The following is a 57411-nucleotide window of genomic DNA, read 5'->3' as shown; positions in this document are numbered from 1 at the left end:
CCCGGACCGCCGGGGCGGCGCGCCGCCACCGCCCGGCAGCCGGGGCCCAACGGCCCCCGGCGGGCCGCCGGTTCGCCCGGCGGCGGCCGAGGACGGCGGGGAGTGGGGGCCGGTCCGGTGGGAACACCGGACCGGCCCTTCCGTGTGCCCGGCGCCCCGGCCCTTCCGTGGCCCGGCGCCGGAGCCCGCCAGCCCGGCGCGTGGGGCAGGACGCGCCCGCGCGACGGGGCGGCGGCCGAGCGCGCGGGCGCCCGCCCCGCTCCGCGCGTCCCCCGAGGGCCCCGCGCCGGTGGTGGTCATCCCGAGGCGCGCCACACCCAGGAGGCCACGGACTCGTTGGGCAGGACGGCACTTCTCGGACCGCGCCCGCGGGCGAACCACCGGCCGAGGCCACCTCCCCGCCGGTGCGTGACGAACTCACCGGCGCCACCTACCACTGGGGCCGGGTCGACCTCGTGCGCCTCGATCCGGGTGGTGACCCCCCGGCACCGGCACACGTCCTCACCTGCGACCTCACCGAGCAGACCGGAGGGCCAGCCGCCATGACCGTCAACGACCCCGTTCCCGACACCTTCGAGGACACCCCGCGGGGCGAGCGGGATCCGGAGTGGTTCAAGCGCGCCGTCTTCTACGAGGTGCTGGTGCGCTCCTTCCAGGACAGCAACGGAGACGGCGTCGGGGACCTGCGGGGGCTCACCTCCCGGCTCGACTACCTCCAGTGGCTCGGCGTCGACTGTCTCTGGCTGCCGCCGTTCTTCAGCTCACCGCTGCGGGACGGCGGGTACGACGTCTCCGACCACACCGCCGTCCTGCCGGACTTCGGCGACCTCGCGGACTTCGTGGACTTCGTGGACGCCGCGCACCAGCGGGGCATGCGCGTCATCATCGACTTCGTCATGAACCACACCAGCGACCAGCACCCGTGGTTCCAGGAGTCCCGCCGGGATCCGGACGGCCCCTACGGCGACTACTACGTCTGGGCCGACGACGACGGCGGCTACCCCGAGGCCCGGATCATCTTCGTCGACACCGAGTCCTCCAACTGGACCTACGACCCGGTGCGGCGGCAGTACTACTGGCACCGCTTCTTCGCGCACCAGCCGGACCTCAACTACGAGAACCCGGCCGTGCGGGAGGAGATCCTCGCCGCGCTCCGGTTCTGGCTGGACCTCGGTATCGACGGCTTCCGGCTGGACGCCGTGCCCTACCTCTACGCCGAGTCCGGCACCACCTGCGAGAACCTGCCGCGCTCGCACGAATTCCTGAAGCGGGTGCGTGCCGAGATCGACGCGCGATATCCCGACACCGTGCTGCTCGCCGAGGCCAACCAGTGGCCGGAGGACGTCGTCGACTACTTCGGCTCGCCGGAGAACGGCGGCGACGAGTGCCACATGGCCTTCCACTTCCCCGTCATGCCGCGGATCTTCATGGCGGTGCGCCGGGAGTCCCGCCACCCCGTCGCGGAGGTCCTCGCCAAGACCCCGCACATCCCGTCCGGCTGCCAGTGGGGCGTCTTCCTGCGCAACCACGACGAGCTGACGCTGGAGATGGTCACCGACGAGGAACGGGACTACATGTACGCGGAGTACGCCAAGGACCCGCGGATGCGCGCCAACATCGGCATCCGGCGTCGCCTCGCCTCCCTGCTCGACAACGACCGCGACCAGATCGAGCTGTTCACCGCGCTGCTGTTCTCCCTGCCCGGCTCCCCGATCCTGTACTACGGCGACGAGATCGGGATGGGCGACAACATCTGGCTCGGGGACCGCGACGCCGTGCGCACCCCGATGCAGTGGACCCCGGACCGCAACGCGGGCTTCTCCTCCTGCGATCCGGGGCGGCTGTTCCTGCCCGCCATCATGGACCCGGTCTACGGCTACCAGGTCACCAACGTCGAGGCGGCGATGAGTTCACCGTCCTCCCTGCTGCACTGGACCCGCCGCCTGATCGAGATCCGGAAGCAGAACCCGGCCTTCGGGCTGGGCAGTTACACCGAACTGCCCTCCACCAACCAGGCGGTGTTCGCCTTCCTGCGCGCGGCGGCGCTGCCGGACGGCGGGGACGACGTGGTGCTGTGCGTCCACAACTTCTCCCGCTTCCCCCAGCCCACCGAACTGGAACTGGGCCGGTACGCGGGCCGGGTGCCGGTGGAGCTGATCGGCGGTGTCCGCTTCCCGGAGATCGGCGAGCGGCCGTACCTGCTGACCCTCGGCGGACGCGGCTTCTTCTGGTTCCGGCTCCGCCACGTCGCCTGACGCACGGCCACCGGGCGTCCCGGGCACCGGATTTCCCGCCGCCGTCCACCGTCCCGTTCCGGACGGGGCGAGCCGGACGGAACGAGCCGGGCGGGGGCGGTGGAGTCCGCCCCCGCCCGGCGGGGAACGCGCGTCCAGTGGGGACGCGGTGGGTCAGGAGCGCGGGGACTTGCTGAGCGACGGGGCGTCGCCGGAGGCGTCCCCGGCGTCCCGCGCGGCGGGCACGCCAGCGTCCTCGCCGTCCTCGGCGGTGCCGCTCTTCCCGTAGTCGTCGTCGGCGGTGAGCGTCTGCTCGTCGAACGGGAGCCGCCCGGCGAGCACCTCGTTCATCCGCTCCCGGTCGATCTCCTTGGTCCAGGTGCCCACCAGCACCGTGGCGACCGCGTTGCCCGCGAAGTTGGTCAGCGCCCGGGCCTCGCTCATGAAGCGGTCGATGCCGACGATCAGCCCGACCCCGTCGACCAGTTCCGGCCGGTGTGACTGGAGGCCACCGGCCAGGGTGGCCAGTCCGGCGCCGGAGACACCCGCCGCCCCCTTGGCCGCGATGATCATGAAGAGCAGCAGGGACAGCTGCTGGCCCAGCGAGAGCGGGTCGCCCATGGCCTCGGCGACGAAGAGCGAGGCCATCGTCAGGTAGATCGCGGTGCCGTCCAGGTTGAAGGAGTAGCCGGTCGGCACCGTGATGCCCACCACCGGCCGGCTGACGCCCAGGTGTTCCATCTTCCCGATGAGCCGGGGCAGCGCCGACTCGGAGGAGGAGGTGGAGACGATCAGCAGGAACTCCCGGCCCAGGTACTTCATCAGCGAGAAGATGTTGACGCCGGAGACGAACCAGAGCAGCAGCCCCAGCACCACCACGATGAACAGCACGCAGGTGATGTAGAAGCCGATCATGATGACGGCGAGGGCCTGGAGCGCGTCGCCCCCGGTCTCCCCGACCACCGCGGCGATCGCGCCGAAGGCGCCCACCGGCGCGACCCACATCACCATGGCGAGCACCCGGAACACCAGGCGCTGGAGGTGGCCGATCCCGCGCAGGATCGGCTCGCCGGTGCGGCCCATGGCCTGGAGCGCGAAGCCCACCAGCAGCGCGACGAGCAGCGTCTGGAGCACCTCACCCGAGGTGAAGGCGGAGACCATGCTGGTGGGGATGATGCCGAGCAGGAAGTCGACGGTGCTCTCGCCGCCGTCCTTGGCCTGGCTGGCGCCCGCCTCGCGGGCCTCCTGGGTAAGGTCGAGGCCGCTGCCGGGGTGCAGCAGGTTGCCGATGACCAGCCCGATGGCGAGCGCGACCGTGGACATCACCATGAAGTAACTGAGCGCGAGCCCGCCGACCTTGCCGACCTTGGCCGCCTTCCGCACCGAGCCGACGCCCAGCACGATGGTGCAGAAGATCACGGGCGAGATCATCATCTTGATCAGGGCGATGAATCCCTCCCCGATCGGCTTCAGCTCCTTGGCCACACCGGGCGCGGCGAAGCCGAGTCCCGCACCGAGGACCACGGCGATGATCACCATGATGTAGAGGTAATGGGTGCGGTCCCGCTTCGCCGGTGGCGGCTGCGTCTGCGGTGTCGGCTGGGACACGGCGGCTCCTCGTCCTACGTCACTGAGGTCTGCGTCATTGGGGGGTGTGACTCGTCCTGACGTGCGCCGATCACGGGCCGCTATGCGATCGAGTCCCGGTGACTATGCACTGGAGGGTGGTTCACGTCACTGTTACGTGCATTACGTGCACGGAAACTCCGCGAGGCAGACTGACCGCATGCGCACCCCCCGCACCCGATCCCCCTCCGCGCGACGGCCGCGCAGCCTGGCGGCGCAGCTGTTCGCGATGCAGGTGGTCGTCGTCGCGCTGGTCGTCGCGGGGTGCGCGGTCTTCGTGTACGTGACGGACCGGATGCAGGCGGAGAAGTCGGCGGCGCACCTGGCCCGGGCGACGGCCGCCTCGGTCGCGGACTCCCCCTCGGTGCGGGCGGCGATCCGCTCGCCCCGGCCCACGGCCAAGCTCCAGCCGTACGCGGAGCGGGTGCGCCGGGACACCGGCGTCACCTTCATCACGATCATGGACCCGCGCGGGCGGCGCTGGACCCACCCGGACCCGGAGCGGATCGGCGGCCGGTTCCTGGGCCGGACCTCCCCGGCCCTGGAGGGACGGGCCTTCACCGAGACCTTCACCGGCACCCTGGGGCCGTCGGTGCGCGCGGTCGTCCCGGTGCGGGACGGTGGCCGGGTGGTGGGGCTGGTCAGCGCGGGCATCGCGGTGGACACCATCACCGAGGAACTGCGCACCCAGGTCCTGCTGTTGGCCGGGGTGGCGGTCGCCGCGCTCGGACTCGGCGGCCTGGGCGTCTATATGGTCAACGCCCGGTTGCGACGGCATACACATGACATGAACGCGGCCGAATTGAGCCGCCTGCACGACTACCATCAGGCGACCCTGCACGCCGTCCGGGAGGGACTGCTGATGCTGGACGGCGCACGCCGCGTCGCGCTGATCAACGACGGAGCCCGCGAACTGCTCGGCCTGACCGGTCCCGGGCGGCCAGCGGACCCCTCCGCGCCCGAGGTGGTGGGGCGGGCCGTCGAGGAGCTGGAGCTGCCGCCCTCGGTGACGGCGGCGCTGCTCTCCTCCGGACCCCGGGTGGACGAGGTGCACCTCACGGCGGACCGGGTACTGGTGATCAACACCTCGCCGGTCTCCGGCGGCGAACAGCGCGGCACCGTGGTCACCCTGCGGGACCACACCGAACTCCAGTCCCTCGCCGGGGAGCTGGACTCGCTGCGCGGCTTCTCCGAGGCGCTGCGCTCCCAGGCGCACGAGGCGGCGAACCGGCTGCACACCGTGGTCTCGCTGATCGAACTGGGCCGTACCGACGAGGCGGTGGACTTCGCGACGGAGGAACTGGAGCTGGCCCAGGCCCTCACCGACCGGGTGGTCACGGCCGTCGCCGAACCGGTACTCGCCGCGCTGCTGCTGGGCAAGGCGGCGCAGGCCCACGAGCGCGGCGTGGAGCTGGCGCTCTCCGAGGACAGCCAGCTCGGCGACGGCCCCCTCCCGGCCGGGCCGCCCTCCCGCGACCTGGTCACCGTGCTCGGCAACCTGATCGACAACGCGGTGGACGCGGCCTCCGGCTCCCCGGCCCACCACCCCGCGCCCCCGGACTCCCGTACGGCGCCCGCGAGTTCGGCGGCGGCGCCAATCCCAGGGCAGACGCCAGCGCGGCCCGCCCGGACCCCGCGGGTCACGGTCACCCTCCACCGCGAGACGGCACCGCCGGGCCCGGAGTCCCCGGACAGCGCGGAAGGCGCACCGGACGGGACGGGCGGCACGCTGCTGATCCGGGTGGCGGACACCGGCCCCGGCATCCCCCCGGAGGCCACCGAGTCGGTCTTCGAACGCGGCTGGTCCACCAAGCCGGAACGGCCACCCCGGACGGCCGGGGCCTCCCCCTCCCCCGGGACCCGCCTCACCGGCGGGGGCCACCACGCGGGCGGGGGCACGGGCCGGGGCCTCGGACTGGCCCTCGTCCGGCAGGCGGTACGCCGCCACGGCGGCGACATCACCGTCGCCGAGGCACCGGACGGCGGGGCCCAGTTCACCGTGCGGCTGCCGCTGCGCACCGGCCCCCGGCCGGATCCGCGTCCCGGCGGCGCGGTGGCCCCGACGGCGCCGGGGGCGGCCCGGTGAGCGGCGGCGCCGCGAGCCCGGGCGGCGAGGAGCCGCTGCGCGTCCTGGTGGTGGAGGACGATCCGGTCGCCGCCGACGCGCACGCCCAGTACGTCGGGCGGGTGCCAGGCTTCGCCGTGGCGGCCGTCGCGCGCTCCCGCGCCGACGCGGTACGGGAGCTGGAGCGCACCCACGTCGACCTCATCCTGCTGGACCTCTACCTGCCGGACGGGCACGGGCTCACGCTGCTCCGCTCGCTGCGCGCGGCGGGCCGCACCACTGACGTCTTCGCGGTGACCTCGGCGCGCGCGCTGACCATCGTCCGCGAGGGGGTCGCGCTCGGCGTCGTGCAGCACGTGCTGAAGCCGTTCACCTTCCCCACCCTCCGCGACCGGCTGCTGCGCTACGCCGAGTTCCGCACCAGCACCGCGGGCGCGGGCGGCGAGGCGAGCCAGGCCGAGGTGGACCGCGCCCTGTCGGTGCTGCGCTCGCCGCAGCCGGACACGCTGCCGAAGGGGCTGAGCGCGCCCACGCTGGAGCGGGTCACCGCGGTGCTGCGCGAGGCCGGCGGCGCGGGGGTCACGGCGAGCGCGGCGGCCGGGACGGTCGGGGTCAACCGGATCACCGCCCGCCGCTACCTGGAGCACCTGGTGGGCACCGCCCACGCCGAGCGGCAGCCGCAGTACGGGCATGTGGGGCGGCCCGAGTTCGCCTACCGCTGGCGCGGCTGACCCGCCCGGCCGCTCCCCACGGGCGGTGGGCGAACGGGCGGCGAGTCAACCGCCGCCCCTCGCGGGGAGGTTGACGAACTACGGGAGGGAGCGCAGGAGTTCGGCCTCCCGCTCGGGCGCGAGGCCGCGCACCGCGCGCGGATGCGCGTCCAGCCGGGCGCCGTCCAGCCCGCGCAGCCACTCCCAGGTGTCACGGACCGTCTCCCCCACCGGACGGCAGCGCAGCCCGCTGGCGAGGGCGCGCGAGACGTCGGCGTCCAGCATCGCGCCGTGCGCCTCGCCCGGGGGCAGCCAGATCGGCAGCTCCGTCCAGGGCTCGATCCCGGCGTCGAGGATCCGCCCGGGCTCGGCCCAGCGCGGCTCGGCGTGCCCCCCGGTGACCTCGACGCAGGTCTCCAGCAGCTCTCCGGTGGTGGTGAAGGCGCGGGGGCTGGCCAGGTTGAAGGCGCCGCCGAGTCCCCGGGCCGCCGAGTCCAGCATCCAGATCGCGAGATCCCGCACGTCCACGTACTGGAGGGGGTGCTCGCGCGGTCCCGGCGCGAGCACCGGACCGCCGCGCGCCATCCGCCGCAGCCACCACGGCAGCCGGCCCACGTTCTCGTGCGGGCCGAGGATCAGCCCGGCGCGCGCGAGCAGCGCCCGCTCCCCGAACACCTCGCGGGCGGCGGCCTCCCCGGCACGCTTGGCCCGCGCGTACTCCCCCGCCGCGTCTCCGGGGACCGCCTCCGGCGCGGCGTCGACCAGCGGCCAGTTCTCGTCGGCGCCGGGCGCCGCCGGGAAGGTGTACACGGACCGGCTGGAGACGTAGACGTAGTGCCCGGCGCGGTCGGCGAGCAGCCGGGCCGCCGCGCGCACCGCCTCCGGATCGCCGCTCCAGGTGTCGAGGACGACGTCCCAGGTGCCCTCGGCGAGGGCGGCGAGACCGCCCTCGCCGACGCGGTCGCCACGCAGCGCGGTCACCCCCTCGGGAGGGGTGGTGTGGCCCCGGTGGAACACCGTGACGTGCCAGGCGCGCCGCCGCGCCTCCTCGGCGACCGCACGACCGACGAACTCGGTACCACCCAGTATCAGCAGCCTCATAGCCCGACCCTGCCCGCTCCCGGCGCTCCCGTCACGGCCCGCACGCTCTCGGCTGAACCGGAACTGGCGTCTCCGCAGTGAGCCCGCATGTCAATCAACCCTCTACAAACGTGAGTTGACAGTACGTCATGGGCTCGGGACCGCGCGCGGGCGGTACCACCCAGTCGCCCTCAGTCGTCCTCCCGCAGCAGCCGCAGGTACACGACCGAGAACAGCGCGCCCACCAGCAGGAGCAGCAGCGCGATGGCCGTTCCGTAGCCGATGAGCGACTTGTTGAACGCCTCGTCGTACATGAACAGCGGCAGCGTCTCGCTCTTCCGGCCGGGCCCGCCCTGCGTCATCGCCCAGATCAGCCCGAAGACGGAGAGCGTCTGGAGGGTGTTGAGCATCAGGTTGGTGCCGATGGAGCGGCGGATCATCGGCAGCGTGATGTACCAGAGGCGCCGCCAGCCACCGGCCCCGTCGACCTCCGCCGACTCGGCGACCTCCCGGGGGATCTCGGCGAGGGCCGCCGAGTAGACCAGCATCGAGAACGCCGTGCCCCGCCAGACGTTGGCCATCGACACCGCCAGGATGGGCAGCGTGTAGAGCCAGTTCTGCTCGGGCAGACCGAGCCCGCCCAGCAGCGCGTTGAGTGAACCCTCCCGCGCGAAGAAGGAGTAGAGCAGGAACCCGGCGACGATCTCCGGCAGCACCCAGGCCCCGATGACGATCGCGCCGGTCAGGGTGCGCACCGGACGGGTCGCGCGGCGCATCAGCAGCGCCAGCGTCAGGCCCAGCGTGTTCTGCCCGACGATCGAGGAGAGCAGGGTGAACACCAGGGTGAGCAGGACCGCGTTGCGGAAGTTGTCGTCGGCGAAGGCCTTGCGGAAGTTCTCCCAGCCGACGAAGGAGGCCGAGGCCTGCCCGGTCAGCTGGGTGTCGGTGAAGGCGATGTAGACGCAGTAGCCGATGGGCCCGGCGAGGAACAGCAGCAGGAGCACGGTCGTGGGCGCGAGCGGCAGCCAGCGCAGCGCGCGGGGCGCCCGCCTCCGCCGCGGACGCCGCGACTCCCCCGCCCGGCCGGAGGGTTCCCCGGCCGGGCGCCGCTCCGTGAGCGTCGCGCCGCTCACTTCGAGGTGACCGCGCCGTCGGCGATGGACTCCACCTGCTCGTCGTACCCCTTCGCGGCCTCGGTGGGGGACGCCTCGCCGGTGGTCACCGACTCCATGGCGTCCGTCATCGCCTTGGACACCTGCGGGTAGACGGGGTAGGCCGGGCGGAAGTGGGAGTTCTTCACCCGCTGGGTGAAGAACTTGGTGCCGGGCATGGACTCCAGGTACCGCGGGTCCTCGGCGACGTCCTCGCGGACGGCGATCTGCGCACCGCGCACACACCAGTCCACGGCGTTCTTCCTCGACTGGAACAGCTCGATCATCTTCCAGGCCATGCCAGGGTTGTGGGCCTTCCGCGGGATCGACCAGGCCCAGCCGCCGGACATGCTGACCTCACCGGGCGCCTGCCCGCGCTGGGTGGGCATCGCGGCCAGGCCCATGGTCTCCTTCCACTCCGGCCACGGGTTCCCGCCGGTCTTGACCCAGAACTGGCCGAGCCAGGAGCCGTCCAGCGCGATGGCGAGCTTGCCCTCGGGGATCAGCTGGGTGGCGACGGTGGTGGTGATGTTGGGGTCCAGCGCCTCGTCCTCGGCGGGGCCGAGCTTCTCCCCGTACACCTTCTTGATGAACTCCAGGCTGTCCACGAACCCCTTGCCGCCGGTCACCCACTTCCGGGCCTCCGGGTCGTACAGCGGGTCGGCGCCGGTGCCGTAGAGCAGCATCTCCATGCCCTGCATGGCCGCCGCCTCGCCCGCGCCCTTGCCGGTGAAGACGTTCAGCGGGATGGCGCCGGGCACCTTCTTCTTGATGGTGCGCGCGGCCTCCAGCACGTCCTCCCAGGTGCGGGGCTGCCAGTCGAGCGGCAGTCCGGCCTTCTGGAAGATCTTCTTGTTGAACCAGAGCCCCCGGGTGTCGGTGCCGTCCGGGACGCCGTAGGTCTTGCCGTCCTCCGCCTGGACGGCCTTCCTGGCGCCCTCGTCGAACTGGTTCCAGTCCTTCCACTTCTTCAGATGGTCGTCGAGCGGGCGCAGATAACCGCTCTTGATATCGGAGTTGATCAGGAAGGTGTCCTCGTAGACCAGGTCGGGCGCGGTCTTCGGGGAGCGCATCATCTGCTGGACCTTGGTGTAGTAGTCCCGCTGCGGCGCCTGGATCCCGCGGACCTCCACCTTCTTTCCCTCGTACCGCTTCTCGAACTCCTCGGCCACCTGCTTGAAGTAGTCGTCCTTGACGGTGACCTTGCTGTCCGTCTCCTTGTGGAAAACGATCGTCAGGGTGTCCTTGTCCTTGCCGGAACCGCCGCCGCAGGCGCTGAGCGTGCCCACGGCGAGGACGGTGACGCAGGTGAGGACTAACGAGGCGGTGGGGCGCACGGTCGGACCTCCTCGGGCCGCGGCTGGTGACCGTTACGGTGGCGCTCGCCGGGCCGCACGGTCAATGCCCGTGCGGGAACCGGAGATCGGCCCCGTGACAACGTTGTTATGGGCTGCCCACTCCGCGCCCCGGCTATGCGGCGCGAACGCCCCACGCTCCCCGCCCGGCGCGTCCGTCCCCCCTCCACCGGCCGGGAACGGCCCATACCGGCGCGCCCGCGCCGGGCGTACAGTGCTGCGAGCCGACTCACCACGGTGTGCCAGGAGGTCGTGTGCGCAAACGCAGCATGCAGCAGCAACTCGCCGCCAGCACCGGACTGTTGATCGTCGCCACGGCCTTCGCCGTGCCCCTGCTCTGGCTGGTGTTCGCCTCGCTGGACGCGGAGGCGACCCTGCGGGTCCGCCCGCCCGGTTCGCCGACGCTCGACAACTTCTCGGCGGTGCTCACCGACGAGATCACCTTCACCCCGATGCTCAACAGCCTGCTGCTGTGCGGCGGCGCCACGCTGCTCACCGTGGCCTGCGCGGCGCTGGCGGCCTACCCGCTCTCCCGCTTCCGCTCGCGGTTCTCCCGCCCGTTCCTGCTGACCATCCTCTTCAGCACCTGCCTGCCGATCACCGCCGTGATGGTGCCGGTCTACGGGCTGTTCGTGCGGGTCAACCTGATCGACACGATGTCGGGCACGGCGCTGTTCCTCGCCACCTCCCAACTGCCCTTCGCCGTCTGGCTGATGAAGAACTTCATGGACGGGGTGCCGCGGGCGCTGGAGGAGGCCGCCTGGACGGACGGCGCGAGCTGGTTCCAGGCGCTGTTCCGGGTGATCCTGCCGCTGATGGGGCCGGGGATCGGCGTCGTCACCGTGTACAGCTTCATCATGATGTGGGGGAACTTCTTCGTTCCCTTCATGCTGCTGATCAGCCCCGAGCAGATCCCGGCGTCCGTCAGCATCTTCACGTTCTTCGGCAACTACGGCGCGATCGTGTTCGGTCAGCTCGCCGCGTTCTCCATCCTCTACTCCACCCCCGTCATCCTGCTCTACCTCCTGATCGCCCGAAAGCTCGGCTCCGGCTTCGCGTTGGGCGGTGCCATCAAGGGGTGAACGCGGCCCCGCCGTACGGGAGGAGCGCCGCCGGGAAGGGACGGCGCCGCGCCGGACCCCGGCCGACGGGCGGACCACCGGCGGGTTGACCTCCGCCGGGCGGGCGGACCCTCCGGTGAGCGGGCCTCCGGCGCGGGCCTGGGCGCGCGCTTCCGCCAACTCCCGGGAAGAGCGCCCCAGAAGCACGCCCCGGCGGTTAACTCCGCCGGGGCGCAGGCCCGTTGACCCGAGCCCGGAAGCGGACCCGGGAAGAGGTGGCGGGGTTCCGGCGCCGGGGCCGGGAGCGGTCCGGGCGGCCCCCGCACGCCGAACAGCACGGCGTGCGGGGCACGTTGTGACGTTGGGCGCGCTGGCGCGTCGCGTGTTGGGGCGGGTTCCGGCGGGGCGGTCAGAAGACCGCTTCGGCCTCGTCCATCCGCTCCTGCGGCACGTGCTTCAGCTCCGAGACGGCGTCAGCCAGCGGGGCCATCACCACGTCGGTTCCGCGCAGCGCCGTCATCCGCCCGAAGTCGCCGCGGTGCGCGGCCTCCACGGCGTGCCAGCCGAACCGGGTGGCGAGCACCCGGTCGTAGGCGGTGGGGGTGCCGCCGCGCTGCACGTGGCCGAGGATGACCGGACGGGCCTCCTTGCCCAGCCGCTCCTCCAGCTCGACCGCGAGGCGGTTGCCGATACCGGTGAACCGCTCGTGCCCGTAGGCGTCGATGGCGCCCTTCTCGTAGTCCATCGAGCCCTCGGCCGGGTGGGCGCCCTCCGCCACACAGACGATCGCGAACTTCTTTCCCCGGGCGAAGCGTTCCTCGACCATCTTGACCAGGTCGCCCACCTCGAAGGGGCGTTCGGGGATGCAGATGCCGTGCGCCCCGCCGGCCATCCCGGCCTCCAGCGCGATCCAGCCCGCGTGCCGCCCCATCACCTCGACCACCATCACGCGCTGGTGCGACTCGGCGGTCGTCTTGAGCCGGTCGATCGCCTCGGTGGCGACGCTGACGGCGGTGTCGAACCCGAAGGTGCGGTCGGTGGCCGAGATGTCGTTGTCGATCGTCTTCGGCACCCCGACGACGGGCAGCCCCGCCTCGGCGAGCATCCGCGCGGCGGTGAGGGTGCCCTCGCCGCCGATCGGGATCAGCGCGTCCAGCCCCAGCCGGGCCACCAACTCCTCGCCGTTGTCGCAGGCTTCGCGGAGCCGCCCGCGCTCCAGCCGGGACGAGCCGAGGATGGTGCCGCCGCGGGCCAGGATGCCGCTCACGGAGTTGATGTCGAGGGGCCGGTACCGGCCGTCCAGCAGGCCCCTGAAGCCGTCGTCGAAGCCGATGACCTCATCCCCCCTGTCGTGCACGGCGCGGTGCACGATGGACCGGATCACGGCGTTCAGACCGGGGCAGTCTCCGCCAGCGGTGAGGACTCCGATACGCATGCGATTCGCTTCCTGTCCTGCTCGGTGACTCTGCGAGCTCGGCGAGGGTGAACACGTGCGATTGTTCCACGTCGGCAGCGCGGCGGGCACTCCGTCCCAGCAGGTGGGCGCCCCGGCCCGGCGGTCCTCCGGGGTACCCGGAACGCCCCCGCCCGACACTCCGTACGACGGAGCCGTCACGCACCGCGACCTGGCGGGCGCGCTCACCGGTGCCCTGGGTATTGTCCCGCGTAGAGGCGTGCTCTGCGGGGCGCTTTCCGACCGTACGAGGGAGTGGGCGCGTGACGCGCAGCGTGTACGTGACGGGTATCGGCCGCGGCGACGGGCGGCAGGTCGTCGAGCTGGGGGTCATGGAGCTGCTGACCCGGCAGGTCGACCGGGTGGGGGTCTTCCGCCCGCTGGTGCACGACGGGCCCGACCGGCTCTACGACCTGCTGCGCAGCCGCTACCGGCTGACCCAGCCCGCCGGGACGGTCTTCGGGCTCGGCTACGACGAGGCCACCGCGCTCCAGGCGGAACGTGGCCAGGACGCACTGGTCGAACGGCTGGTCGAGCGGTACCACGAGGTAGCCGGGGACTACGAGACGATGCTGGTGCTCGGCACGGACTACGCCGACACCCAGCTCCCCGCCGAACTGGCGCTCAACGCCCGGCTGGCCAACGAGTTCGGCGCCCGGGTCATCCCGGTGGTGCCCGGCGGCGGCCAGCTCGCGGAGTCGGTCGCCGCGGAGGTGCGCAACGCGTACCACGCCTTCGACGCGCTGGGCTGCGAGGTCATCGCCATGATCGCCAACCGGGTGCGGGGCGGCGAGGCGGCGGCGGCCGCGCGCGACCTCGGCGAGCGCCTCCCGGTGCCGGTCTACGTCCTGCCGGAGGAACCGGCGCTCTCCGCCCCCACCGTCGCCCAGATCAAGGACGCGCTCGGCGCCGAGCTGCTGCTCGGCGACCCGTCCGGACTCGCCCGCGACGTCCGGGACTTCGTCTTCGGCGGTGCCCATCTGCCCACCTTCCTCCCGGCGTTGACCGAGAACTGCCTGGTCGTCACCCCGGGCGACCGCGCCGACCTGGTGGTGGGCTCGCTGGCCGCGCACGCCGCGGGCTCCCCGCCCATCGCCGGGGTGCTGCTCACCCTGGGCGAGCACCCGGGCGCCGAGACGCTGGCACTGGCCACCCGCCTCGCACCCGGCAGCCCGGTGCTGACGGTCCCCGGCCGCTCCTTCCCCACCGCCGCCGAACTGTCCGCCCTGGAGGGCAAACTCACCGCGGCCACCCCCCGCAAGGCGGAGATCGCCCTCGGCCTGTTCGAGAACCACGTGGACGCCGACCGGCTCAGCGAGCGGCTCGCGGTGGTGGGCAGCGCCCGGGTGACGCCCATGATGTTCGAGCACCAGCTGGTCCAGCGGTCCCGCGCGGCCCGGCGGCACATCGTGCTGCCGGAGGGCACCGAGGAGCGGGTGCTGCGCGCCGCCGAGGTACTGCTGCGGCGCGGCGTCTGCGACCTCACCCTGCTGGGCGACGGCGACGTGGTGCGCAAGCGCGCCGCCGAGCTGGGCGTGGACCTGCCGGTGCTCGGGGAGGGCGAGATCCCCGAGGGCTCCGGGGCGGTGGCGCGGATCGTCGACCCGGCCACCTCCCCGCTGCGGGAGCGGTTCGCCGAGCTGTACGCGGAGCTGCGCTCCCACCGGGGCGTCACCTTCGAGCTGGCCTTCGACGTGGTGGCCGAGGTGTCGTACTTCGGGACGCTGATGGTCCGTGAGGGGCTGGCGGACGGCATGGTGTCGGGCGCCGCGCACTCCACCGCGGCCACCATCCGGCCCGCCTTCGAGATCATCAAGACCACCCCGGACGCCTCGATCGTCTCCTCGGTCTTCTTCATGTGCCTCGCCGACCGGGTGCTGGTCTACGGCGACGCGGCCGTCAACCCGAACCCCGGGGCGGAGGAACTCGCCGACATCGCCGTGCAGTCGGCCGCCACCGCCGCCCGGTTCGGGGTGGAGCCGCGCGTCGCGATGCTCTCCTACTCGACGGGCACCTCCGGCTCGGGCGCCGACGTGGACAAGGTGCGGCGCGCCACCGAACTGGTCCGGGAGCGACGCCCCGACCTGCTGGTGGAGGGCCCGATACAGTACGACGCCGCCGTCGAGCCCTCGGTAGCGGCGACCAAGCTGCCCGGCTCCCAGGTGGCGGGCCGGGCCACGGTGCTGGTCTTCCCCGACCTCAACACCGGCAACAACACCTACAAGGCGGTGCAGCGCTCGGCGGGCGCGGTCGCCGTCGGGCCGGTGCTCCAGGGGCTGCGCAAACCGGTCAACGACCTGTCGCGCGGCGCCCTGGTGCAGGACATCGTGAACACCGTGGCGATCACCGCCGTCCAGGCGCAGGGCGAGTCGCCGGGCGCGCCCGGCTGACCGCTCGCCCGCACCGCCCGCCTCCCCGAGGCGCCGTCCCACCGTCCTCGCGCAGAAAGCCCGATCCCGTGACCGGAACCCGCGTCCTCGTCCTCAACTCCGGGTCCTCCTCGGTGAAGTACCAGCTGCTCGACATGGAGACGGAGACCCGGCTGGCGGTCGGTCTGGTGGAGCGCATCGGCGAGGGCGCCTCGCGGCTGGCGCACACCCCGCTGAGCACCGGCGGCGGCCAGCGCGTCCAGCGGACGCCGGTGGCCGACCACGAGGCCGCGCTGAAGGCGGTGGCGGAGGAGCTGGCCGCGGACGGCCTCGGGCTGGACTCGCCGCGGCTCGCCGCGATCGGCCACCGCGTGGTCCACGGCGGGCTGCGGTTCACCGAACCGGCGCTGATCGACGAGGAGGTGATCGCGGAGATCGAGCGGCTGGTGCCGGTCGCGCCGCTGCACAACCCGGCGAACCTGACGGGCATCCGCACGGCGCGGGCGCTGCGCCCGACGCTGCCCCAGGTGGCGGTGTTCGACACCGCGTTCCACGCCTCGATGCCGGAGTACGCCGCGCGGTACGCGATCGACGCGCGGATCGCGGACGAGCACCGCATCCGCCGCTACGGCTTCCACGGCACCTCGCACGCCTACGTCGCGCGCCGCGCGGCGCGGCTGCTCGACCGGGACCCGGCCGGGCTGAACCTGATCGTGCTGCACCTGGGCAACGGCGCCTCGGCCTCGGCGGTGCGGGGTGGCCGCTGTGTGGACACCTCGATGGGGCTGACCCCGTTGGAAGGGCTCGTGATGGGTACCCGGTCCGGGGACATCGACCCGGCGGTGGTCTTCCACCTCGGCCGGGTCGCCGGAATGTCGATGGACGAGGTGGACACGCTGCTGAACCGGCACAGCGGCCTGGCCGGGCTGTGCGGCGACAACGACATGCGGGAGATCCGCCGCCGGATCGACGCGGGCGACGCCGCGGCCCAGCTGGCCTTCAACGTGTACACGCACCGGCTGCGCAAGTACGTCGGCGCGTACCACGCCGTGCTGGGCCGGGTCGACGCGGTGGTGTTCACGGCGGGTGTCGGGGAGAACTCGCCCCCGGTCCGGGAGGCCGCCGTGGCGGGGCTCGACGCCTTCGGGCTGGCCGTCGACCCCGAGCTGAACACCCGGGACTCGGCCGAACCGCGGCTGGTCTCGCCCGCGGGCGCGCGGGTCGCGGTGGCCGTCGTCCCGACCGACGAGGAGCTGGAGATCGCCCAGCAGACCCACGCGCTCGTCGCCCGGTAGGGCGGGGCCTCGGCTCTCCGGTTCGTTTCATTCGTAAACAAACCGATAGGATCGCACCATGCGCCGTTCCAAAATCGTCTGCACCCTGGGCCCGGCCACCGACACGCTCGAACAGCTCACCACGCTGATCGACGTCGGCATGAACGTGGCCCGGTTCAACATGAGCCACGGGACCCACTCGGACCACGAGGAGCGGTACCACCGCCTCCGTCAGGCCGCCGAGGCCACGGGCCGGGCGGTCGGGGTCCTCGCTGACCTCCAGGGCCCCAAGATCCGGCTGGAGACCTTCGCCGACGGCCCCGTCGAGCTGGTCCGGGGCGAGGAGTTCACCATCACCACCGAGGAGGTGGCGGGCGACCGCTCCCTCTGCGGCACCACCTACAAGGGGCTCCCCGGGGACGTCGCCAAGGGCGACCCGATCCTCATCAACGACGGCAACGTCGCCCTCCAGGTGACCGAGGTGGCGGGCCCTCGGGTGCACACCATCGTCATCGAGGGCGGGGTGATCTCCGACCACAAGGGCATCAACCTGCCCGGCGCCGCCGTCAACGTCCCCGCGCTGTCCGAGAAGGACATCGAGGACCTGCGGTTCGCGCTCCGCCTCGGCTGCGACATGGTCGCCCTCTCCTTCGTGCGCGACGCCTCCGACGTACGGGACGTGCACCGGGTGATGGACGAGGTCGGACGGCGCGTCCCGGTGATCGCGAAGGTGGAGAAGCCGCAGGCGGTCGCCAACATGCAGGACGTCGTCATGGCCTTCGACGGGGTGATGGTGGCCCGCGGTGACCTGGCCGTCGAGTACCCGCTGGAGCGGGTGCCGATGGTGCAGAAGCGGCTGGTCGACCTGTGCCGCCGGAACGCGAAGCCGGTCATCGTCGCCACCCAGATGATGGAGTCGATGATCACCAACTCCCGCCCCACGCGCGCCGAGGCGAGCGACGTCGCCAACGCGATCCTGGACGGCGCGGACGCGGTGATGCTGTCCGCCGAGTCCTCGGTGGGCCAGTACCCGGTCGAGACGGTCACGACGATGTCCCGGATCGTGGAGGCGGCCGAGACGGAGCTGCTGGGCCGGGGCCTCCAGCCGCTGGTGCCCGGCAAGAAGCCGCGTACGCAGGGCGGTTCGGTGGCGCGCGCGGCCTGCGAGATGGCGGACTTCCTGGACGCCAAGGCGCTGGTGGCGTTCACCAAGTCGGGGGACACCGCGCGGCGGCTCTCCCGCTACCGCACGAGCCAGCCCATCCTCGCGTTCAGCGAGGACCCCGCGACCCGCAACCAGCTGACCCTCAGCTGGGGCGTGGAGACCTACGTGGTGCCGCACGTCGACCACACCGACGAGATGGTCGACCTGGTGGACGCGGAGTTGCTGAAGCTCCAGCGCTACGACCAGGGCGACACCATGATCATCACGGCCGGTTCGCCGCCCGGCGTCCCCGGAACCACCAACATGGTGCGGGTGCACGCGCTGGGCAACGCCCAGGGCGGCTGAGCCACACCCCGCTGACGCGACGCCAGCGCCACGCGCACGGGCCCGCCCCCGATCGGGGGCGGGCCCGTGGCGCGCCGGGCGGTGCCGACCCGGTCGCCGACGACGACTCAGGTACCGGTGGCCAGGTGCCGGTCACTCAGCTGCCGGTGGCTCAGTTTCCGGTGGTGACCTGCTGGTTCAGCCCGGGGATGGTGAGGTTCCCACCGAACTGGCCCGCCTGCGTGACCTTCACCTTGGTGAAGAACACCTCGGCGATGTTCAGCGGCGGCGGGTTCTCCGGGTTGAAGGTGACCGGGATCAGCCCGAAGAGGTTGCCCTTCAGCTCCTCGGTGTACATCACGGTGCCGCCACGCACGGTGGAGGTGCTGCCCTGGGCGGCCCGGGCGTGGTGCTCGACCCCACCCGGCGCTGGCACGGTCTGGTGCAGGTCGACGATGTCGAGGCTGTCCGCCGTGTACTTGAGGACCTGCTTGGTCTTCCCGTTCGCCATCGTGACGTTGACGACGCCCTTGTAGTCCAGCTTGTGCAGGGTGAGCGAGGTGGCCTCCAGGTACCAGGGGGAGTTGGGCAGGGTGGCCGGGGTGTCCTCGTCCTCGCCCGGGTCCTTCTTCTCCTCGACGCACGGGAACGGCTTCTTGCCGTCCTCGTCCGGCTCGGCCGCCGCGTCATCGGTGCCCTTCTCGCCCTTCCCGTCCTTCTCCCCGGCGTCCTTGGCCGCGTCCTTGGCGTCCTTCGTCGCGTCGGAGAGCTTCTCCCGGGCCTTCTCGGCGCGTTCCTTCGCCTTGTCGACGGTCTCGCGGGCCTTGTCGCCCGCCGCGTCACCGTCGGAGGAGCCCGAGGAGTCAGAGGAGCCGGAGCTGTCCTGTTCGCGCTCCCGCTCGGCGGCCTCGCGCCGTTCGCGCTCCTCCGCCTCCTTCTTCTCCTTCGGGGTGAAGATGTCGCGGAGCTTGTCGCCGAGGCCCAGCGGGTCGAGGGGGTTCTTCGGTTCGGTGTCCTCGCCCGAGCCGCCGGAGTCCGCGGAGTCGCCGTCGTCGGGCGCCTCCTCGCCGGAGCCGCCGGAGTCCCCGGAGCCGCCGTCCGAACCGCCGGAGCCGGACCCGCCGCCGGAGCCCTCACCGGACTCCTCGCGCTCCTTCTCGGCCTTCTCCCGGGCGGCCTTCTCCTTGGCGGCGCGCTCCTTCTCCCGCTTCTCCCGGGCCTCCCGCTCCTTCTCCCGCTTCTCCTTCGCCTTCTCCTTCGCGTCCTTCTGGTCCTGCTCGTCCTCGTCCGCCTCCTTGTCCGGCGCGGACACGCACGGCCCCTCCTTGAAGGGGTTCTTGGGCAGCGGCTTGGCGTTCGCCAGCTGGGGCGTGAGGCCCATGCCCATGAGGACCGCCGAGGGCATCGCGGCGAGGGCTATCGCCTTGCCAGCCGGCACGTGCAGCCGGGTCAGCAGCGGCTTCCGCGGAGCCGCGTGCCGCGGTCCGCTCTTCGCGCGGGGGGTGTCGGCGGCGGGCTCGCGCTCCGCGCCCGGCTCCTCGTGCGCCTCGTCACCCGGCACGATGCCTCCCGTTCCCGTGGTTCGGGGCTCCGCTGGGCGAAGCCGCTCCAAAGAGTGCTGGGTCCTCCCGGGAACCGGTCCCGGGATCGTTGGCGCCCTTCGCCGCGTCCGCGTCGTCCTGGGCCGCGTCCTCGCCGGCGGTGTCGTCGGCGGCGGCTCCGGCGGCCGAACCGCCCTTCTCCTCGGCGTCGTTGGCGGACCTCCGCGCGCCGGACCCGCCGTCGGGGGAACCGGCCTCCCCGGGGCCGCGGGCCGCGGGCCGGCCGGGCGCCCAGGCGATGCCCAGCGCACCACCGATTAGCCCGGGCAGGAAGCCCAGCAGGAAGGCCCCCACGTTCGAGACGACGAGGGAGACCAGGGCCAGCAGGATCGCCGCGACACCGGCGAACACCCGGGAGGTGGGCTGGAACCACATGGTCAGCCCGAGCACGACCAGCAGGACCCCGATGATCAGCGAGCCCGCGCCCGCGGTCGTCGACATCCGGATGGTCAGCGAGCCCAGGGTGAGGTTCTGGTAAGGGATGTACATGATGGGGATGCCCGCGAACAGCGTCAGCATCCCGCCCCAGAACGGGCGCTGTCCGCGCCACTCCCGGAACGAACTGCGCTTCTGGCTGATCGTTTCCTTCAGCCGTGGTCGCGTGTCGGCGCTCATGTCGTACAGCTCCTCGGGACTGGCACACATCTTGCGGGTGGAGCTGACCGTACGGGCGGAGGAGGAGGCCGAGGGGCCCCGCGCTCCGCGCGTTCACCCCGCGCCCGTACGGTCGGGATCAGGAGCTCAGTAGCACTCCTGCTTGCCCTTCTTGACGGCCATGTGCAGACCGCTCAACTTGAAGGTGCCCGCCGTGGTCGCCCAGGCGCGCTGCTCGACGTCGGTGAACCGCACGGACTCCGCCTGCTGCGAGAAGGAGTCCTTGAGGTACTTGTCGCCCTTCGACGGACCGGGGCCCTTGGTGGTCTTGTCCACCGAGACACCGATGTCGATGTTGTTGAAGCTGGCGTTGGCGCTCAGGTCATCGGCGTCGATGTAGAGCTTCTTCGCCTCGACCTTCGGGCCGCCCTTGGCGCCCGCCGTCAGCTTCATCGTGACGTCGCCGAAGACCGGCACCGGCACGACGACGGACTGGCAGAGATTCTCGATCTTCGCCGAGTTCATGCCCACGACGGCGACGGGCTTGTCGCCGTCCTTCGTGCTGTCCACGGCGCCGTACTGGACGAAGCCCGTGCCGTCCAACTGGTCGGCGGTGACTTTGAACTGCTGGCCGGAGACGCTGAACGACGCCGCCAGTGCGCCCTGTGAGAGGGCGACGCCTATCGCGGCCGTAGCGGCAACGCTCGGCACCATGACGACAGCGAAGCGCTTCCATCTGGTCCCGCCACGAGCCAGGGACTCCATGACTTTCCTCCTTCTCGGACGTACATCTCCGGCCTGGAGAACCGCACTTGGGGCCGCTCCCTGCCTGGGATGGGAGAAGTGCTACGTCCTCGGGAAGGGGAACGCCGTCTTCGGAAGGCACTGACGCCACGTCCGAGCTGTCGGCGAACACCCCCGAGCGACAACCACCGGCCACGCTCTCGCGCGACCCTGTTCACGCGGGCAGGCCCCGCCACACGGCGAGTACCCCCCTGCCCCGCTCGGTGGGGACCCCAAGGCCGCTGGGCGCCGAATGGTTGCCGGGCTGCGGGCAAGGGACCGAGCTTGGCCGATCGTGGTCCATCCGCAGGATTCGCACAAGGGGTTCGTTACTTACGAGTAACAGCCAGATAACCGGCGTCTGAAGGTCGTGTGGCGCGCCGCCACAGAGGGTCGCCGGACTCCCCGTCGGCATAACCGCCCCATCCGGACACCGAAGGGCGAAGCGACGGGCGTCACTTACTGCGAGTAACAGCGGCCACGATTGCCAATTTTTGGCAAAAGCGCAGCCGCTGTTGTCGCTAAATCAATCAGTGTCCCCGGGGGTTCCGCGGCGGCTCAGAACAGCACCCGCGCCAGCGCCCCGCGCGCGCTCACCACCCGCGGATCCTCCCCGCCGATCACCTCGAACAGCTCCAGCAGCCGCACCCGGACCGACTCCCGCTCCTCGCCGGTGGTCCGCCGCACGGTCTCCACCAGCCGCCCGAAGGCGTCCTCCACGTGGCCACCCGCCATGTCGAGGTCGGCCGCGCGCAGTTGGGCCTCCGTGTCGTCCGGCCGCTCGGCCGCGTCCGTCCGCACCCGCTGGGCGTCCAGGTCCCGCACCCGGCCCAGCAGTTCGGACATCGCCAGACCGACCTTGGCCTCCTCGTTGCCCGGCTCCCCCTGGAGGACCTCGCGGTACGCGCGCACTGCGGCGTCCAAGTCGCCGGAGTCCAGCGCCTCCTGGGCCGCCGCCAGCACAGGGTGCTCCGGCTCCTCGGGCCCGGCCTCCTCGGCGTCCTCGCCCTCCCCCTCCGGCAGGCCCTGGATACCGGTGATCCCGAAGCGCTCCTCGGCGACCTGCACCAGCTGGTCGAAGGTCTGACGAATCTGCTGTTCGGCGGCGACGCCCTGGAACAGCGGCAGCGGCTGACCGGCCACCACGGCGAAGACCGCGGGGATGCCCTGGACGCCGAACTGCTGCATCAGCATCTGGTTCCGGTCCACGTCGATCTTGGCCAGGAGCACGCGGCCCGCGTACTCCCGCGTCAGACGCTCAAGAACCGGCGAGAGCTGCTTGCACGGCTCGCACCACTCCGCCCAGAAATCGATGACGACCGGCACCTCGGCGGAGCGCTGGAGGACCTCCGCCTCGAAACCCGCCTCGTCGACATCGATCACCAGGCCGGCCGGGGCGGCGGATCCGCCCCCGGCGCGCGCCTGCTCCGCCTTCTGCTTGGCCTCGCCCGCGGCCTTCACCGCGGCGAGGTCGACTACTCCGCTCATGGACATGTTGCGTGGCTGCATGAGACCAGTCTCCCCCCTTCACGCGGTGCTCGTGCGCGGTGCGGTCGTCCGCGCCGGGTCCCCACCCGGCGTGTGGTTGTCGCGGCGGTGCACCGGGGGACCGAACCTCCCGGTGCACCGGTGATTCCGCTACACCCCGTAGCGTAACTCGGCCCTCCCCCGGCCCCGCAAGCCTCCCCGGCACCGGACGCGGTGATCCGTCACACAGGTACCGCCCGACCGACCGGGGGGTATGGTCGGCGGCATGTCCGCTGCCGCACCCCGCCGCGCCGGTCGTCCTCGCAGCGCACAGGCGGATCACGCGATTCTCGACGCGACCCGCTCCGCCCTCGTCGACCTGGGCTGGAGCAAGCTGACGATGAGCGACGTGGCCCAGCGGGCGGGGGTCGCCAGAACCACCCTCTACCGACGCTGGACGAGCAAGAGCGAACTCGTCGTCGACGCCGTCGCCGTGCTCTTCGACGAACTCGCCCTGCCCGACCGGGACAGCCTGCGGGCCGACGCCGAGGGGCTGGTGCTCGCCTTCGCGTCCCTGCTGGAGCGGCCCGAGGCGAAGACGGCTTTGATGGCCGTGATCGCCGAGTCCACCCGCGACGAGGCGCTCCGCCACCGCATCCGGGAGACCATCGTCGACCGGCAGAAGCGGCTCGTGCAGGTCGGGCGGGAGCGGGCGCGGCGGCGCGGCGAACTGCCGCCCGACCCCGGGGAGTCCGGGGCCTCCGCCCACATAGACGACCTGGTCTTCGACGTGGTGGCCGGGGCCGTGGTGCACCGCTCGCTGGTGAGCGGGGAGGTGGTGGACCCGGAGTGGGTCCGCCGCTTCACCACCCTGCTGCTCGGGGGCCTCGGCGCCGTCAGCGAGGGCTGAACGAACGGACCGGGAACCCGGGAGCGGGCGGGCGCCGCCCCCGGCCCCGTGCCGCTCAGAAGCCGGGCGGCTCGGTGTAGACGCCCCACTCGGCACGCAGGGTGTCGCAGATCTCCCCGAGCGTGGCCTCGGCGCGCACCGCCTCCAGCATCGGCTCGATCATGTTGTCCTCGCCACGCGCCGCGACGGCCAGCGCCTCCAGCGTCCGCTGGACGGCGCCCTCCTCCCGCGCCGCCTTCCGCCCGCCCAGGACACGCACCTGCTCGCGCTCCACCTCGTGGCTGACGCGGAGGATCTCCAGGTCGCCGGTGACCGAACCGGTGTGGCAGTTGACGCCGACGACCTTCTTCTCGTCCTTCTCCAGCGCCCGCTGGTAGCGGAAGGCGGACTCGGCGATCTCGCCGGTGAACCAGCCGTCCTCGATCCCGCGCAGGATGCCGGAGGTGATCGGGCCGACGGGGTGGTTGCCATCCGGCACCGCCCGCCGCCCGCGCTCCGCGATCTGCTCGAAGATCTTCTCCGCGTCCGCCTCGATACGGTCGGTCAACTGCTCGACGTACCAGGAACCGCCCAGCGGGTCGGCGACGTTGGTGACTCCGGTCTCCTCCATCAGCACCTGCTGGGTGCGGAGCGCGATCTCCGCGGCCTGCTCGCTGGGCAGCGCCAGCGTCTCGTCCAGCGCGTTGGTGTGCAGCGAGTTGGTGCCGCCGAGCACCGCCGCCAGCGCCTCAACCGCCGTGCGGACCACGTTGTTGTACGGCTGCTGGGCGGTGAGCGAGACCCCGGCGGTCTGGGTGTGGAAGCGCAGCCACTGCGCCTTCTCGCTCTTCGCGCCGTACACGTCGCGCATCCAGCGGGCCCAGATCCGCCGCGCGGCACGGAACTTGGCGATCTCCTCGAAGAAGTCGACGTGCGCGTCGAAGAAGAAGGAGAGGCCCGGCGCGAAGGTGTCGACCTCAAGTCCCCGGCTGAGACCCAGCTCGACGTAGCCGAAGCCGTCGGCCAGCGTGTAGGCCAGCTCCTGCGCCGCGGTGGAGCCCGCCTCGCGGATGTGGTAGCCGGAGACGGACAGCGGCTTGTAGGCCGGGATCCCGTGCGCGCAGTGCGCCATCAGATCCCCTATCAGCCGCAGGTGGGGCTCCGGGGGGAAGAGCCACTCCTTCTGCGCGATGTACTCCTTGAAGATGTCCGTCTGGAGCGTGCCGTTCAGCACCGCGGGGTCGACGCCCTGCCGCTCGGCGGCGACCAGGTACATGCAGAAGACCGGGACGGCCGGGCCGGAGATGGTCATCGAGGTGGTGACGGAGCCGAGCGGGATGTCCCGGAAGAGGACCTCCATGTCGGCGGCGGAGTCGATCGCGACGCCGCAGTGGCCGACCTCACCGAGCGAGCGCGGGTCGTCGGAGTCCCGCCCCATCAGCGTCGGCATGTCGAAGGCGACCGAGAGTCCGCCGCCCCCGGCCTCCAGGATCATCTTGTACCGCTCGTTGGTCTGCTCGGCGTTGCCGAACCCGGCGAACTGCCGGATGGTCCAGGTCCGTCCGCGGTAGCCGGTCGGGTAGAGGCCCCGGGTGAAGGGGTACTCGCCCGGCCATCCGATCCGCTCGAACCCGGCGTAGCTGTCGCCCTCGCGCGGGCCGTACACCGGCTCCACCGGGTCGCCGCTGAGCGTGCTGAAATCCGCGTCCCGGACCCGCGCCGCGTCGAACCGCGCCTGCCACCGGTCGCGTCCCCTGCTGATCGCCTCGGCATCCATGTGTGCGTTCCACCCTCTCCACCGCCCCCGGCGCTGACGGCGAGGGACACTTACTAGGACGTCCTAGTAAGTGTCGACGCCCGGCCACCCGAAGGCAAGCCTCGGCCGGAGTGGGACCCCGGCGAGCCCCGGTCCGGTGTTCCCGTCCCCGCCCGCCGCGCGGACGGGAACGGCCGGGACCTCCCGGGGCACCGGACACGCCGGGCCGGACGCGGCACGGGCGGACGGGACGCGGGCTCAGCTGGTGGCGCTGGCGGGTCGCGGGGCGCCGTCGGTGATCAGCGGGCGCGTCTCCCGCACGATGGTCCGCTCCACGAAGAAGGCGGCGGTCGGGATGGTGCCGGAGAGCAGCACCCACAGCAGCTTCCCGAACGACCAGCGGGCCTTCTGCCCGAGGTCGAACGCGAAGACCAGGTAGATGATGTAGAGCACTCCGTGCGCCTGGGACACCAGGAAGGTGAGGTCCTCGCCGGTGTCGAAGCCGTACTTGAAGATCATGCAGGTGCTCAGCACCAGCAGCATCACGGCGGTGACGTAGGCCATCACGCGGTAGCGGGTCAGCACGCTCTTTTTCATGGACCCGAGCGTAACCGGGCATTCCGGAGGCTTCCGCGCCGCCCCGATACGGGACGGGGCGGGCGACGGGCCGGGAGCGGGAAGACGCCGGGCTACCGCCGCGCGGGCGGCGCCGGTCAGTCCGCGAAGTCGCCCGCTGCCACCCGCAGCGGGCGGAGCATCGCGAAGATCTCGCGGCACTGGTCCTCGTCGTAGGCGCCCATGCCGAAGTCCATCGCCATCAGCTCGCGGGTCGCGGCCTCACAGATCTCGCGGCCGCGCGGGGTGATCGAGGCGAGGGTGCCGCGCCCGTCGTCCGGGTTGGGGCGCTTGGCGACCAGCCCGGCGTTCTTCAGCCGGTCGATGGTGTTGGTGACGGAGGTCGGATGCACCATCAGCCGCTCCCCTATCTTCGACATGGGAAGCTCCCCGGCCTGCGAGAAGGTCAGCAGCACCAGGGCCTCGTACCGGGCGAAGGTCAGCCCGTACGGCTTGACGACGGCGTCCACCTCGGCCAGCAGGATCTGCTGCGCCCGCATGATCGACGTGATCGCGGCCATGGACGGCGCCGCTCCCCAGCGCTGCCGCCAGTGCTCGTCGGCGCGGGTGATCGGATCGAACGACAGACTCAGCGGTTTCGGCACGGTCGCGACCCTACCGGCCACCGCCCCGGCCGATCCGGCTGTCTCAGCACTCGGGCCGGGGGATGGCGCGGTTCCGACGGGGCGGCTCAGTCCGCGAGATGACGCTCGACCGTCTCGACCTTGGCGGTCAGGCCGTCGGTCACACCGGGGCGGATGTCGGCCTTCAGCACCAGCGAGACGCGGGGCGCCCGCTGTTCGACGGCGGCCACCGCCCGCCGCACCACCGCCATGCACTCGTCCCACTCGCCCTCCAGCGAGGTGAACATGGCGTCGGTGCGATGCGGCAGCCCGGACTCGCGCACCACGCGCACGGCGTCGGCGACGTACTCCCCCACGTCCTCGCCGACGCCGAGCGGGGTGACGGAGAAGGCGACGATCACGAGGCGGTGGCCTCTCCGCCCCGCTCCTCCCGGCGGGCGCGGGCGGCGATCACGCCGGCCTCCTCCTCGCGGCGCAGCAGCCGGTCGGCGTAGAAGCCGCCGAACGGCACCACCGACAGCACGAAGTAGAGCGCGACGCGGGGCAGCGGCCACTTGACGCGGTTCCAGGCGTCCGCCAGGAACAGCACGTACAGCACGAAGAGCAGGCCGTGGACGGCGCCCATCACCGGCACGGCGTTGAAGTCGGTCGTCCGCTTCAGTACGGAGCAGACGAGCAGCAGCAGGAAGGAGACTGCCTCGGGCACCGACGTGAGCCGGAGGCGGCGCAGGGCGGAGAGCGACTTGGGCGGCAGGCCGCTCGCGGTATCCAGTATGGCCACGGCTGGTCCTCAGATCATTTTGTGAAGGGATGCACAAGCTCTCTCATTGTGGCAGCCCTGCCGTGGATCACGGTGGCCAGGGTAGGTTCGCGGACGTGGCTGAGTTCCGGGTTCAGGGCACCAAGGTCCTCGCCGTCTCCCTCGGGGGCGCCGGTGAGGAGACGGTCAGGGCGAAGAACGGCTCCATGGTCGCCTACGAGGGTGAGATGGCGTTCAAGAAGCTGACCGGGGGCGGTGAGGGGGTCCGCGGGATGGTGACGCGGCGGCTCACCGGCGAACAGCTGACGATGATGGAGGTGCGGGGGCGCGGCGTCTGCTACTTCGCCGACCGGGCGAGCGACGTCAACCTCGTGCGGCTGTCCGGCGAGAAGCTGCACGTGGAGGCGAGCGCGCTGCTCTGCGCCGAGTCGGGGTTGCGGACCGGCACCACCTTCACCGGGCTGCGGGGCGCCGCGCAGGGCAACGGCCTGTTCACCACCGTGCTGGAGGGCGCCGGACAGGCGGCGCTGATGTCGCACGGCCCGGCGGTGCTGCTGCGGGTGGACCGCTCCACACCCCTCCAGGTGGACCCCGGCGCCTACCTGGCGCACCAGGGCGACCTGCGCCAGCAGCTCCAGTCCGGGGTGAACTTCCGGGCGCTCCTGGGGGAGAGTTCCGGGGAGTCGTTCCAGATCCGCTTCGAGGGCGAGGGGCTGGTCTACGTGCAGCCGAGTGAGCGGAACACCGTCGGAGGGGAGCTGTAGTGCCGTTCCGGGAGGTCAGCTCGAAGCTGGTGGAGGCCACGGTGCTGCCCGGGCAGCGGGTCTTCAGCCAGCGCGGCGCGATGATCGCCTACCGCGGGGCGGTCACCTTCACGCCCACCACGCGCGGCGCGCAGAGCGGGGTGATGTCGATGATCGGGCGCCGGGTCGCGGGCGAGGCGGCCCCGCTGATGACGGTCGAGCCCGCGCCGGGCGCCACCGCCCCGCCCGGATCCCCCTGCGGCACGGTCCTGTTCGGGCACGGCGGCCACCACGTCGAGGTGATCGAGCTGTCCGGGGACACCCTGTGTGTGGAGGCGGACCGGCTGCTCGCCTTCGACGGCTCGCTGGAGCAGGGCACCCTCTTCCTCGGCAAGGACGGCGGGGTGCGGGGGATGCTGCGCGGCCAGGTCTCCGGCCAGGGCCTGTTCACCACCACGCTGAAGGGCAGCGGTTCGGCCGCGGTGCTGGCGCACGGCGGGGCGCTGCGGCTGCCGATCACGCCGGACCGGCCGGTGCACGTCGACCCGCAGGCGTACGTGGCGCACCACGGCGAGGTGCGCAGCAGGCTGTCCACGGCGCTGGGCTGGCGGGACATGGTGGGGCGGGGTTCGGGAGAGGCGTTCCAGCTGGAGCTGTCGGGCAGCGGCGCCGTGTTCGTCCAGGCGAGCGAGGAGAAGCTGTGAGCGCACCGGTACCGCTGGACTTCCGCACGCTGCCGTCCAACGACAACGTCAACCCCTACGCCTTCAGCGTGGAACTGAACGGGCGGTGGTTCCTCCAGAAGGGCAAGATGGTCGCCTACTACGGGCAGATCGACTTCCAGTCCATCGGCCACGGCCCGCTGGACCGCCTGATCGCCTCCAGCTTCCACTCCCCGCTGCACGCCTCGGACTGGGTGGTCGCCGAGGGGCACGGCAAGATGCTGCTGGCCGACCGGGCCTTCGACGTCAACTCCTACGACCTCGACGACGGCAACCTCACGATCCGTTCGGGCAACCTGCTGGCCTTCGAACCCTCGCTGTCGCTGAAGCAGTCGATCATTCCGGGCTTCGTCACCCTGATCGGTGACGGCACCTTCGTCGCCGCGTCCAACGGGGAGGTGCACCTCGTCGAACCGCCGATCCGGGTCGATCCGCAGGCGCTGGTCGGCTGGTCGGACTGCCCCTCGCCGTGCCACCACTACGACCACCAGTACCTGACCGGGGTGCTCGGCGGTCTGCGCTCCCTCACCGGGATCGGCGGGGCCTCCGGCGAGGAGCACCAGTTCGACTTCGTCGGCTCGGGGACGGTGCTCATCCAGTCCACGGAGACGCTGCTGGCCGAGCGGGACACCGGTGGGGTGCCGGGCCAGCCCGGGGTTCCCGGCGGCGCCCCGGGCACCCCGCCGGACGACCGTGGCGGCCGCCAGGCGCCAGGTCAACTCGGCGCGTTGCAACGCCGGTTCGGGCGCTGACCGCTGAACTGCCCCCGGGGAACGCGGGCGTGGCGATCCCCGTACAGCGCTCGCCCCCGCCTCCGTCTCGCGGCGGCCACCACGCCACGTAAGCACATATGTACGACTCTCGGTAAGGTCACACGGTATGGACACAGAGAACGGCAGCCGCTGGCTCGACGACGAGGAGCAGCGGACGTGGCGGACCTATCTGGAGACCAGCCGCCTGCTGATGTACCAGCTGGAGCGGGACCTCCAGCCGTTCGGCCTGACCATGAACGACTACGAGATCCTGGTGAACCTGTCCGAGGCCGCCGAGCGGCGGATGCGGATGAGTGACCTGGCGTCCGCCACCCTCCAGTCCAAGAGCCGCCTCTCGCACCAGATCACCCGCATGGAGCGGAAGGACCTGGTGCGGCGGGAGAACTGCGAGTCGGACCGGCGCGGGCTCTACGCGGTGCTGACGGAACACGGCTGGGAGACGATGCGCTCGGTGGCACCGCACCACGTGGACTCGGTGCGGCGGCACTTCGTCGGCCGGATCGCCCCCGCCGAACTGGCCCGGCTGCGCGGCGCCCTGGAGCCGATCGCGGACACCCTGCGCGGACAGCGCCGCCGCCTCTAGGCCCGCGCTCCCCCGCCGGTGTCCGTCTCGCGCCCGGCCAGCGGGAGCCGCGCCACGAACCGCGCGCCCCCGCTGGCGGCGGCCGCGGCCGTCAGCGTGCCGCCGTGCCGCTCGACCACGTCCCGGGCGATGGCCAGGCCGAGTCCGGCGCCGCCCTCGTCACGGCTGCGCGCGTCGTCCAGCCGGACGAAGCGCTCGAAGATCCGCTCCCGTTCGGCCTCCGGCACCCCGGCGCCGTCGTCCTCCACCTCCAGCGCCAGCCACCCCTCCCCGTCCGGCCGCACCGCCACGTCGACGCGGCTGGCGGCGTGCCGCTGCGCGTTGTCCACCAGGTTGCCCAGCACCCGCGTCAACTGCCCCTGGGAGCCCAGGACCTCGCCCTCGGCCAGCTCGCCGGCGCGGACCGGGAGGCGGTCCCCGACGCGCTGCGCCAGCTCCTCCCCGGTGAGCGCCGCGAGGGACACCCGGGCGTGCGCCGGGCGCTCCCCGGCGTCCAGCCGGGCCAGCAGCAGCAGGTCGGCGGCGAGCGCCTGGAGGCGCACGGTGTCCGCCACCGCGCCGTCCACGTCCAGCAGTTCGGGGTGGGCCGCCGCGACCTCCAGCTGGGTGCGGAGCGAGGCGATGGGGCTGCGCAGCTCGTGCGAGGCGTCTGCGACGAAGCGGCGCTGCCGGTCGACGGAGCCCTCCAGCGCGGCCAGCGTCTCGTTGGTGGTGGTGGCCAGCCGCCCGATCTCGTCCCCGGAGCCGGGTTCGGGCACCCGGCGGGACAGGTCGGTGCTCGCGGTGATGGCCGCCATCTCGGCGCGGATCCCCTCCACCGGCCGCAGCGCCCGCCGGGTGACCAGCCAGGTGACGCCCGCGACGACGAGCAGCAGCACCGGCAGCCCCAGCAGCATGGCGCGGCTGGTGGCGGCGACCGCGTCCTCCTGGTCGCGGAGCGAGGCTCCGGCGTAGACGGTGACCGGCACCCCGTCCCGGGTGACGCTCTGCACCGCGACCAGGCTGAAGTCCTGTTCGCCCACGCGCTCGCCGGGCTTGTGGGTCACCTCTCCGTCGTCGTCCACGGGCAGGCTGACGGTGGTCTCCTCGCTGTCCCGGTCGACCTCGACGGGCTCGCGCCGCTGCGGGTACCCGAGCGCGCGGGGCGCCGCGGGAGCGTCCACGGCGGCGGCCGGACGCGCGGCGGCGCGGTCCTCCCGGTCCCGGTCGTCCCGGTCGTCGGGGTCGTCCCGGTCGTCGGGGTCGCCGGACCCGCCGTCGTACGAGTCGTCCCGCGAGTCGTCGTACGGGGAGTCGTCGTCCTGGTCGTCGTCCCGGTCGTCGTCCGGTTCGGGGGCGCGGTTGACGTCGGAGAGCGGGGGGCGTCCGCGCAGGGTGTCGCTGGCGGCCCGCACCCGGCCGGTGCCGTCCACGATCTGCACCGGCTCGTCCCCGTCCAGCCCGTCGGCCTCGGCGACCTCCGCCACGGGCAGGTCGGTGACCCCGGCGGCCACCTCGCGGGCCGACGTCTCCGCGGTCAGCCGCGCGTTCCCGGAGAGCCCGTCCCGCAGGGCCTGCACGACCAGGACGCCCGCCACCACCAGCGCGACCGCGACCACCGCGGTGGCCCCGGCCGCCGCCCGGGTGCGGACCGAGGCCCTACGCATCGGCGTCCACCAGCCGGTATCCGGCGCCCCGGACGGTGGCGATCCAGCCGGTGCCCAGCTTGCGGCGCAGCGCGCTCACGTAGACCTCGACGATGTTGACGTCCCCCTCGTACGCGAAGTCCCAGACGTGCTCCAGGATCTCCGTCTTGGAGACGACCTCGCCCGGCCGGGTCGCCAGGTACTCCAGCACCGCGAACTCCTTCGCGGTCAGCTCCACCGCCTCGCCGCCGACCTCGGCGCGGCGCCGTCCGGGGTCCACGCTGAGCGCGCCGAGCCGCAGCACCGTGCGGGCGCCCCTGGTCCGGCGGCGCAGCAGGGCCCGCACCCGGGCGAGCAGCACCACGTAGGAGAAGGGCTTGGTCAGATAGTCGTCGGCGCCGGTGTCCAGCCCCTCGGCCTCGTCGTACTCCCCGTCCTTGGCCGTCAGCATCAGCACCGGGGTCTCGTCCCCGGCGGCGCGCAACGCGCCGCACACCCGGTAGCCGTTCATGCCGGGCAGCATGATGTCGAGCACGATCAGGTCGTACGCGCCCTCGGTCGCCCGGTGCAGGCCGTCGACGCCGTCATGGGCGACGTCGACGGCGAAGCCCTCGGCGGTCAGGCCCTTGGCCAGGGACAGGGCGAGTCGGCGCTCGTCCTCCACGATCAGCACGCGCATACGGTCAGCCTGTCAGACGGTTCCTGAAGCCCCCTTCAGGCTCCTTCAGCTTCCCTTCAGCATCCGCGGTCCAGGGTGGTGACCATCGAACGACAGCCCCCGAGCACCCGGAGAGCGGACACCATGAAGCGGAAGATCGTCATCGCGACCGTCGCAGCAGGAGCCCTGATCGCGGGCGGCACGGCCACGGCCGTGGCCGCCGTGGGGTCGGACGGCGGAGGCTCCGGGAGCAGCGCCCCGGTCGTCACCGAGGACGGCAAGGACGACGACCGGGACGATGACCGGGACGACCGGGATGACCGGGACGACGACCGGGACGACCGCGACGGGGACGACCGGGATGACCGCGATGACCGGGATGACGCGTCCGCCGCGCGCGGGAAGGGCGTGATCAGCGCCGGGGAGGCCGCCAGCGCCGCGCTGGAGAAGGTGCCCGGCCACGTCACCGAACTCGACCTCGACGACGACGGCGGCGACGGGGACGGCGGCCGGAACGGCCTCGTCTGGGAGGCCGACGTGCTGAGCACGAAGGGCACCTGGTACGAGATCACGCTGGACGCCAGGAGCGGCAAGGTCCTCGCCGAGAAGCGGGACGACGACGGCGACGACGACGTGCGCCCGAGCACCGTTCGCGGCCTCGCGATCAGCGCCTCCCAGGCGGCCGAGCGCGCGGCCTCCGGCGGCGCGGTGGTCACCTCCGTCGACCTGGACACCGACGACGGCGCGCTGACCTGGGAGGTGGAGACGGCCGGGAAGGACGGCGCCGAGCGCGAACTGACCGTCGACGCCCGCTCCGGCCAGGTCCAGCAGGACACCGACCGCGACGACGACCAGGACGACGATGACCGGGACGACCGGGACGACGACGCGGACGACCGCGACGACGACCGGGACGATCAGGACGACGACCGGGACGACTGAGCGGACCGCTCCGGGCACGGTCGTGCGTGCCCGGAGCGGCCTTCCCCCGGAGGTGCGCGTCCCCGCACACCTCCGGCGGCGCGGGCCGGGCCTCCCGGTGCCCGGCCCGCGCCCCACATCCGGCGGCACCCGCCCGCCCCCGCGCCCCATCGCCCAACGGCGGTGGGGCGTACGTCTGTTGACGACGGGCGCAGCCCGGTCCCGCCCGGCCCGGCCGACGGCGGGCAGCGAGGACGGGTCCGCTCAGCGCCGCGTCAGCCGGCCGTCCCGGGGAGGCCGGTGTGGACCTCGGTGACGCCCTCGACCAGTTCGTCGGCGGCCGCGTAGGGGTCGAGCGTGCCCGCGGTCACCCGCGCCGCGAGCGCGTCGAGCCGCTGTCCGCCGTGGAGTTCCCCGATGCGCTCGCGCAGCGCGGTCACCGCGATCGTCTCGATCTCGCGGGCGGCCCGCCGGGTACGGCGTTCGGCGAGCGCCCCGCGCTCCGCCATCCAGCCGTGGTGCTTCTCCAGCGCCTCCACGACCTCGTCCAGCCCCTCCCCGCGCGCGGCGACGGTCTTCACGATCGGCGGCCGCCAGTCGCCGGGGGCGCGCGCCTCCCCCAGCCCGAGCATGTGGTTCAGCTCCCGCACGGTGGCGTCCGCGCCGTCCCGGTCGGCCTTGTTGACGACGTACACGTCACCGATCTCCAGGATTCCCGCCTTGGCGGCCTGGATGCCGTCGCCCATACCGGGGGCCAGCAGCACCACGCTGGTGTCGGCCTGCCCGGCGATGTCCACCTCGGACTGCCCCACGCCGACCGTCTCCACCAGGACGACGTCACACCCCGCCGCGTCCAGCACCCGGATCGCCTGCGGCGCGGCCCAGGCCAGCCCGCCGAGGTGCCCCCGGGTCGCCATCGAGCGGATGTAGACGCCCGGGTCGGAGGCGTGCTCACCCATCCGGACCCGGTCGCCGAGGAGCGCCCCGCCGGAGAACGGCGAGGACGGGTCGACGGCGAGCACGCCGACCCGGCGCCCCGCCCGCCGGTAGGCGCTGACCAGCGCCGAGGTCGAGGTGGACTTGCCCACCCCGGGCGAGCCGGTCAGGCCCACCACGTAGGCGTTCCCGCAGCGGGGCGCCAGCGCCGCCATCACCTCGCGCAGCTGCGGTGAGGCCCCCTCCACCAGGGAGATCAGCCGGGCGACGGCCCGGGGCCGCCCCTCGGCCGCCTGCTCGACGAGGGCTGCGATGTCCACGGGCATCTCCGCTCGGCTCCTCTGATCACGTCGGATATCCACTGCTCACACTCGGCCCGGGCCCGGGTCACCGGACCTCACCACGCCACCGGCGCCACCGCCTGACGCGCCACCGCCTGACGCCCACACGACGCCACGACCCCCCGGCGCGCGGGATCCGTTCCACGGGCCCGCGATCCGTCCTACGGGACCCGGACGATGAGCGCGTCGCCCTGCCCGCCACCGCCGCAGAGCGCCGCGGCACCGACACCGCCGCCACGCCGCCGCAGCTCCAGCGCGAGGTGCAGCACGATACGGGCACCGGACATGCCGATCGGGTGCCCCAGCGCGATCGCGCCGCCGTTGACGTTCACCTTTTCAGGGTCGGCGCCCAGGTCCTTCGTTGACTGCGCGGCGACCGCCGCGAACGCCTCGTTGATCTCGATCAGGTCGAGGTCCCCGACGCTCAGCCCCTGCTTCTTCAGCGCGTGCTGGATCGCGTTGGAGGGCTGCGACTGGAGCGAGTTGTCCGGGCCGGCGACGTTGCCGTGCGCGCCGATCTCCGCGATCCACTCCACACCCAGCTCCTCGGCCTTCGCACGGCTCATCACCACGACCGCCGCGGCGCCGTCCGAGATCTGCGAGGCGGAGCCCGCCGTGATGCTGCCGTCCTTCGCGAAGGCCGGGCGCAGCTTCGCCAGCGTCTCCGTGGTGGTGTCGGCCCGGATCCCCTCGTCCTCCGCGAACACCACCGGGTCGCCCTTGCGCCGCGGGATCTCCACCGGAGTGATCTCGGCCTCGAAGAGACCGGCCCGCTGGGCCGCCGCCGCCCGCTGGTGCGAACGCGCCGCGATCTCGTCCTGCTCCGCGCGCCCGAGGCCCAGCCGGGTGTTGTGCCGCTCGGTCGACTCGCCCATCGCGACGTTCTCGAAGGCGTCCGTCAGACCGTCGTGCGCCATGCAGTCCAGCATCTCGACGGCGCCGTACTTGTACCCGGCGCGGGACTTGGGCAGCAGGTGCGGCGCGTTGGTCATCGACTCCTGACCACCGGCCACCACGATGTCGAACTCACCGGCCCGCACGAGCTGGTCGGCGAGCGCGATGGCGTCCAGACCGGACAGGCAGACCTTGTTCACCGTGAGCGCCGGCACGCTCAGGGGAATCCCCGCCTTCACCGCCGCCTGCCGCGCGGGGATCTGCCCCGCGCCGGCCTGGAGCACCTGGCCCATGATCACGTACTCGACCTGGTCACCACCGACGCCCGCCCGCTCCAGGGCCGCCTTGATGGCGAATCCGCCCAGGTCCGCGCCGGAGAAGGGGGCCAGCGAGCCGAGCAGTCTGCCCATCGGCGTACGGGCGCCGGCGACGATCACCGAGGAGGCCGCGGGGGCCGCGGAGCTGGAGCTGCTGGACGTGCCCGTCATGGAGGATCCTTCCCACCGGAGGTTAACGAGGGTTATCGCCAATGTACTGAGCGGCGGAGGCGAGGGTCACTGCCCGGCCGGTGTGACCGTGCGCACGTTGCGTAACCGCGGCCCGAACGGTGGGATACCTCCATGCTGACGCGCATCGACCACATCGGGATCGCCTGCTTCGACCTCGACAAGACCGTCGAGTTCTACTCCGCCACCTACGGTTTCGAGGTGTTCCACACCGAGATCAACGAGGAACAGGGCGTCCGGGAAGCCATGCTCCGGATCAACGGCACGGACGACGGCGGCTCCTCCTACCTCCAGCTGCTGGAGCCGGTCCGCGAGGACTCCACCGTCGCCAAGTGGCTGGCCAAGAACGGCGAGGGCGTGCACCACATCGCCTTCGGCACCGCGGACGTCGACACCGACTCGGAAGCCATCCGGGACAAGGGCGTCCGCGTCCTCTACGAACAGCCACGGCGCGGCTCCATGGACTCCCGCATCACCTTCCTCCACCCGAAGGACTGCCACGGCGTCCTCACCGAGCTGGTCACCGCCGCCGCCCCGGACAGCGCCGGGCACTGACCACCGCGGCCAGTAGCCCAGCAGCCCCCTAACGCCGTCACGCCGTCACGCCGACCCCACAACCCGCAATCCCGGAGGGTCCGAGAGCCCCGGGGGCCACCGAGCCCCCGGAGACCGACGGACCCACGGGCAGGACGGACACGACGGGTAGGGGACCCACGGGCCAACACGGAGGACCCGCCCACGGGCCCCGGCGCCGCCGAGGCCCCGGACCACGGACACCAGGAGGGGCCCCCGCCCCCTCCGCTACCCGTCCGCCTTCCCACCTCCCCCGCCCTCCCCGTCCTCGGACGCTCCGACGGGCCCTCCAGCCCGGCCAGTTGAGCGGGTCCAGTGGGTCGAGCGACCGGGGAAGACCTCCCGATGTGTCAGGTTCGTAGCACTTCGCTCCGCTTCGACGCTGTTCACGGTAGGTCATATCGCTATTCACCGGTTTCCGGTGGATAGCACCGTTTCGCCCCCTTCCGTACCGGCTCGCGGTGGCAGTCCGTGCGGCGTCCGCGCCGGTGGCCCACGCCGTCCAGACGGGTCGCGCACCCGCCCCCGACCCTCGCCCCGTCTCCTTCCTCCACCCTCGTCCGAGAGCGGCGACCCGGCGGACGCGGCGGCCGGTTCGGCGGCGGCTCCGGGGCGCTTCCCTCGGCCCCGCAACCGTTCCGGAGCGGTTCGGCGGCCGGATTCCGGGGGCGCGGCGGCCTCCCGCGCCCCTCCCGTACCACCACCCGGCGCCGCTCCGCACCGCTCGATCGCCCCAGCCACACACCCCCGTCACACCGCGCACGCCGATCGGTCACCGGCAGCCCACGGATGCGGCCCCCTGACGCCCGCTTCTCCGCCCGGTAGAGTGGCCACTCGGCCGGGGCGGGCCCTCAGTTCCTCCTGAGAGCTCCGGGCTGGAGGCCCGTGCCGGGGCTCGGCCCACGTTCCGCCGATGATCTGACACCATTTCCGGGAGGGCCATCTCCACAGACCTTCTCTGAGAAGGTGCTCCGGATCATCTCCACGACGACCAGGGGACGGATGGGACCGCGCAGTGCGGGGCTACGACCGCTACGAGGCTGACGACCTCCTCTCGCAGTTCGAGGCCGAGCTGGAACGGCTGAAGAAGGAACGCGAGAAGGCCGTCGACCACGCCGACGACCTCGGCTACCAGGTCGAAGTGCTGCGCGCCAAGCTGCACGAGGCACGCCGCGCGCTCGCCACCCGCCCCGCGGGCTACGACAACCTCTCCCAGCAGGCCGAACAGCTGCTACAGAACGCGCAGATGCAGGCCGACCAGATGCGCGCCGACGCCGAACGGGAGCTGCGCGACGCCCGCGCCCAGACCCAGCGGCTGCTCCAGGAGCGGGCCGAGCAGCAGGCCCGTATGGAGTCCGAGCTGCACACCGAGGCCGTCCGCCGCCGCCAGCAGCTCGACCAGGAACTCGCGGAGCGCCGCTCCACCGTCGAGAACCACGTCAACGAGAACGTCGCCTGGGCCGAGCAGCTCCGCGCCCGCACCGAACAGCAGGCGCGGCGGCTCATGGAGGAGACCCGCGCCGAGGCCGACCAGTCGCTCACCGCCGCCCGCACCGAGGCCCAGCGCGTCGCCGAGGAGACCCGGCACCGGCTCACCGCCGAGGCCGAGCACGCCCGCGCCGAGGCCGAGGCCGTACTGCGCCGGGCGCGGGCCGAGGCCGAGCGGATGATGAACTCCGCCACGGCCCAGGCCCAGGAGGCCACCGAACACGCCGAGGCGCTGCGGACCAGCGCCGCCAGCGAGACGGACACCGCCCGCCACGAGGCCGCCGACCTGGTGCGCCGTGCCGAGCAGCGCTCCCGGGAGGCCGAGGACGCCCTCCGGGAGGCCCGCACCCAGGCCGCCGAGCGGCTCGCCGAGGCCGAGGAGAACATCGCCCGGCTCGTCGCGGACTGCGAGTCGGAGAACGAGCAGCGCACCCGCACCGCCAAGGCCGAGGTCGCCCGGGTGGTCAGCGAGGCCACCAAGGAGTCCGAGTCGCTCAAGGCGGAGGCCGAGCGACTCCTGGAGGACACCAAGGCCGAGGCGGAGCAGCTGATCGCCGAGGCCAAGGAGGAGGCCCGCACCACCACCGCCGAGGAGTCGGCGAACCAGCTCGCCGAGGCGGCCCGCACCGCGGAGGACGTCCTCACCAAGGCCGCCGAGGAGGCGAAGGCCACCACCCGCGCCGCCACCGAGGAGGCCGAGCGGGTTCGCGCCGAGGCCGAGGAGGAGGCCGACCGGCTGCGCGCCGAGGCCCACGACACCGCCGAGCAGCTCCGGGGCGCCGCGAAGGACGACACCAAGGAGTACCGGGCCAAGACCGTCGAACTCCAGGAGGAGGCACGGCGGTTGCGTGGCGAGGCGGAGGCGCTGCGCGCCGAGGCCGTCGAGGAGGGCGAGAGGATCCGCGGCGAGGCCCGCCGGGACGCCGTCGCGCAGATCGAGGAGGCCGCCACCCGCGCCGAGGAGCTGCTCACCAAGGCCAAGGCGGACGCCGAGGAGACCCGGAACGAGGCGAGCGGCGAGAGCGAACGCGTCCGTACCGAGGCCATCGAGCGCGCCACCAACCTCCGGCGGCAGGCCGACGAGGCGCTGGAGCGGGCCCGTACCGAGGCCGAGGAGCTGCGCACCGCGGCGGAGGAACAGGCCGGGGTCACCCGTACCGAGGCGGACGAGGCCGCGGCCCGGATCCGCGAGGAGGCCGAGCGCACCGCCCGCGATCGCGCCGAGGAGGCCGAGGCGGAGCTGGAGCGGCTGCGTACCGAGGCGCAGGAGCAGGTCAGCCAGGCGGAGACGCGACTGCGGGAGGCCCGGGCCGAGGCCGAGACGCTCCGCGAGGAGACCAGGGCCGACACCGAGCGCCAGCGGAACGAGACCGCCGAACGGCTCCGCACCCTCCAGCAGCAGGCCGAGGAGGAGGCCGAGCGGCTGCGCACCGAGGCCGCGGCGGACGCCTCCCAGGCACGCGCCGAGGGCGAGTCCGTCGCCGTGCAGCTGCGCAGCGAGGCCGCCTCCGAGGCGGAGCGGCTGCGCACCGAGGCGCAGGAGACCGCGGACCGGGTGCGCGCCGAGGCGGACGCGGCGGCCGAGCGCACCAACGCGGAGGCCGCCGAGGCGCTGTCGGCCGCCCAGGAGGAGGCCGCGCGGCGCCGCCGGGAGGCCGAGGAGCTGCTGGCCGAGGCGCGCGAGGAGGCACACCGGGAGCGCACCACCGCACGGGAGCAGAGCGAGGAGCTGCTGGCCGCCGCCCGACAGCGGGTCGACGAGGCGCAGACGGAGGCGGAACGGCTGGTCGCGGAGGCGGAGCGGCGGGCCGCCGAGCTGGTCGCGGCCGGCGAGGAGGAGGCCCAGCAGGTGCGCGACTCCGTCGCGGGGCTGCGGGAGGCCGCCGAGGCCGAGCTGGCCGAGCTGCGCACCGCCGCCGAGACGGAGGTGGCCGAACAGCGCCGGGAGGCCGCAGCGGAGACGGCCGCCGCGAAGGAGCGCGCGGAGCGCACCGTCGCGGAGGCGGGCGCCGAGGCCGAGCAGGTCCGGGCGGAGGCGGAGCGGCTGGCGGACAGCTCACGCGAGGAGGCGGCGAAGCGCCGTCAGGACGCCGCCACGCAGGCCGATCAGCTCGTCGCCGAGGCCCAGGAGGAGGCCCGGCGGGTGCAGGCCGCCGCGGAGGAGCAGGCCGACACCATGGTCGGCGCGGCCCGGGTGGAGTCCGAGCGGCTGGTCAACGAGGCCCGGCAGGAGAGCGGCGAACGCGTCGAGAAGGCGCGCGGCGACTCCGACACCATGCTGGAGGAGGCCCGCAGTGACGCGGCGGCGATCCGCGAGCGGGCGGAGGAGCTGCGCGCCCGGGTCGAGCGCGAGGTCGAGGAGTTGCACGAGCGGGCCCGCCGGGAGTCCTCGGAGGCGATGCAGCTCGCGGGCGAGCGGTGCGACAAGCTCGTCAAGGCGGCCGAGGAGCAGCTGGCCGAGGCGAAGGAACGGGCCAAGCAGCTGGAGGAGGAGGCCGGTTCGGAGGCGGACGCGGTGCGGATCTCGGCCGTCAAGAAGGCGGAGGGTCTGCTGAAGGAGGCCGAGCAGCGCAAGGCCGAGGCCCTGCGGGAGGCGGAGCGCGTCCGTGCGGAGGCCACAGCCGACGCGGAGCGCACCGTCGAGGCGGGGCAGCGCGAACTGGACCTGCTGGTACGGCGCCAGGAGGACATCAACGCCGAAATCTCCCGTGTCCAGGATGTGTTGGAAGCGCTGGAGTCATTCGAGTCACCGGCGGCCGTTTCCGGCCAAGACGGCGGCGCCAGCGCGGGCAACGGCAAGAAGGGCGGTGCCGACTCCGGAGCAAACGGCAGCGTGACAGCGGGCGTTGGAGCTGGTAAAGCGTCGTCAGGTGGCAAGAACTCCGGCGGCTAGCCACCCGAACGAGCGCACATTCTTCAGATCGAACTGTCATTGGCTCGATGACACGCCGCTTGGCCCCCTAGGATTCCCCCTATCACTCCCCCCTTCTGTTAACCCGGCTGACTCGACTAGGAACCCCATGAGCGACACTTCCTCCCCCTTCGGCTTCGAGCTCGTGCGACGTGGCTACGACCGCGGGCAGGTGGACGACCGGATTACGAAGCTCATCGCCGACCGCGACAGCGCGCTGTCGCGCATCACCTCTCTGGAAAAGCGCATCGAGGAACTGCACCTCGAAACGCAGAACGCCCAGGCCCAGGTCAACGACTCCGAACCGTCATACGCCGGGCTCGGCGCGCGCGTCGAGAAGATCCTCCGCCTCGCCGAGGAGGAGGCCAAGGACCTGCGGGACGAGGCCCGTAAGTCCGCCGAGCAGCACCGCGAACTCGCCGAGGCCGCGGCGCAGCAGGTGCGGAACGACGCCGAGGCGTTCGCCGCCGAGCGGAAGGCCAAGGCGGAGGACGAGGGCGCCCACATCGTCGAGAAGGCCCAGGGCGAGGCCACCGCGATGCGCACCGAGGCCGAGAAGGACGCCCAGTCCAAGCGGGAGGAGGCCGACTCCCTCTTCGAGGACACCCGCGCCAAGGCCGCGCAGGCCGCCGCGGACTTCGAGACGAACCTCGCCAAGCGCCGCGAGCAGTCCGAGCGGGACCTGGCGTCCCGTCAGGCCAAGGCCGAGAAGCGTCTCGCGGAGATCGAGCACCGCGCGGAGCAGCTGCGGCTGGAGGCGGAGAAGCTGCGTACCGACGCGGAGCGCCGCGCGCGGCAGACCGTCGAGACGGCGCAGCGGCAGGCCGAGGACATCGTCGCGGACGCCAACGCCAAGGCGGACCGGGTGCGCAGCGAGTCGGAGCGCGAGCTGGCCGCTCTCACCAACCGCCGGGACAGCATCAACGCCCAGCTGACGAACGTCCGGGAGATGCTGGCGACGCTGACCGGCGCCGCCGCGGCGGCCGGTGTGGGGCAGGGCGAGGAGTCCGGCGGCGAGGAGTCCCGGGGCGTTCCCGCTCAGCAGTCCCGCTGACGCGGCGCCCGTCCGCTCCGCTGGCCCGGCCCGCCGCCGGAGTCCGCGCGGCGCGGTACGGGACCGGTCGGGGAAGCGGGGGGCGAGCGCCCCACCTGGTCCCGCGAACCCGTGCGCGGGAAGCGGGGCGGTGAAGCACTACGCACGGTTGTGGGCTCGGCGGAATCCGCCGGGCCCACAAGCGTGTCCGGGTACGGGCGCACGGGGCGGGCCCGGCACTCGTCCGACGCGGGCACACGGCGGGCGCGGCACGGGTGCGCTCCCCCACGCGCCCCGCGGCGCCGAGCGTCTTTCGGGCCGGGCCGCACGGGTTCGGCCCGGCCCGGGAACCCGGTGGTCGGCCGGCAGCGCCCGGCCCGCGCAGGGCCGCACCCGCCTGCCGCCTCCGGCGTGCGGGCCTCCCGGCCAGCCCTTACCGTCGCCACATGATCGAGCTGCACGAGCTGACGAAGCGCTACGGCGAGCGGACGGCCGTCGCCGGTCTCACCTTCGCCGTGCGGCCCGGCATGGTCACCGGCTTCCTCGGGCCCAACGGCGCGGGCAAGTCCACCACCATGCGGATGATGCTCGGTCTCGACCGTCCCACCAGCGGCTCGGTGCGTATCGACGGCAGACGGTACGACCAGCTCCAGGAGCCGCTGAACTACATCGGCGCGCTGCTGGAGGCCAAGTCCGTCCACGGCGGACGCACCGCCTACAACCACCTGCTCTGTCTCGCGCAGTCCAACCGCGTCCCCCGGCGGCGGATCGGCCAGGTCCTGGAGATGGTCGGTCTGAGCGACGTGGCCAGAAAGCGCCCCAAGGGCTTCTCACTCGGCATGGGGCAGCGGCTCGGCATCGCCGCCGCCCTCCTCGGCGACCCCCGCATCCTCATGTTCGACGAGCCGGTCAACGGGCTGGATCCGGAGGGCATCCACTGGGTCCGCAACCTGATGAAGCGACTCGCCGAAGAGGGCCGCACCGTGTTCGTCTCCAGCCACCTGATGAGCGAAATGGCCCTCACCGCCGACCACCTGATCGTGATCGGGCAGGGCAGGCTGCTCGCCGACACCTCGATGGACGAGTTCATCACGGCCAACTCCCGCACCCACGTGACGCTTCGCACCCCCGAACCGGACCGTGCGCGGGCCCTGTTGACGGCGGAACACCTGACGGCGACCGCCCTCGCCGACGGCTCGCTGCGCGTGGAGGACACCCCGGCGGCCCGCATCGGCGAACTCGCCGCCCGCGAAGGGCTGGTGCTGCACGAACTCTGTCCCCAACAGGCCTCCCTGGAGGAGGCGTTCATGCGGCTCACCGCGGAGTCGGTCGAGTACCACGCCCACTCGTCCCCCACCGGAGCCGAACGCCCGGGCACCCCGGGCCCGTTGGCCCCGGAGGAACCGGGCCGGCCGGAAGCGCCGGGCGGACCGGGCGGACCAGCCTGGGGCGAGGGCTGGAAGAGACGGAGCTGAGAGCCATGCCGCACACCTCACGCGTCCTCACCTCGGAGTGGACCAAGATCCGATCGGTGCGGTCCACCGTGTGGACGCTCGCCGCCGCGGTCGTGGTGACCACCGGGCTCTCCGCCCTCATCTGCGGCCTCGTCAGCGCCGAGTTCGACACCATGCCCCGCGACGAGCGGATCACCTTCGACCCCACCTTCATGAGCTTCGCGGGAACGGGCCTGGGCCAGCTCGCGATGATCGCCTTCGGGGTGCTCGTCGTCTCCGCCGAGTACAGCACCGGCATGATCCGCAGCTCGCTGGCCGCCGTCCCCCAGCGCGGCACGTTCATGGCCTGCAAGGTCGTCGTAGCCGGCCTTGTCGTCCTGGTGGTCGGCATGGCCACCAGCTTCCTCACCTTCTTCGTCGGCCAGGCACTGCTCGGGGACCACGGCACCTCGCTGAGCGAACCCGGCGTGCCCCGCGCCGTGTTCGGCGGCGGCCTCTACATGGCGCTGATCGCGCTGTTCTCCGTCGGCGTCACCTTCGTCCTCCGCAGCCCCCTGCTGGCCTTCGGCATCCTCATGCCGTTCTTCTTCCTGATCTCCAACATCCTCCAGTCCGTCAGCTCCACCGAGAAGTTCGCCAACTACCTCCCGGACCAGGCGGGCACCACCGTCATGTCCGTCGTCCCAGAAACCCTCGACCGCCCCTACGGACCCTGGCAGGGACTGCTCATCATGGTCGGCTGGGTGGCCGCCGCGCTCTGCGCCGGATACGTCGTCCTCAGACGGCGCGACGCCTGACCCACGCCCCCCACGGCACCCCCGCGACCCGCGGCGCCCCACGGCCCTCGCCCGGCTCGTCGCGGTCCGGCGGGCGCGCACCCGCCATCCGGCCGCCCCGGCGCACCCACGGCACGGGACACGGCCAGCCAGCACCCGGAACGCCCCATCCGCGCCGTCCCGCCCCGCCGCACCCCTCCCACCAGCACAAAAGCCACCCCGGCTCGCCCTCGGTCCCCCGTCCGGAACGGTGACACCACTCACAGACCCCACCCGAACACCCCTCCCCACACCGCCCGTTCCACCCCGCAAAAGCGGACCATCCTCGCCATACCGCGCACCCCGCCCCGGGTCGCGCGGGCCTAAGCGGACGCCCCGCGTGGAACCAAGCACGCCCCCTGTAGCCTCCTAGCCCATGTCGGGGGGCGAGCACAGGCAAGCCCCGAACTGCGTCCAGGGGCTGAGATGATCGAGGCGTACGGCCTGACGAAGCGCTACGGCGCCAAGACAGCCGTCTACAACCTGTCCTTCCAGGTGCGGCCCGGTGCCGTCACCGGCTTCCTGGGGCCCAACGGCTCAGGCAAGTCCACCACCATGCGGATGATCCTCGGCCTGGACACCCCGTCCGCCGGCCAGGTCACCATCGGCGGCCACTCCTTCAGAAGGCTCCCCAACGCACCCCGCCAGGTCGGCGCGCTGCTGGACGCGAAGGCCGTGCACGGCGGCCGCAACGCCCGCACCCACCTGCTGTCCCTCGCCCAGCTCTCCGGCATACCCGCCCGCCGCGTCGACGAGGTCCTCGACGTCGTCGGACTCCGCGAGGTCGCCAACCGCCGCTTCAAGGGCTTCTCCCTCGGCATGGGCCAGCGACTCGGCATCGCCGCCGCCCTCCTCGGCGACCCCCAGGTGCTCCTCTTCGACGAGCCCGTCAACGGACTCGACCCCGAAGGCATCCTCTGGGTCCGCAACCTGATGAAGCGGCTCGCCAGCGAGGGCCGCACGGTGTTCGTCTCCAGTCACCTGATGAGCGAGATGGCGCAGACCGCCGACCATCTCATCGTCATCGGCCGCGGCCAGCTGATGGCCGACACCTCCGTCACCGAGTTCATCGCCCAGAACTCCGTGGGCTTCGCCCGCGTCCGCACCCCGGACCACGAACCCCAGCAGCGCGAGAAACTCACCGCCGCCGTCCACGAGTCCGGCGGCCAGGCCCAGCCCGAGGAGGACGGAGCACTCCGCGTCACCGGACTCGGCCTCCCCCAGATCAGCGACCTCGCGCACGCCGCCGGCGTACGCCTGTGGGAACTCTCCCCGCACAGCGCCTCCCTGGAAGAGGCCTACATGCGGATGACGCACACCTCCGTCGACTACCGCTCCACCGCCGACGCCCGCAGCGGCCTCCAGCAGCCCGCCCCCGCGATGCAGGGCGCCCCAGTCATGCAGGGCGTACCGGTCCAGCCCGGCTGGGGCGCGCCCCCCGCCCCCCAGCCGCACGCCATGCCCGTCCCGGGCCAGCAGGGCTGGCAGGCCCCGCCGCCCGCCGGCGCGCCCGCCATGCCGCCCCCACCAGCCCAGCCCGCCGCGGCTCCCCAGTACGAAGGCGAGGACGCCCGATGACAACGCCGACCGCACCCCCCACCGGGCAGCGTCCCCCGGAGCAGCCCCCCGCGGGCCTCACCTACACCTCGCCCATCCCGATGGCCCGCACGCACCTCGGCCACGCCATCGCCTCGGAGTGGACGAAGATCCGGTCCGTGCGTTCCACCATGTGGACGCTCGCCACGATGTTCGTGCTCGTGGTCGGCATCGGCTTCCTCAACGCCGTCGTCATGAGCGGACAGGACCGGCCCGAACTCCCCATGTTCGCCTCCGGCATGTTCGGGCTGATGCTCGGGCAGATCTGCATCATCACCCTCGGTGTCCTCGTCATCACCTCCGAGTACAACACCGGCATGATCCGCACGACGCTCACCGCCTGCCCCCAGCGCAGCCGGGTCCTGCTCGCCAAGTCGCTGATCTTCTTCCTGCTGGCGTTCGTGATGACCACCCTCGCCTGCACGCTCACCGCCCTCATCCACGCCGCGCTCCTCGACGACATGCGCGTCGGCAGCAGCGACATGGTCGGCAGCGACCTGGAGAACTACATCGAGGACGGCAAGCTCGTCGCCGACAGCAGCCAGTGGCTCGACGCCACCATCGGCGCCGGACTCTACGTCGCCCTCCTCGGGCTGCTCTCCCTCTCCGTCGGCGCGATACTCCGCCACTCCGCGGGCGCCATCACCACCATGGTCGGCCTGGTGCTGCTGCCGCTGATCATGGCGATCTTCATGCAGGGCGAAGCGCTCCGCGACATCCAGCGGGCGCTCATCGAGTACTCACCGCTCAACGGCCTCGCGACGCTGTTCCGCATCCCGTTCATCGCCGAAGGCGGCGACGAACCCTCCGGCTGGCCGCTGCTCGGCATCCTCGCCGCGGTCACCGCGGCAGCCCTCACCGCCGCCTTCGCCCTGATCAACAAGCGCGACGTGTAACCCCGTCCAGCCCCGCGCGTGCCGCCCACACATCGCGCCACGCGTACGGGCACCACGTCGCAGGTACGGCAACCGCCACACGTGCGGGCACCACGACACGCACGGCAGCCACCACGTGCGGTACCGCGGACACCACACATACAGACCCGGCCCGTGCGGGTACCGCAACGCGGATACGGCACCACCGGCTGACGGCCCGGCCCTGGCACCCGCCAGGACCGGGCCGTCAGCGTCTCCCCCGCCGATTCCCGGACCCAGCCCCGCCGATTCCCGGACCCAGCGCCGCCGATTCCCAGGCCCAGCGCCGCCGATCCCGGGCCCAGGAGCCGGATCGCGTGGGGCGGGGCTGCGGCCGCCCCGGCACTTCGGGGGTTCCTTGGGGGTGGGCCCCCTCCCCCCCACCCCCACCCCTCCCCCTGTTTCGCGGCCCGGGCACGGTCAGCAGCCCCGGGCACGGTCACCGCTCAGGCACGGGTTACCGCTCAGGCACGGTTACCGCTCTCGTGCGGAACCGTCCTGGTGTGGCTGCCGCTCGGGCGCGCCGGGATGGCGATGTACGCGCACGGTGTCTGGCCCAGCGCCGGGTGACGGGCCCACCCGTGCCCGTCCCGGGCGGCGGCCGTGCCGGGTACGAGGCTCCGCCGCGCGACGCTGGCGCCCGTCCGCGCCCCAAGTGACTGGCCTGGGCAGGACGTTGACGCGACCACGGCCGCACGCCCTCGGGCTCTCGGGCCGCGCTCAGTAGCGCGGGGCGTCCCTGGGGCGTTGCGTTCTGGGGCTCCGGTTGTCCCGGGCGTTCCAGCAGGCCCGGTGCCAGTGCCGCCGGTCGTCGGCCTCACCCACCGGCCAGGCGACGACGTGCGGGACGCCGGGCGGGATCTCCTGGTCGCAGCCGGGGCAGCGGTATCGCTTGGTGGCGGTGTGGCCGGAGACCTGGCGGAGGACCCACTCCTCGCCTCGCCAGGTCGCGGTGGTCTCCAGCGCTGAGCTGGTCTCGGGTCCGGGGCGGGGCCGGTCGGCTCCGCCGCGTGGACGGTTTCGGCGGGGGGACACGCTTACTCCTTCGGTTGCCGGGGCGCCGGGTGCCGTGTGGCGGGGGCTGGTGGTGTGGGGCCAAGACTACGCAGGGGGTGGGGTGGTTGGGGGGTGAGTGTCCACAGGGGAGGTGATATGAGCTGATACGGCTTTGACGGAGGGGGGTGGGCGGGCCGACGGAGCGGGCGGGGGGAGGTGCGGGGCGCAGGCGGCGGGCCCAGGGGGCGGGGTGGGCGTGCCGGGAGGGAGTGCAGATCATCGGAGAATTCGGCGGGAGGCCGTTGCCTTTGGCACGTGTCACGCGTTACTGCCAGCGAGCGTGTCTGGACAGTCCGGGCCGGGCCAAGAAGGCGGTGGAGCATGCGAGTTGGGGCTTTTCTGCTGGGCGGACAGTTTCCTGGCCAGGGCCAGGCGGAGCCGCTGGAGCGGATGGTGGCGGCGGCCGACGAGGCGGAGCGGGCGGGGCTGGACGCCGTGTGGCTGGCCGAGCACCACTTCGTGCCGTACGGGGTGTGTCCCTCGGCGGTGACGCTGGCGGCGCTGGTGCTGGGGCGCACGCGCCGTATCGGGGTGGGCACGGCGGTGAGCGTGCTGCCGAACGCGCATCCGGTGGCGCTGGGTGAGCAGACGGCGCTGCTGCACCTGACTTCGGGGGGCCGGTTCACCCTCGGGGTGGGCCGGGGTGGGCCGTGGGTGGATCTGGAGGTGTTCGGTGGTGGTGTGACGGCGTACGAGGAGGGGTTCGCGGAGTCGGTCGATCTGCTGCTGCGCTGGTTGCGGGAGTCCCGGGTCGGCGCGGACGGGAGACGCTTCCGGTTCCGGGACGTGCCGGTGGTTCCGCGGGCGGACGCCGCGGGCGGGGCGGGGGCGCCGCCGGTGGTGGTGGCGTGCACCTCGGCGGCGACGGTGCGGGCGGCGGCGGAGCGGGCGCTGCCGATGCTGGTGGGGATGCACTGCGGGGATGAGGAGAAGGCGGAGATGGTGGGGTTGTGGCGGCGGGAGGCGCTGGCCGCCGGGCATCCCGTGGAGGTGGTGGAGGAGGTGGCGGGTGGCCATGTGTCCGCCGGGGTGGCTCAGGTCGAGGATTCGCGGGCGGAGGCGGTTCGGGCGCTGGAGAAGGCCATGCCGGGCTGGTTCCGCACCGGGTTGGGGGCTCATGTGACGGTGGATGGGCGGGAGCGCCCGATGCGCGATCCGTTCGCCTACACGGAGTTGCTGTGCGGGCTCCATCCGGTGGGGCCCGCGCGGCTGTGTGCCGATCGGCTCCTGGCCACGGCGGAGCGGACCGGCATCGGGCGCTTCGCGTTGCTGGTGGAGGGGACGGGGGAACTGGCCGCGACGCGGCTCAATGTGCGGCGGCTCGCTGAGGATGTGCTGCCGCTGCTGCGTTGAGGGTGGTGGTGGCCGCGGGGGTGGTGGGGTCGCTCAGCAGTCGCGGAGCAGCGGCGACTGGTTGAGGAGTTGGCCCCGGACGGAGGTGAAGCGTTTCAGCCGCTCGTCGGCCGAGGCGTCGGCGGAGAAGACGGCGACGCGGTGGCAGTTCTGGAAGGCGAGCCGGACCCCGAAGTGGCGTTCCAGGGCGCCGCGGATGGCGTCGCTGGCCATGGCCCGCAGGAGTTGGCCGCGGGTCGCCTCGTCCGGCGGCGGGGTCTGGTTGTCGGCGAAGTCACCGCCGTCGACCTTGAGTTGAGCGGCCAGTGAGCTGACCATCTCCCAGGCGTACGGGAGGGAGTTCCGTACGCAGTCCACGAAAGCCGCTTCATCCACCTCGTCTCGTTCGGCCTGTTCGAGCAACTCAGGTGGGACGTCGAGCGACATGGGATCTCCTCTCGCGGCCCCGGTACGCACACCGGGAGCTTCGGGCACGGCAGGGGACATCGTGGCGTAGTCGCGTGACCTCGTACGGCGACATCCCCGCAATTCACGGTAAGGGCCCGGGAAGGGCCGCACCATGCGAATGGAGATACTCGCCCCACAGTCGAACAGATCGGGCGGGGCCCGAATCGCGTCTCCGGTGGGGGTTCCAGTAGCGTGCGCGCCATGCGTCTCGTCATCGCCCGGTGCTCTGTCGACTACGCCGGCAGGCTCACCGCTCATCTTCCCTCGGCTCCCCGGCTCATCCTGGTGAAGGCCGACGGTTCGGTCTCCGTGCACGCCGACGACCGGGCCTACAAGCCCCTGAACTGGATGTCCCCGCCGTGCACACTGAAGGAGGGGGAGGATTCGGTGTGGACGGTGGTGAACAAGGCGGGCGAGAAGCTGGTCATCACCATGGAGGAGGTGCTGCACGACTCCTCGCACGAGCTGGGTACCGACCCGGGGCTGATCAAGGACGGGGTGGAGGCGCATCTCCAGGAGTTGCTGGCCGACCGGATGGAGACGCTGGGTGAGGGCTGGTCCCTGATCCGGCGGGAGTATCCGACGGCGATCGGGCCGGTGGACATCCTGGGCCGGGACGCGGACGGGGTGACGGTCGCGGTGGAGATCAAGCGGCGCGGCGAGATCGACGGCGTCGAACAGCTCACGCGGTACCTGGAGTTGCTCAACCGGGATCCGCTGTTGTCGCCGGTGAAGGGGGTGTTCGCGGCGCAGGAGATCAAGCCGCAGGCCCGGGTGCTGGCCTCGGACCGGGGGATCGACTGCGTGACGCTGGACTACGAGGCGCTGCGCGGTATCGACGACGACAAACTGCGGCTCTTCTGAGCCCAGTTGGACGGTGTGGGGCCGGGCCCGGTCGGTGGGCCCGGCCCCTTTCGCGTGTCCGGATCTCCGGGTCGGTTGTGTCCGGACCTCTGGGCCGGTTCGGGGACGTGCCCGGCGTTTCCCGACAGCGGTGCGCGGGTTCGGTGTTGGGGCGGGTGGGGGAACCGGCCCTGACGCGTGGTCTGTTGGGGCGGTCTGGCGGGCGGTCTGGGGGAATGGCCGCTCGTGCGCGGCCGGTTGGAGCGGTCCTCGCGGGTGCGGTGCGTCAGCCGGGCGCGGGTGAGGTGGTGGGCGTGGGGAGGCGCGGGCCGCACACCTCCGGCGGGGTGGGCGACGCCGGGCCCGGGCCTGGTGCGGACGCGGGGCGTGTGCCCCGGGCGCGGGGGCTGGCGCCCCGGGGCCGGGGACGCGCTCCCGCCCGCACCGGGCGGAGTGTCCGGAGCCGGGGTCAGGCGGAGGCGGCGGGGCCGCGCGTGCCGACGGTCGTCCGGTCGGTGGCCGGATCGTCCTCCTCGGGCGGTGGCGGGTCGTCCGGGGAGGTGGTCGGGTCGTCCGGGGTGGTGGTGGGGTCGTCGGGCGTGGTCGTCGGATCGTCCGGGGTGGTCGTCGGGTCGTCCGGGGTGGTGGTGGGGTCGTCGGGCGTGGTCGTCGGATCGTCCGGGGTAGTGGTCGGGTCGTCCGGGGTGGTGGGCGGATCGTCCGGGGTGGTGGGGCCCGTGGACGGGGGTGTGCTGCTCGTCGGATCGTCGGGCGAGCCGGACTCGGTGGGGCGAGTGCTGGGCGTTCGCCGGTCGGTGGAGGGCTCCTCGGCGGGGAGCCCGTCGTCGTTCTCCTCCTCGGAGACGGACTGTTCGGGCCGGACGGTCTCGGCGGGGCCGTCGTCGTCGGAGGAGGCGTAGCCGAGGGTGACGAGGGTGCCGAGGGCGGCCGCGAGCAGCGCTCCGGCTCCGGCGGCGACGAGGTTCCGGCGGGCGCCGCGGCGGACGGAGCCGCGGCCGGGCGCGGCGGCGGGGCCGGGGTCGGCGCTGTCCCGGGGGGAGGCCGTGGTGGCCTGGGAGACGAGGGTGTCCGCCTCGCGGGCGGGTGGGGTGGGCACGCCGCCGGGTGGGGAGGAGGACTCCTCGGTGCCGGCGGGTCCGGGTGGTGCGGTGGCGCCGCTGGCCTGGGACTGCCCGGAGGGTGTCGGGCCGCCGGGCGGGGTGCTGGGCCCGGCGCCGGAGGCGGTGAGGAGGTCGGCGACGAGGGCGAGGGCGCGGCGTCCGGCGACGCCGCCGCGCTGGTCGGAGTGGGCGCCGCGGAGGCCGATGGCGGCCTCCAGTTCGGCGCGGGCGCGTTCGGGGTTGCCGGTGCTGATGGCGAGGACGCCCAACTCGTGGTGGAAGTAGACCTCTTCGGTGACCTCGCCGGCGGTGCGGGCGGCGTCCTGGCCCGCGTTGAGGACGCGTTCCCAGGCGCTCCAGCGCAGGGCGACGGCGAGGACGGGGGCGGCGGTGCGGGCGAGTAAGACGGCGGCGTGGTGCTGGCCCGCTCGCTGGGCGCCGCGTACGGCGGCGAGGACGGTGTCGGCTTCGGCGCCGACGCTCTCCGGGGGTACGGAGGGGTGTCCGGCCCACCAGGCGTAGTGCTGGGCTGCGAGGTGGGCGCGGGCGCCGGTGGTGTCGGCGTGTCCGGCGGCGGTGAGTTCGTCGGTGGTCTGGGGGGCGAGGCGCAGGGTGTTGCCGGTGGCGGTGAGGAGGCCGGTGTGGGCGAGTTCGACGAGGGCCTCTTCGGCGGTGGCGTCGCCGGTGAGTGCGGGGAGGTGGGTGTGGTGCGGGAGGTGGCCGTCGAGGGCGAGCGCGAAGCCGAGGATCTCGCGGGCGGGGCCGCTGAGTCCGGCTGCGGCGAGGGCGGAGAGTCCCTGGGCGCTGGGTCCGGTGCCCGCGGGGAGGACGGTGTGGGCGCTGTCGTACTGCCGGAGGAGCGTCGCGGCCTGGAGGAAGCGGAAGGGGAGTCCTTCGGTCTCGAACCAGAGGTCGGCGGCCCAGTCGGTCTCGGTGTCGGTGAGGGGGCGCCGTACGGCGTGTTCGAGGAGGTCGACGCAGGCGGTGCGGCTGAGGCCGGAGAGGTGGACCTCCTCCAGGCGGGAGCCGGGTGAGGGTGGGGCGATGTCGGGGGTGGCGGCGAGGAGGAAGGCGCACTCGGGGGTGTGGCGGAGGAGTTCGTCGAGGGCGGCGCCGCCGAACTCCAGGTCGTCGAGGATGACGATGGCTCCGACGGTGGGGAGCGCCTCGCTGAGGTGGGCGGGTCCTGGCCGGTGGGGTGGGGTGTGGTGGGTGGCCGCGTACACCTCGTTGAGCAGGTCGTTGGGGGTGCGGTGGCGGCCGCTGAGCCGGATGACGCCGTCGGGGGCGAGTCCGGCGGCGTCGGTGGCGACGGCGTCGAGGAGGGCGGTGCGTCCGGATCCGGCGGGGCCGGTGAGGCGGACGGAGCGGCCGTGGGAGAGGAGTCTGCCGAGGCGGTCGCGTTCCTCGTCGCGTTCGAGGAGGGGGACGGGGAGTCCCCAGGTGGCGCCGGGGACGGCGACGGGGGTGGGGGCGGGGCGTTCGCTCGCCGGTATCTTCCGTGGTCCGGCGGGGAGTTCGCCGGGTGGGCAGGGTTCGATCTCGCTGCCGTCGACGGGGTTGACCGTCAGCAGGTAGTCGCCGGTGACGAGTTGGACGATGCGGGCGGTGCGGGCGCCGTCGGTGTCGTCGGCCGTGGGCGGCTGTCCGGTGTCGGGTGCCGCCCGGTACGGCGGGTGTGGTGCTCCGTGGCCGTGGTGACCGGTGGGGTGGTCACCGTGCTCGCGGGGCTCGCCGTTGTCATGCTGAACCATCGTGGTCTTCCCCCAGTTGCGATGCCGCGCTCTCCCTCAGCTTCGGCTGTGAGGTGCCCCCGGGTGCGGGGTGCGCCGCTCCCGGCACAGTATTCCTGAGGGGTGGTAACAGCTCTCGGGAGCGATTGTCACGGCTTTGTGAGGATGTGGACACCCGTGGGAGTGGTTCCGCCTTCGATGGCCAGAATCCGGTGGAGGCGGGTGGCTACGAGCAGTCGCCGCATCTGCGGGGGGACTTGCCGTAGGACGAGCCTGCGGCCGCGGCGGCCGGCGCGGCGGTGGACGCCCATGATGACTCCGAGACCGGTCGCGTCCCAGGAGTCGAGGTCGGTGAGGTCGAGGACGAGGTCCCCGTTGCCGGTGTCGACGGCGTGGTGCAGGGCGGTCCGGGCGTCCGCTGCGCTGTGGACGTCGAGGCGACCCCCGACGGCCAACTCGGCGTGGTCGCCCCTGATGTGCATAGCTGCTCCCCGGAAGAGTTGCTGCGTACGTGGACTTCGCGACTGACGCGACGGAAGTGCCCCACCACGACTGACTGTTGGAGTGGTGGATTGGTTGCCGTCCGTGCCTGAACCAATACGGATTTCACTCAGGCGAGTGAGGAAGCGTATCGGTCGTGTTCCCCGTGGTGCCCGGCGGGTGGCGCGGGCTCGCTCCGGCTCGGTGGGGCGGTCGCCTCGTGTGCGCTGGGTGGTGCGGTGGTGGTGCGGGGTGGTGCGCGCCGCGGGGCCCGCGGGGGGACGGCTGTCCGGGGTGCGGGGTGCGCGGCGGCGTGCGGGTTTTACGGCGTGGTGCGGGTGGTGCGCGCCGCGGGGTGGTGCGGTGGTGCGGGATGGGGTGGCGCCTGGTGCGGTGGTGCGGGTGTGACCGCCGGTGCGGGGGGCCGGTTGGCGGTGCGCCGACGCCGGGCGCGGCGCGGGGCCGCGCCCGGGGTGGTGCTGGCGGTGCTGGCGGTGGTGCGTGGCTCAGTACTGGTAGAAGCCCTGGCCGCTCTTGCGTCCGATGTCCCCGGCGTCGGTCATGCGGCGCATGGACTCGGGCGGGGCGAACTTGGGGTCCTGGGACTCGGTGTGGATGTTCTCGGTGGCGTGCATGAGGATGTCGACGCCGGTGAGGTCGGCGGTGGCCAGCGGGCCCATGGCGTGCCCGAAGCCGAGGCGGCAGGCGGTGTCGATGTCCTCCGCGGTGGCGACGCCGGACTCGTGCAGTTTGACGGCTTCGACGATGAGCGCCGAGATCAGCCGGGTGGTGACGAATCCGGCCACGTCCCGGTTGACGACGACGCAGGTCTTGCCGACGGCCTCGGCGTACCCGCGGGCGGCGGCGAGGGTTTCGTCGCTGGTGCGCTGGCCGCGGACGAGTTCGCAGAGCGCCATCATGGGCACGGGGGAGAAGAAGTGGGTGCCGACGACCTGTTCGGGGCGGCTGGTGGCGGCGGCGATCTTGGTGATCGGGATGGCCGAGGTGTTGGTGGCGAGGATGGCGTCGTCCTTCGCCAGGCGGTCGAGTTCGGCGAAGATCTCCCGCTTGACGTCGACGCGTTCGAAGACGGCCTCGACGATGATGTCGGCGTCGGCCACGGCGTCGAACGCGGTGGTCGGGGTGATGCGGGCGAGGGCCTGTTCGGCGTCGGCCGCGTCGAGCTTGCCCTTGGCGACGAACTTGTCGTAGGACGCCTTGATGCCGTCGGTTCCGCGGGTCAGCGCCTCGTCCGTCACGTCCCGCAGGACGACGTCGTAGCCCGCCTGCGCGGAGACCTGTGCGATACCGGCGCCCATGAGCCCGGCTCCGATGACGGCGAGCTTCTTCGCCACGGCATCCACCTCTGCTGTCGTACGCGTGCCTGGTTCTGGCGACGGCCGGAGGGTGGCGCGCCGCGCGGCGAAGCCCGTCGTCGCGCAGGCCGCTGCCGTGTTCGGAGGTTAACGCGTAACGCCACCCGCTGGACAGCGCGGGGAGACGTAACGCGTCTCACATGGCGGACCACGGCGGTGGTTCATCCGGTGGGCCGTCGGGCGTAGTTGAGGAGTCTGTCCGTGGCGAACGAGGCGAGGATGTCCAGCCTGGTGAGGGCCGTGGCGGCGGCGTGGTCGGGGTCCTCCCCCGCGGAGACGGTCAGGGTGCCCCAGCGGGTGACGGTGTCGGTCATGTTGGCGAGCTGACTGGCGACGAGTTCGGGTTCGGGGTCGTCGGGGGCGGCGCCGGTCTCCTCGCGGAGGGTGTGGGCGAGGCGGTCGACGATCTGGTGGCGGATGAGCATCAGCCGGGCGAGGAGTGGCGGCGAGGAGCGCACGCAGCGCATGAAGTCCTGGAGGCCGTCGGTGAGTCCGGAGCCGGGGGCGCGTTCGGCGATGTCGGCGCGGAGAGCGCCGAGGAGGGCGTCTGCGGCGGAGGCGCCGGGGGGCCGTTCGCGGACCAGCCGGGAGGGGCGGTCGATCATGTCCTCCGCCCGGTCTGACCGCCACCCGCGCCGCCCGTGCGGTCCCGGCCGGGGTCGCCCGGCCCCGGCCGGGCGCGGGCTACCCTCGGCGCATGGTGAAGCTGACGCGGATCTACACCCGTACCGGAGACCAGGGCACCACCGCCCTCGGCGACATGAGCCGTGCCCCGAAGACCGACCGCCGCATCGCGGCGTACGCCGACGCGAGCGAGGCGAACGCCGCGATCGGGGTGGCCCTCGCCCAGGGCGACGTGGGAGAGGACCTGACCGCCGTCCTGATCCGGGTGCAGAACGACCTGTTCGACGTGGGCGCCGACCTGTCCACGCCCGTCGTCGAGAACCCCGAGTTCCCCCCGCTCCGCGTGACGCAGACCTACATCGACCGGCTGGAGGAGGACTGCGACCGCTTCAACGCCGAGCTGGAGAAGCTGCGAAGCTTCATCCTGCCCGGCGGCACCACCGGTGCGGCACTGCTGCACCTGGCCTGCACCGTGGTGCGCCGCGCCGAACGGTCGACCTGGGCCGCGCTGGAAGAACACGGCGACACCATGAACCCGCTCACCGCGACGTACCTCAACCGGCTGTCGGACCTGCTGTTCATCCTCGCCCGCACCGCCAACAAGGAGCGCGGCGACGTGCTCTGGGTCCCCGGCGAGAACCGCTGACCCGCCGGGAATCCCCCGCCCCCGCTGCCCCGCCGGGAGTCCACCGCGCCGACGGCGCCACCTTCCGTCCCTGAGTGAGCCCTGTTCTCGTTCGCGTCGTCCGCTCCCGTACGAGAGCAGCGCTCTCCTTCGTGCGCAGCGGGCCCTTGAGCGAGAGCACCGCTCTCCCGGCCGAGGACCGAGGGCCGAGGGGAGTGGTGGGTGGCCGTCGGGGGGCGGAGGGCTCAGAGGCGCTTCGCGGGGTCGACGGCGGTCCCGCCGCCACTTCCGTTGGCCACACCCGCGCGATCGGCACCCACTCCGTCGGCGCCCGCTCGATCGATGCCCACTCCGTCGGCGCCCGCTCGATCGGCGCCCGCCCGGTCGCGGAGGGCGGCGAGTCCGCCGCGTCGGAGGGCCGGTGGGCTGCCGGGGCCGGTGGGCTGGTCCGGGGTGTCGCGGCTGCTCGGCCGTTTCGGGAAGACGGTGTAGGCGAGGGCCACCAGCAGGCTGATCACGATGACGAAGCCCGTCTTCGTCTGCCAGTCCCGCAACGGTCCGGTCTGTGCCGGATCTCCGACGTACCAGATCGCGGCCTGGAGGAGACCGGCGGCGATGACCGCGCCCGCGCACGCGCGCAGGCTCATCTTCCACTCGTGCAGGGCGCGCGCCATGCCGTACCGCGGGGGTTTGGCTGGCCGGGGTCCGCCCGCGAGGCGGTGCGCCGCGTGCCCGTCCGCCCACCGGATCATGTAGTGCCCGTAGGCGATGGTGCCGCCGAGGTAGACGGCCGCGAGGCCGTGCTGGAAGGCGGGTTCGGCGCCGTTCTTCAGGTCGATCGCCGTGACGGCGAGCAGGACGACTTCCAGCAGCGGTTCGCACAGCAGCACCGCGACACCGGCACGTGGCATCCGCGCGAGGTACCGCAGCGCGAGCCCAAGGACGAGCAGTACCCAGAAGCCGACCTCGCAGATGATGATCAAGGTGACGATCACCCGTGACTCCCCCTTCACTCCGCCCGGACGATGGTTCGTCCATGGTCACGGGGCGGGGCCGGGGAACGCGTCGTCGCCCGTGACGAATCCGTGGGCGGGGGACTGCATCGAAAGATGCAGCCGGGACCCGTCAGGTCATGCGGTAGCAGGACGAGCCGCACCGCACGGCCGTCCTAACCTGGGCCCGGCAGACGGCCACGGACAGTGGACGGCCACGGACGGCGGACAGCGCCAGGCGGTCCGCCGGGAATCCGGCCCCGGAACCGGCCACGGAACCGGCCCCCGCGACGGGGCGCCCGGAATCCGACGCGGAGCCCGGAACCGGCACCGCACCGGCACCGGCACCGGCACCGGGA

General features: G+C 72.8%; 48 protein-coding genes. 23 read left to right on the top strand and 25 right to left on the bottom strand.

The genetic code is table 11. The features are described from left to right. Positions 1 to 542: 542 nt before the first annotated feature. Positions 543 to 2255, top strand: a complete 1713-nt coding sequence (treS, locus tag E0L36_RS12280; RefSeq protein WP_180929962.1) for a maltose alpha-D-glucosyltransferase — start codon at positions 543 to 545, stop codon at positions 2253 to 2255. A gap of 153 nt (positions 2256 to 2408) precedes the next feature. Here treS and E0L36_RS12275 read toward each other — a convergent pair whose 3' ends face one another. Beyond that, positions 2409 to 3773 carry a cation:dicarboxylate symporter family transporter gene (locus E0L36_RS12275; RefSeq protein ID WP_180929961.1) on the bottom strand — a complete coding sequence of 455 codons (1365 nt, stop codon included), beginning with the start codon at positions 3771 to 3773 and terminating at the stop codon, positions 2409 to 2411. Positions 3774 to 4020: 247 nt separating this feature from the next. On the opposite strand from E0L36_RS12275, the gene E0L36_RS12270 reads away from it, so the two are divergent. Both E0L36_RS12270 and E0L36_RS12265 read left to right on the top strand, forming a co-directional pair. Continuing rightward, on the top strand, positions 4021 to 5946 hold the full coding sequence (locus E0L36_RS12270) for a sensor histidine kinase (RefSeq protein ID WP_180929054.1): 1926 nt from the start codon (positions 4021 to 4023) through the stop codon (positions 5944 to 5946). Then, entirely contained in the window at positions 5943 to 6656 is a 714-nt protein-coding gene (locus E0L36_RS12265) for a response regulator (protein ID WP_180929053.1), read from the top strand. Before E0L36_RS12270 ends, E0L36_RS12265 begins: the two co-directional genes overlap by 4 nt. A gap of 78 nt (positions 6657 to 6734) precedes the next feature. Here the strand turns inward: E0L36_RS12265 and E0L36_RS12260 are convergent, their stop codons facing one another. The 3 genes from E0L36_RS12260 to E0L36_RS12250 all read right to left on the bottom strand — a co-directional run bounded on the left by E0L36_RS12260 (position 6735) and on the right by E0L36_RS12250 (position 10203). Next, positions 6735 to 7736, bottom strand: a complete 1002-nt coding sequence (locus E0L36_RS12260; RefSeq protein WP_180929052.1) for an NAD-dependent epimerase/dehydratase family protein — start codon at positions 7734 to 7736, stop codon at positions 6735 to 6737. 170 nt (positions 7737 to 7906) lie between these two features. Beyond that, positions 7907 to 8749, bottom strand: coding sequence for a carbohydrate ABC transporter permease (locus E0L36_RS12255; RefSeq protein ID WP_219636661.1), 843 nt, complete (start codon positions 8747 to 8749; stop codon positions 7907 to 7909). 95 nt (positions 8750 to 8844) lie between these two features. Then, positions 8845 to 10203, bottom strand: coding sequence for an extracellular solute-binding protein (locus E0L36_RS12250; protein ID WP_180929050.1), 1359 nt, complete (start codon positions 10201 to 10203; stop codon positions 8845 to 8847). A gap of 287 nt (positions 10204 to 10490) precedes the next feature. Here E0L36_RS12250 and E0L36_RS12245 point away from each other — a divergent pair, with 287 nt between their 5' ends. Then, entirely contained in the window at positions 10491 to 11303 is an 813-nt protein-coding gene (locus E0L36_RS12245; protein WP_180929960.1) for a carbohydrate ABC transporter permease, read from the top strand. 388 nt (positions 11304 to 11691) lie between these two features. Here E0L36_RS12245 and E0L36_RS12240 read toward each other — a convergent pair whose 3' ends face one another. Further along, on the bottom strand, positions 11692 to 12717 hold the full coding sequence (locus tag E0L36_RS12240; RefSeq protein ID WP_180929049.1) for an ATP-dependent 6-phosphofructokinase: 1026 nt from the start codon (positions 12715 to 12717) through the stop codon (positions 11692 to 11694). A gap of 281 nt (positions 12718 to 12998) precedes the next feature. Here E0L36_RS12240 and pta point away from each other — a divergent pair, with 281 nt between their 5' ends. The 3 genes from pta (at position 12999) to pyk (ending at position 17888) form a co-directional block, all read left to right on the top strand. Then, positions 12999 to 15125 carry a phosphate acetyltransferase gene (pta, locus tag E0L36_RS12235; RefSeq protein ID WP_180929048.1) on the top strand — a complete coding sequence of 709 codons (2127 nt, stop codon included), beginning with the start codon at positions 12999 to 13001 and terminating at the stop codon, positions 15123 to 15125. 68 nt (positions 15126 to 15193) lie between these two features. Beyond that, positions 15194 to 16399: an acetate kinase gene (locus E0L36_RS12230; protein ID WP_180929047.1), complete on the top strand. Its 1206-nt coding sequence runs from the start codon at positions 15194 to 15196 to the stop codon at positions 16397 to 16399. A 58-nt stretch (positions 16400 to 16457) separates the two neighbouring features. Then, on the top strand, positions 16458 to 17888 hold the full coding sequence (gene pyk / locus E0L36_RS12225) for a pyruvate kinase (RefSeq protein ID WP_180929046.1): 1431 nt from the start codon (positions 16458 to 16460) through the stop codon (positions 17886 to 17888). A 151-nt stretch (positions 17889 to 18039) separates the two neighbouring features. On the opposite strand, the gene E0L36_RS12220 is transcribed toward pyk, so the two are convergent. The 4 genes from E0L36_RS12220 to E0L36_RS12205 form a co-directional block, all read right to left on the bottom strand. Then, the gene (locus E0L36_RS12220) at positions 18040 to 19428 is read right to left on the bottom strand and encodes a hypothetical protein (protein ID WP_180929045.1); all 1389 of its coding nucleotides are present in this window, start codon (positions 19426 to 19428) and stop codon (positions 18040 to 18042) included. After that, entirely contained in the window at positions 19418 to 20083 is a 666-nt protein-coding gene (locus tag E0L36_RS12215; RefSeq protein ID WP_180929044.1) for a DUF6114 domain-containing protein, read from the bottom strand. The genes E0L36_RS12220 and E0L36_RS12215 overlap by 11 nt, the downstream gene beginning before the upstream one ends. Before the next feature lie 126 nt (positions 20084 to 20209). Continuing rightward, a complete protein-coding gene (locus tag E0L36_RS12210) occupies positions 20210 to 20827 on the bottom strand; it encodes a DUF6230 family protein (RefSeq protein WP_180929043.1) in 618 nt (205 codons plus the stop codon). 576 nt (positions 20828 to 21403) lie between these two features. Continuing rightward, positions 21404 to 22354, bottom strand: a complete 951-nt coding sequence (locus tag E0L36_RS12205) for a tetratricopeptide repeat protein (protein WP_180929042.1) — start codon at positions 22352 to 22354, stop codon at positions 21404 to 21406. Between the two features lie 244 nt (positions 22355 to 22598). Between E0L36_RS12205 and E0L36_RS12200 the strand changes: the two genes are divergently transcribed. Further along, entirely contained in the window at positions 22599 to 23222 is a 624-nt protein-coding gene (locus E0L36_RS12200; protein ID WP_180929041.1) for a TetR/AcrR family transcriptional regulator, read from the top strand. 55 nt (positions 23223 to 23277) lie between these two features. On the opposite strand, the gene E0L36_RS12195 is transcribed toward E0L36_RS12200, so the two are convergent. The 5 genes from E0L36_RS12195 to E0L36_RS12175 all read right to left on the bottom strand — a co-directional run bounded on the left by E0L36_RS12195 (position 23278) and on the right by E0L36_RS12175 (position 26937). Beyond that, entirely contained in the window at positions 23278 to 24978 is a 1701-nt protein-coding gene (locus E0L36_RS12195; RefSeq protein WP_180929040.1) for a methylmalonyl-CoA mutase, read from the bottom strand. Between the two features lie 237 nt (positions 24979 to 25215). Next, positions 25216 to 25554 carry a DUF3817 domain-containing protein gene (locus E0L36_RS12190; RefSeq protein ID WP_180929039.1) on the bottom strand — a complete coding sequence of 113 codons (339 nt, stop codon included), beginning with the start codon at positions 25552 to 25554 and terminating at the stop codon, positions 25216 to 25218. A gap of 116 nt (positions 25555 to 25670) precedes the next feature. Further along, complete coding sequence (locus E0L36_RS12185) at positions 25671 to 26177, bottom strand: MarR family winged helix-turn-helix transcriptional regulator (protein WP_180929038.1); 507 nt, start codon at positions 26175 to 26177, stop codon at positions 25671 to 25673. 86 nt (positions 26178 to 26263) lie between these two features. Continuing rightward, positions 26264 to 26557: an MTH1187 family thiamine-binding protein gene (locus E0L36_RS12180; RefSeq protein ID WP_180929037.1), complete on the bottom strand. Its 294-nt coding sequence runs from the start codon at positions 26555 to 26557 to the stop codon at positions 26264 to 26266. Then, positions 26554 to 26937: a DUF3817 domain-containing protein gene (locus tag E0L36_RS12175; protein ID WP_374705529.1), complete on the bottom strand. Its 384-nt coding sequence runs from the start codon at positions 26935 to 26937 to the stop codon at positions 26554 to 26556. The genes E0L36_RS12180 and E0L36_RS12175 overlap by 4 nt, the downstream gene beginning before the upstream one ends. A gap of 95 nt (positions 26938 to 27032) precedes the next feature. On the opposite strand from E0L36_RS12175, the gene E0L36_RS12170 reads away from it, so the two are divergent. The 4 genes from E0L36_RS12170 (at position 27033) to E0L36_RS12155 (ending at position 29737) form a co-directional block, all read left to right on the top strand. Next, positions 27033 to 27680 (top strand): AIM24 family protein, encoded by a 648-nt coding sequence (locus tag E0L36_RS12170; protein WP_180929036.1) that lies wholly within the window; start codon positions 27033 to 27035, stop codon positions 27678 to 27680. Then, positions 27680 to 28363 carry an AIM24 family protein gene (locus E0L36_RS12165; protein ID WP_180929035.1) on the top strand — a complete coding sequence of 228 codons (684 nt, stop codon included), beginning with the start codon at positions 27680 to 27682 and terminating at the stop codon, positions 28361 to 28363. Before E0L36_RS12170 ends, E0L36_RS12165 begins: the two co-directional genes overlap by 1 nt. Further along, positions 28360 to 29133: an AIM24 family protein gene (locus tag E0L36_RS12160; RefSeq protein WP_180929034.1), complete on the top strand. Its 774-nt coding sequence runs from the start codon at positions 28360 to 28362 to the stop codon at positions 29131 to 29133. Before E0L36_RS12165 ends, E0L36_RS12160 begins: the two co-directional genes overlap by 4 nt. Positions 29134 to 29260: 127 nt before the next feature. Next, a complete protein-coding gene (locus E0L36_RS12155) occupies positions 29261 to 29737 on the top strand; it encodes a MarR family winged helix-turn-helix transcriptional regulator (RefSeq protein ID WP_180929033.1) in 477 nt (158 codons plus the stop codon). Here the strand turns inward: E0L36_RS12155 and E0L36_RS12150 are convergent. Together E0L36_RS12150 and E0L36_RS12145 are read right to left on the bottom strand one after the other, a co-directional pair. Further along, the gene (locus E0L36_RS12150; protein ID WP_374705543.1) at positions 29734 to 31230 is read right to left on the bottom strand and encodes a sensor histidine kinase; all 1497 of its coding nucleotides are present in this window, start codon (positions 31228 to 31230) and stop codon (positions 29734 to 29736) included. The two genes, E0L36_RS12155 and E0L36_RS12150, sit on opposite strands and share 4 nt — an antisense overlap. Before the next feature lie 145 nt (positions 31231 to 31375). Further along, the gene (locus E0L36_RS12145; RefSeq protein ID WP_180929031.1) at positions 31376 to 32041 is read right to left on the bottom strand and encodes a response regulator transcription factor; all 666 of its coding nucleotides are present in this window, start codon (positions 32039 to 32041) and stop codon (positions 31376 to 31378) included. Between the two features lie 123 nt (positions 32042 to 32164). Between E0L36_RS12145 and E0L36_RS12140 the strand changes: the two genes are divergently transcribed. Continuing rightward, positions 32165 to 32962, top strand: a complete 798-nt coding sequence (locus E0L36_RS12140) for a PepSY domain-containing protein (RefSeq protein WP_180929030.1) — start codon at positions 32165 to 32167, stop codon at positions 32960 to 32962. Positions 32963 to 33216: 254 nt separating this feature from the next. On the opposite strand, the gene meaB is transcribed toward E0L36_RS12140, so the two are convergent. Next, complete coding sequence (gene meaB, locus E0L36_RS12135) at positions 33217 to 34203, bottom strand: methylmalonyl Co-A mutase-associated GTPase MeaB (protein WP_180929029.1); 987 nt, start codon at positions 34201 to 34203, stop codon at positions 33217 to 33219. A 176-nt stretch (positions 34204 to 34379) separates the two neighbouring features. Next, positions 34380 to 35549: an acetyl-CoA C-acetyltransferase gene (locus tag E0L36_RS12130; protein ID WP_180929958.1), complete on the bottom strand. Its 1170-nt coding sequence runs from the start codon at positions 35547 to 35549 to the stop codon at positions 34380 to 34382. Between the two features lie 183 nt (positions 35550 to 35732). Here E0L36_RS12130 and mce point away from each other — a divergent pair, with 183 nt between their 5' ends. The 7 genes from mce to E0L36_RS12095 all read left to right on the top strand — a co-directional run bounded on the left by mce (position 35733) and on the right by E0L36_RS12095 (position 46384). After that, positions 35733 to 36173, top strand: coding sequence for a methylmalonyl-CoA epimerase (gene mce / locus E0L36_RS12125; RefSeq protein WP_180929028.1), 441 nt, complete (start codon positions 35733 to 35735; stop codon positions 36171 to 36173). 1033 nt (positions 36174 to 37206) lie between these two features. Continuing rightward, positions 37207 to 40572, top strand: coding sequence for a polarized growth protein Scy (scy, locus tag E0L36_RS12120; protein ID WP_180929027.1), 3366 nt, complete (start codon positions 37207 to 37209; stop codon positions 40570 to 40572). Between the two features lie 127 nt (positions 40573 to 40699). Next, positions 40700 to 41644 (top strand): cellulose-binding protein, encoded by a 945-nt coding sequence (locus tag E0L36_RS12115; RefSeq protein ID WP_180929026.1) that lies wholly within the window; start codon positions 40700 to 40702, stop codon positions 41642 to 41644. A 425-nt stretch (positions 41645 to 42069) separates the two neighbouring features. Next, the gene (locus tag E0L36_RS12110; RefSeq protein ID WP_180929025.1) at positions 42070 to 43098 is read left to right on the top strand and encodes an ABC transporter ATP-binding protein; all 1029 of its coding nucleotides are present in this window, start codon (positions 42070 to 42072) and stop codon (positions 43096 to 43098) included. A gap of 5 nt (positions 43099 to 43103) precedes the next feature. Continuing rightward, positions 43104 to 43874, top strand: a complete 771-nt coding sequence (locus E0L36_RS12105; protein WP_180929024.1) for an ABC transporter permease subunit — start codon at positions 43104 to 43106, stop codon at positions 43872 to 43874. Between the two features lie 444 nt (positions 43875 to 44318). After that, the gene (locus E0L36_RS12100) at positions 44319 to 45470 is read left to right on the top strand and encodes an ABC transporter ATP-binding protein (protein ID WP_180929023.1); all 1152 of its coding nucleotides are present in this window, start codon (positions 44319 to 44321) and stop codon (positions 45468 to 45470) included. Next, the gene (locus E0L36_RS12095) at positions 45467 to 46384 is read left to right on the top strand and encodes an ABC transporter permease (protein ID WP_180929022.1); all 918 of its coding nucleotides are present in this window, start codon (positions 45467 to 45469) and stop codon (positions 46382 to 46384) included. Before E0L36_RS12100 ends, E0L36_RS12095 begins: the two co-directional genes overlap by 4 nt. A 738-nt stretch (positions 46385 to 47122) precedes the next feature. Here E0L36_RS12095 and E0L36_RS12090 read toward each other — a convergent pair. Beyond that, positions 47123 to 47437, bottom strand: a complete 315-nt coding sequence (locus E0L36_RS12090; RefSeq protein WP_180929021.1) for an ATP/GTP-binding protein — start codon at positions 47435 to 47437, stop codon at positions 47123 to 47125. A 342-nt stretch (positions 47438 to 47779) separates the two neighbouring features. Between E0L36_RS12090 and E0L36_RS12085 the strand changes: the two genes are divergently transcribed. Continuing rightward, complete coding sequence (locus tag E0L36_RS12085) at positions 47780 to 48811, top strand: LLM class flavin-dependent oxidoreductase (protein ID WP_180929020.1); 1032 nt, start codon at positions 47780 to 47782, stop codon at positions 48809 to 48811. Positions 48812 to 48844: 33 nt separating this feature from the next. Here E0L36_RS12085 and E0L36_RS12080 read toward each other — a convergent pair whose 3' ends face one another. After that, a complete protein-coding gene (locus tag E0L36_RS12080) occupies positions 48845 to 49237 on the bottom strand; it encodes an SCO5389 family protein (RefSeq protein WP_180929019.1) in 393 nt (130 codons plus the stop codon). Positions 49238 to 49459: 222 nt separating this feature from the next. On the opposite strand from E0L36_RS12080, the gene nucS reads away from it, so the two are divergent. Then, positions 49460 to 50122: an endonuclease NucS gene (gene nucS, locus E0L36_RS12075; protein WP_180929018.1), complete on the top strand. Its 663-nt coding sequence runs from the start codon at positions 49460 to 49462 to the stop codon at positions 50120 to 50122. Positions 50123 to 50570: 448 nt separating this feature from the next. Here nucS and E0L36_RS12070 read toward each other — a convergent pair whose 3' ends face one another. The 4 genes from E0L36_RS12070 to E0L36_RS12055 form a co-directional block, all read right to left on the bottom strand. Beyond that, a complete protein-coding gene (locus E0L36_RS12070) occupies positions 50571 to 52976 on the bottom strand; it encodes an ATP-binding protein (protein ID WP_180929017.1) in 2406 nt (801 codons plus the stop codon). Positions 52977 to 53104: 128 nt separating this feature from the next. After that, a complete protein-coding gene (locus E0L36_RS12065; RefSeq protein ID WP_180929016.1) occupies positions 53105 to 53437 on the bottom strand; it encodes an anti-sigma factor antagonist in 333 nt (110 codons plus the stop codon). A 504-nt stretch (positions 53438 to 53941) separates the two neighbouring features. Next, positions 53942 to 54790, bottom strand: a complete 849-nt coding sequence (locus E0L36_RS12060) for a 3-hydroxyacyl-CoA dehydrogenase family protein (protein WP_180929015.1) — start codon at positions 54788 to 54790, stop codon at positions 53942 to 53944. A 182-nt stretch (positions 54791 to 54972) separates the two neighbouring features. Then, the gene (locus tag E0L36_RS12055; protein WP_180929014.1) at positions 54973 to 55416 is read right to left on the bottom strand and encodes a hypothetical protein; all 444 of its coding nucleotides are present in this window, start codon (positions 55414 to 55416) and stop codon (positions 54973 to 54975) included. 92 nt (positions 55417 to 55508) lie between these two features. Here E0L36_RS12055 and E0L36_RS12050 point away from each other — a divergent pair, with 92 nt between their 5' ends. After that, entirely contained in the window at positions 55509 to 56081 is a 573-nt protein-coding gene (locus E0L36_RS12050; RefSeq protein ID WP_180929013.1) for a cob(I)yrinic acid a,c-diamide adenosyltransferase, read from the top strand. A gap of 224 nt (positions 56082 to 56305) precedes the next feature. Here the strand turns inward: E0L36_RS12050 and E0L36_RS12045 are convergent, their stop codons facing one another. Continuing rightward, positions 56306 to 57055, bottom strand: coding sequence for a hypothetical protein (locus E0L36_RS12045; protein WP_374705528.1), 750 nt, complete (start codon positions 57053 to 57055; stop codon positions 56306 to 56308). Between the last annotated feature and the right edge of the window lie 356 nt (positions 57056 to 57411).

Origin of the sequence: Streptomyces sp. AJS327 (assembly GCF_013450295.1) — a bacterium.
Lineage (GTDB): Bacteria > Actinomycetota > Actinomycetes > Streptomycetales > Streptomycetaceae > Streptomyces.
Note: the sequence above shows the minus strand (reverse complement) of the source record. Positions and strands in the feature narration are given on the sequence as shown.

Coding starts and splice junctions, on each gene's coding strand:
- E0L36_RS12140 (WP_180929030.1), top strand. CDS start 32,165: ATGAAGCGGAAGATCGTCATCGCGACCGTCGCAGCAGGAGCCCTGATC.
- E0L36_RS12095 (WP_180929022.1), top strand. CDS start 45,467: ATGACAACGCCGACCGCACCCCCCACCGGGCAGCGTCCCCCGGAGCAG.
- E0L36_RS12145 (WP_180929031.1), bottom strand. CDS start 32,041: ATGCGCGTGCTGATCGTGGAGGACGAGCGCCGACTCGCCCTGTCCCTG.
- E0L36_RS12080 (WP_180929019.1), bottom strand. CDS start 49,237: ATGTCGCTCGACGTCCCACCTGAGTTGCTCGAACAGGCCGAACGAGAC.
- E0L36_RS12105 (WP_180929024.1), top strand. CDS start 43,104: ATGCCGCACACCTCACGCGTCCTCACCTCGGAGTGGACCAAGATCCGA.
- pyk (WP_180929046.1), top strand. CDS start 16,458: ATGCGCCGTTCCAAAATCGTCTGCACCCTGGGCCCGGCCACCGACACG.
- E0L36_RS12190 (WP_180929039.1), bottom strand. CDS start 25,554: ATGAAAAAGAGCGTGCTGACCCGCTACCGCGTGATGGCCTACGTCACC.
- E0L36_RS12270 (WP_180929054.1), top strand. CDS start 4,021: ATGCGCACCCCCCGCACCCGATCCCCCTCCGCGCGACGGCCGCGCAGC.
- E0L36_RS12115 (WP_180929026.1), top strand. CDS start 40,700: ATGAGCGACACTTCCTCCCCCTTCGGCTTCGAGCTCGTGCGACGTGGC.
- E0L36_RS12215 (WP_180929044.1), bottom strand. CDS start 20,083: ATGAGCGCCGACACGCGACCACGGCTGAAGGAAACGATCAGCCAGAAG.
- nucS (WP_180929018.1), top strand. CDS start 49,460: ATGCGTCTCGTCATCGCCCGGTGCTCTGTCGACTACGCCGGCAGGCTC.
- E0L36_RS12195 (WP_180929040.1), bottom strand. CDS start 24,978: ATGGATGCCGAGGCGATCAGCAGGGGACGCGACCGGTGGCAGGCGCGG.
- E0L36_RS12110 (WP_180929025.1), top strand. CDS start 42,070: ATGATCGAGCTGCACGAGCTGACGAAGCGCTACGGCGAGCGGACGGCC.
- E0L36_RS12070 (WP_180929017.1), bottom strand. CDS start 52,976: ATGGTTCAGCATGACAACGGCGAGCCCCGCGAGCACGGTGACCACCCC.
- E0L36_RS12085 (WP_180929020.1), top strand. CDS start 47,780: ATGCGAGTTGGGGCTTTTCTGCTGGGCGGACAGTTTCCTGGCCAGGGC.
- E0L36_RS12205 (WP_180929042.1), bottom strand. CDS start 22,354: ATGCAGCCACGCAACATGTCCATGAGCGGAGTAGTCGACCTCGCCGCG.
- E0L36_RS12210 (WP_180929043.1), bottom strand. CDS start 20,827: ATGGAGTCCCTGGCTCGTGGCGGGACCAGATGGAAGCGCTTCGCTGTC.
- E0L36_RS12245 (WP_180929960.1), top strand. CDS start 10,491: ATGCAGCAGCAACTCGCCGCCAGCACCGGACTGTTGATCGTCGCCACG.
- meaB (WP_180929029.1), bottom strand. CDS start 34,203: ATGCCCGTGGACATCGCAGCCCTCGTCGAGCAGGCGGCCGAGGGGCGG.
- E0L36_RS12065 (WP_180929016.1), bottom strand. CDS start 53,437: ATGCACATCAGGGGCGACCACGCCGAGTTGGCCGTCGGGGGTCGCCTC.
- E0L36_RS12275 (WP_180929961.1), bottom strand. CDS start 3,773: ATGGTGATCATCGCCGTGGTCCTCGGTGCGGGACTCGGCTTCGCCGCG.
- E0L36_RS12155 (WP_180929033.1), top strand. CDS start 29,261: ATGGACACAGAGAACGGCAGCCGCTGGCTCGACGACGAGGAGCAGCGG.
- treS (WP_180929962.1), top strand. CDS start 543: ATGACCGTCAACGACCCCGTTCCCGACACCTTCGAGGACACCCCGCGG.
- E0L36_RS12050 (WP_180929013.1), top strand. CDS start 55,509: ATGGTGAAGCTGACGCGGATCTACACCCGTACCGGAGACCAGGGCACC.
- E0L36_RS12100 (WP_180929023.1), top strand. CDS start 44,319: ATGATCGAGGCGTACGGCCTGACGAAGCGCTACGGCGCCAAGACAGCC.
- mce (WP_180929028.1), top strand. CDS start 35,733: ATGCTGACGCGCATCGACCACATCGGGATCGCCTGCTTCGACCTCGAC.
- E0L36_RS12260 (WP_180929052.1), bottom strand. CDS start 7,736: ATGAGGCTGCTGATACTGGGTGGTACCGAGTTCGTCGGTCGTGCGGTC.
- E0L36_RS12200 (WP_180929041.1), top strand. CDS start 22,599: ATGTCCGCTGCCGCACCCCGCCGCGCCGGTCGTCCTCGCAGCGCACAG.
- E0L36_RS12055 (WP_180929014.1), bottom strand. CDS start 55,416: ATGATCGACCGCCCCTCCCGGCTGGTCCGCGAACGGCCCCCCGGCGCC.
- E0L36_RS12240 (WP_180929049.1), bottom strand. CDS start 12,717: ATGCGTATCGGAGTCCTCACCGCTGGCGGAGACTGCCCCGGTCTGAAC.